This window comes from Streptomyces sp. I05A-00742, assembly GCF_013055795.1.
GTDB lineage: Bacteria > Actinomycetota > Actinomycetes > Streptomycetales > Streptomycetaceae > Streptomyces.
On the sequence record NZ_JABETO010000012.1, the window covers coordinates 110742 to 168412 of the forward strand.

The window sequence follows — 57671 nt, forward strand, 5'->3', positions numbered from 1 at the left end:
GACCGTCCGGACCGTCCGTCTCGACGACGTACTCGGCCCGCAGCACCGCCCGCGTCTGCCCGTCGCGCGCCTCGGCGAACACGACGGCGGAACCCACCACGCTGCCGGCCAGGGCCACCACGAGGAACGCGGGCGTCGCCGACGAGAAGACCACGGCCCGCCGGGCGGAGGGCCGGGCGATCACCACCACCGTGCCGATGACCAGAAGCTCCCACATCAGCAACCAGACCGACAGATTGCGCGGCTCGCCCAACAGCGTCTGCCGGAGCAGTGGTTCAGGCCTCACGGCAAGGAGGACCGGCACCGCGGCCGCCACCGCGAGAAGGACGACGCCCGCCAACAGACGCCCGAGACGCAGCCACTTGAGCCCCGCCACCCCTCGGACGGCAGCCACACAGGCCCCAGCCACGGCAACAGCGACCCCGACACCCGCCGCGATCACCAACGGCCCCGCCACGACCGGCACGGTGAACCCACCGGGGACCAGCCCCCGCCGAACCACCCAGCCACCCACACTCCGCACACCGACCGCCGCCGCCAGAACCCCACAGACCGCCCCGCCGAACGCGACCAGCAGCACCTCCCCCACCACCCGCACCGGCGCGGCTCCCCGACACCGTGCGGCGACCGCCCGCGCGAAGCCCGAACCGACGGCCCAGACCGAAACGAAGCCGGACACGCCCACCGCGGAAAGAAACAGCCTCTTCAACGAGGGCGCCGCAGGATCCGGACTCCCGACACCCGCCGCCGCCTCGACGAGCAGACCACCGACCCCGGCCAGCCCCGCCCCAACGACCAATGCCACAAACGGCCCGACGTACACGAGCCACGGCCGACGCCCCACTGGGCACTCCCTCTTCAGCGCCCCCTGCGCCATACCCCACGACACTATCTACAGCATCGGAAACCACAGAAGACCCAGGAGGCCCAAAGAAAGATCACTCAAGATCGCCCAAGATCCCCCGGACACACGTCAGCCCCCGGCGCTCTCCACACCGGACCGCTGATCTGGGCCGTCACCCATGATCCCGATCCCGGGCATGTGCTTTCCGGGGGCCTGGCCAGTCGACGAGATGGGGGTCACTCGGGCCGATGAACGTCTCCATCGACGGTGCGGCTCTCACCGTTGGCTGGTGTATGTCCAGTTTGCTCCTCATTCGCCCAGAGTCAAGACCCCGGACCAAACCACACCCGCACACGAAAAAGCCCAGGTCAGAAGGTGCAGGATGCGTTCCCGGTCAGCGGGAGCGTTCTGCCAGGGTCAGCAGCAGATGAGCCGATTCCGGGCGGAGGAAGTCGGAGTGGGCGCCCGAGGGGTGGAGGCGGGTGCGGCGGCTGCCGCGGTAGAGCCAGTCGGGCCCGAGGGGTCGGTCCGCTCCGAATCCAAGTAGCCCCCAGCAGATGCCCGATGACGTACGGGGCATGGCCCTGACCCTCGGCGCTCATCGCATGCGCCCGGTCTCTGATCCTCTCGTAGCCCTTCATGCCGGGCAGGCTGGACGACGGCCAGCGGACCACGACGCACCAGGGGCGGTACCCGGGCCTCAGGGCCGGGTAGCGGTCCGGGGCCGACTCGTACAGCTCGACGGCCTGCTCCAGCAGTCGCACGGCGGTCCGGGTCGCCTGCGCCGGCGGGGCCTGCCAACCGTGCACGTAGACATGGATATCGGTGGTCCCGGCGGGGACGACCAGGCGGCGCGCCAAGTGCGAACGGGTTGTGAAACTCCCCGCGCGAAGCGCCTCACCAGCCACTGGCCTATCGCGCCCGCCGTGTGCTCGCCGATACAGAGTATCCTGCGGCTCCCCGACGCTGATCATGGACCCTCGTGGCGGCCACCTGCAACGTGCCCGAGCAGTCAACCCTACTGACAGACCAGGGGGGTTGTCAGGAGGTCGCGGCCCGAAGCCGGCCTCACGGCGAGCCGGGCCGGCTGGGCGCCACCTCCGGCCTCCCGCCGATCCGGCTCCACGACCTGCGCCACTGCGCAGCTGCCCTCATATCGGCCGCCGACATCGACATCAAGATCGCGTCGGACACCCTCGGGCGCAGCGACACGCGCATCACACGGGCCGTCTCACGGCACCCCGGGCCGCGTGACCGCCATGCTCCGAGCAACGCAAAAGCCCAGGCCACGTAACTACATGACCTGGGCTTTTCTGAGCCGCCTGCGGGATTTGAACCCGCGACCTACGCATTACGAGTGCGTTGCTCTGGCCAACTGAGCTAAGGCGGCAAGCTGCCGGACCAAGGTTGGCATCAGCAGCGCGCCCAAGTCTACACAGTCCCAGAGGGTGCTCCGTACCAGGTGGGGATGGAGGCAGGAGGCAGGAGGCGGGGTCAGGCGGCAGGCGTCAGGAGCAGCGCTGGCCGGAGCGGGGTGGGGTGGTGGTGAGGAGGTAGGAGTTGATCGCAGAGTCCACGCAGGCGCTGCCTCGGGTGTAGGCGGTGTGGCCGTCGCCGTCGTAGGTGAGGAGGCGGCCCGAGGAGAGCTGGGAGGCGAGGGCGCGGGCCCAGGGGTACGGGGTGGCGGGGTCGCGGGTGGTGCCGACGACGAGGATGGGGGCCGCGCCGCGGGCGGTGATGCGGTGGGGGTGGCCGGTGGGGTGGGTGGGCCAGTAGGCGCAGCTCAGCGAGGCCCAGGCGAGGGCTTCGCCCAGGACGGGGGACGCCTTCCGGAAGGCGGGGAGGGCCTGGCGGACGCCGGACGGGCCGTGGAAGGCGGCGGGGGCGTCCAGGCAGTTCACGGCGGCGTTGGCGGCCATGAGGTTGGAGTAGGAGCCCTTCGCGTCGCGCTCGTAGTAGGCGTCGGAGAGGGCGAGCAGCACGGAGCCGTCGCCGTCGGCCGCCAGGGACAGGGCCTTGCGGAGGGCGGGCCAGGCGCCCTCGTCGTACATGGCCGCGATCACTCCCGTGGTCGCCAGCCCTTCGGTCAGCCGACGGGACTGGCCGGTGGGGAGCGGGCGGGTGTCGAGTGCCGTCAGGAAGGACCGGAGGCGGTTGCCCGCGTCCGTGGGGCCCGAGGTGCCCAGGGGGCAGTCGGTGTGCCGGGCGCAGTCGCGTGCGAACGAAGTGAACGCGGTCTGGAAGCCGGCCGTCTGTTCACGGTTGACGCGTTCGGCGCTCAGGGAGGGGTCGAGCGCGCCGTCCAGGACGAGCCGGCCGACGCGGGACGGGAAGAGCTCGGCGTAGGTGGCACCGAGGAAGGTGCCGTAGGAGGCCCCGACGTAGTGCAGCTTGCTGTCGCCGAGCAGGGCCCGCAGGACGTCCATGTCCCGGGCGGCCTCCACCGTCGAGACGTGGCGCAGGATCCGGCTGGAGCGGGAGGCGCAGCCGTTCGCGAACTTCTTGAGGCTCGCGACGTAGCGCCGGGTCTCGGCGGAGTTCTGCGGAGTGGGGTCGGTCTGTGCGTAGCCGTCCATCTCGGAGTGCGAGAGGCAGGTGATCGGGGTGCTGCGGCCGACGCCGCGCGGATCCACCGCCACCAGGTCGTAGCGGGCCCGGACGGCTGCCGGGTATTTGGCCGCCGCGTGGCTCTGCAGATAGCCGATCGCCGAGCCGCCCGGACCGCCGGGGTTGAGCAGCAGGGATCCCAGGCGCTTGCCGGGACCGGCGGCTTTTTTGCGGGAGACGGCGAGGGTGATGTCGCCACCGTGCGGTGCGGAGTAGTCCAGCGGGACCTTCATCCCCGCGCACTCGAAGGCGGCGCGCTTCCCGCCGCAGGAGCGCCAGTGCAGTTTCTGTCCGTAGTACGACCGCAGGGGTTCGGCGACGTCCGCGACGTCGGTGGCGTAGTCGTCGTCCGTGAGGACGGACGCGCCGGGTGCGTCCCGGTCCCGCGGTACGGCCGCCGCGGCCGGCCCTGGGCCGCCGGCGGCGAGTGCGGAGAGCAGGAGAGCCGCCGTGGCGGCCAGGGTGCCGGAGGTACGGAGCAGGCGGCTGGTGTCCATCGGCAGGTCCCTCTGTGTGGCAGACAGGTGGGGTGTGGCAGACAGGTGGGCGTACGTCGAACGGCGTGCGGGAATCACCGGCGATACGGCGGGATTCGGCCGCGTACGGGCGGGTTGACGGGCCGGGCTCTGGTGTACGGAGCGTATCCGGCCGTACACCGGTTTGGGGTGGGCCCTCGCCTCAGGTCGCCTCGTACGAGTGAGGATTCACCCGCGCTGTGGCGTCCTCGGGGCTCCTGTGCTCGGCCACTCGGCGGGGGCGGGAGTTGCGGGAGCCGGCCCCGGCCTCCGCCCGCCCCTCAGCCCATCCGCCCCTCAGCCCGCCCGCAGCGCCATCGTCATCGCCTCGACCGCCAGCAGCGGCGCCACGTTCCGGTCGAGCGCCTGCCGGCACGAGCCGATCGCCTCTATCCGGCGCAGGGTGCCCTCGGGCCGGGAGGCCGAGGCGACCCGCTGGAGGGTGTCCCGCTCGTCGGCGTTGGCGAGCTCGACGCGGGAGCCGAGCTGCAGGGCGAGCACGTCGCGGTAGAAGCCGGTGAGCTCGGTCAGGGCGAGGTCCAGGCTGTCGCGCTGGGTGCGGGTGGACCGGCGCTTCTGCCTGTCCTGGAGGTCCTTCATCGCACCGGCCGTGCCGCGCGGGAGCCGCCCCCCGGTGCCGGCCGCCGCGCCGAGGGCGGCGCGCAGTTCCTCGGTCTCCTTGGTGTCGACCTCCTCGGCAACCTGCTTGGCGTCCTCCGTCGCCGCGTCGATCAGCTCCTGGGCCGCCTTCAGGCAGCCGCCCACGTCGTCGATCCGGAGCGGCAGTTTGAGCACGGAGGCGCGCCGCGTCCGGGCCCGCTCGTCCGTGGCGAGGCGGCGGGCCCTGCCGATGTGGCCCTGGGTGGCACGGGCCACGCGGGCCGCGAGCTCGGGCTCGATGCCGTCCCGCCGGACGAGGACGTCCGCTACGGCGGCGGTGGACGGCGTGCGCAGCGTCAGGGACCGGCAGCGCGAGCGGATCGTCGGCAGGACGTCTTCGAGCGAGGGGGCGCACAGCAGCCAGACGGTGCGCGGGGCGGGCTCCTCCACGGCCTTGAGCAGCACGTTGCCCGCGCCCTCGGTGAGCCGGTCGGCGTCCTCCAGCACGATCACCTGCCACCGGCCGCCGGCGGGCGAGAGCTGGGCGCGGCGGACGAGGTCCCGGGTCTCCTTGACGCCGATCGACAGCAGGTCCGTCCGGACGATCTCGACGTCGGCGTGCGTGCCCACGAGCGTGGTGTGGCAGCCGTCGCAGAATCCACAGCCGGGGGCCCCGCTGCCGAGCGCCCGGTCGGGACTGACGCACTGCAGCGCGGCGGCGAAGGCGCGGGCGGCGGTGGCGCGCCCCGAGCCGGGCGGGCCGGTGAACAGCCACGCGTGCGTCATCCGGGAGCCGGACGGGTCCGCGGGCACCCCGCCGTGCCCCGCCGCGCGCTCCGTCTCCGCGGCCGTGACCAGCGCGTCCGCGTCCCGGGCGGCAGCGGCGAGCTGCTCCGTGACCCGGTCCTGGCCGACCACGTCGTCCCACACCGCCATGACTGTCCTCCGCGCCCGTTCGTCCTGCGGTCTCCCCCGGTCACCCATTGTGGGGCCGCCCACTGACAACGGGGCCCGGTCCGGGCCCCGTCGCCGTTCAGCGGCGGCCGCGCCGCCGGGGGCCGCCGCCGTCGTCGTCGCCGGTGTCGGCACCGCTTCCGCCGGCGTCCGCACCCTCGCCGCGCCGCCCGAAGATGTCGTCCGCGAGCGTCGGCGCCTCGGAGGCGTCGTCCCCCCGGCTCTCCGCGGCCCACTCCGGACGCCGCCGCGCCTTGCGCCCGCGGTCGTCGTCGGCCTCCGACGACCAGTCGGCGTCCGCGCCGGGCCTCGGCATCTCGCGCGTCCGCATGCTGTCCGCGTCGTCCGCGGGGGCACCGGCCGCGGGGGCACCGGCCGCGGGGGCACCGGCCGCGGGGGAATCGGCCACAGGAGCACCGGCCGAATCCTTGGCCCCGTCGCCGGGCTCCTCGGGCCGGAAGAGCCAGTCCGGGACGCGGTCCACCGGGTCCTCGGTCCGCTCGGAGCCGACGGGTCGCTCGGAGCCACCGGGCCGCTTCGCCGACGGCTTCCCGGCCGCCTTGCCCGGGCCACCGGCCTTCGCGCCCGCCTTGCCCGGGCCACCCGAGTCGCCCGCCTTGCCCTCGCCCTTCGAACGGCCCGCGTCGTCCGCCTGGGACCGCACGCCCCAGGTGACCCGCTGAGCCGACGGGACCGTCGGCACCGGGGGCAGCACCGTCGTCTCGTCCTCCGCGCCACCCGCGCCCGCGGACCCGGAATCGTCCGGACGCACCGGCGGCAGCAACGCGGTCTCGTCCTCCGCACCTGCGGCCCCGTCCCGAGCGGCGCCCGGGACGGCCCCCGACCCGCCGGAACGCACCGGCGGCAGGTACGCCGTCTCGTCCTCCGCACCCGCGGGGTGCCCGGCAGCCGTACCGGTGGTCGGCAGGACAGTCGTCTCGTCCTCCACACCACCGGCACCGCCAGCACCGCCCGCATCGGCCTCACGCGGATCGGGCCGGTGCACGAGCGGCGTCTGGACGGTCAGCGTCTCGTCCGCGTCCCGCATCAGCAGCGTCTCGCGCGGGTCGGGGCGGTGCACGGACGGGGCCTGAAGCTTCTCGGTCCGCTCCGGGTCGGTAGAAGCCTTCTTCTCCGCGCCGGAGACCTCCGAGGGCTCCGAAGACTCGGACGCCTTCTTCGTCAGATCGGCAGCCTTCGCCGCACCCGCGGCCGAACCGCCGGTACCCTCCCGCAGCACAGCCTGCTCCACCGTAGGCACCTCATCCGCCCCGGAACCGGAACCGGAACCAGAACCAGAAGCAGTCACCCCGGAGTCGGAACCAGCCGCCGTCCGCGCCGCCTCCGCGCGCAGCAGCGCCTCCTCGGCCTTGCGCTGCTTCTCCCTGCGCCGCTCCTCGGCCTCGGCGCGCAGCCGCGCCTCCTCCTCGGCCTGCTTGCGCAGCCGCTCCTGCTCCGCGAGGCGGGCGCGCTCCTCCGCCTCGCGGCGCCTGCGCTCCTCGTCCGCGAGCCGGCGCGCCTCCTCGGCGCGCTCGCGGGCCTCCTCCGCCTGCCGCTCGGCCTCCCGGCGGCGGGCCTCCTCGGCCTCGTGGCGCTTGCGCTCCTCTTCCTCCGCGCGCAGCTTGGCCAGCTGCTCCTGGCGCTCGCGCTCCAGCCGCTCCTCCTCGGCCTTGCGCGCCGCCTCCTCCTCCGCCTTGCGGCGGGCCTCGGCCTCGGCGGCCCGGCGGGCCTCCTCGCGGGCCTCGATCTCCCGCGCCGACAGCGGCAGGACCTCGTCGAGGCGGTGGCGGACGACGGTGGTGACGGCCTCCGGCTCCTGCCCGGCGTCGACGACGAGGTAGCGCGCCGGGTCGGCCGCGGCCAGGGCGAGGAAACCGTTCCGGACCCGCTGGTGGAACTCGGCCGGCTCGGACTCCAGCCGGTCGGGCGCCTCGGTGAAGCGTTCGCGCGCGGTCTCCGGGGAGACGTCCAGCAGCACCGTCAGGTGCGGAATGAGCCCTTCCGTCGCCCACCGGTTGATCCGGGCGATCTCCGTCGGGGACAGGTCCCGGCCGGCGCCCTGGTACGCCACGGAGGAGTCGATGTAGCGGTCGGAGATGACGACCGCGCCCCGCTCCAGCGCGGGACGGACCACGGCGTTGACGTGCTCGGCGCGGTCGGCGGCGTACAGCAGCGCCTCCGCCCGGTCGGAGAGCCCGGCGGACGCGACGTCCAGCAGGATGGCCCGGAGCCGCTTGCCGATGGCCGTCGCCCCCGGTTCGCGGGTGACGACGACCTCGTGGCCCTTGGAGCGGATCCAGTCGGCGATCGCCTGCACCTGCGTGGACTTGCCGGCGCCGTCGCCGCCGTCGAAGACCAGGAAGAAGCCGTTGGCCGCGGTCGCCCGGACCGGATCACCGTCGCGGACCGCGTCCAGCAGGTCGCGGTGGAACGGCACGCCGTGCCGGTCGTCGGTCCTGCCGAGCACGAGCGCGCCCACGGGCAGCAGCAGCGCCCCCACCAGCATCAGCGTGAACGCCGCGCCGCCGTGCGCGAAGACGAAGCTGCCACTCTCGGCCCGGTGCGGACCGATGAGCGCGGCGAGGACGGGCGCGACGACCGCGGACAGCACCACGGTGACGCGGACGACCGCGTGCAGGTGCTCGGTGGTACGGGGCCGCCGCTCCTCCTCGGTCTCCTGATCGAGGAGGGCATGCCCGGTGTTGGCGACGACGCCGGCGGAGACGCCCGCGAGGAGGACGAGCAGCAGCACGGTCGTGGGGTCGGGCACCAGCCCGGCGGCCAGCAGCGCGAGGCCCGTCACGGCGAGCGAGAGGGCCAGCAGCCTGCGGCGGGAGAAGCCGGGCAGGATCCTGCCCGCGGTCCGGATGCCGACGACGGGCCCGCCGGTGAGGGCGAGGGCCAGCAGCCCGAAGCTCACCGGGCCGCCGCCCAGGTCGTACGCCTGGAGGACGGCGACGCCGAAGGCCGCGGCGACCGCCCCGGCGACGGCCGCGCAGGCGAGGACGAAGACGGGGATGGCGCCGGTCCTGCCCTTGTCGGGCGTCTGACCGTTCTTCGGCCGGCGCAGGCCCTCCAGCGGGGAGCGCATGGTGAAGGCTCGCGCGCCGGGGAGGGACAGGAAGTAGACGATCACGCCGGAGGCGTTGAACAGGGCCGCCGCGAGGTACGAGCCGAGGGCCGGCTGGTGCGTGTGGAACCAGTCGATGCCGGAGCCCAGCAGGTTGCTGACGAGCGTGATGGCCACGAGGGCCGCCGCCGCGACCGGCAGGGCGACGAAGGACGTCCGCAGCGAGAGCCGCCGCAGGGCGTCGTGGTGGTCGGGGAGCGGCCGGACGGCGTCGCCCTCGGGGGGCGGCCCGGGCAGCAGGGACGGCGCCACACCGTCCTTGGCCACGGTCCACACGCGCTCGGCGACCCCCAGCAGGAAGGCCGTGACCAGCAGCGACGCGAGTGCCTTGCTCTCCGTGAAGTCGATCCACACCGGGGCGACGGCCAGCAGCAGCGCCCGGACGGCGTCGGCGCCGACCATCGTCCAGCGCCGGTCCAGCGGGCCCGAGGGGGCCAGCAGCGAGGAGAGCGGGCCGAGCAGTACCGCTCCGAGGAGCACCGTCGCGAGCAGCCGCGCGCCGATGACGGCGGCGACGGCGAGGGCGGCGCCCTGATACCCGCCGCCGAACGAGCCGGCGGTGGCCGCCGCCTGGAGCGCCAGCAGCAACAGGACCAGCAGACCGAGGGCGTCACCGACGCCTCCGGCGGCCTGGGCGCTCCACAGCCGCCGCAGCGACGGAATGCGCAGCAGGGCACGGACGGCACGCTCGCGGGAGTCCGCGGCCAGTGCCCCTGAGGGAGAGGTCACCACTGTTGGCTGCTCGGCTCGCGTCATCCTGCCAGCCTATCCGGAGCGTCTGAATACCAACCGCCACGACGAACAAGTGCTCGAAACGGGCGCTCGAAGAACGCGGGGAACAGCCCGCGAACGACCGGGCGGCGGAACCGGAATCCGGCCCGCCGCCCACTTCGTCACACCGCCGCCCGCCCCGTCACGGCCGCCCCCGGAGTCACTCCGCCTTGGCGGCAGCGGCCTTCTTCGCGGTGGTCTTCTTGGCCGCCGCCTTCTTCGTGGTGGTGGTCTTCGCCGCCGCCTTCTTGGCCGTCGTCGTCTTCTTCGCCGCGGTCTTCTTGGCGGGCGCCTTCTTGGCCGCCTTCTTCGCGGTCTTCTTGGCCGGCCCCTTCGCCCGCTTCTCCGCGAGGAGCTCGTAACCGCGCTCCGGCGTGATGGTCTCCACGTCGTCGTCGCGGCGCAGCGTCGCGTTGGTCTCGCCGTCCGTGACGTACGGGCCGAAGCGGCCGTCCTTGACGACCACCGGACGCTCGCTGACCGGGTCGGTGCCCAGCTCCTTCAGTGGCGGCTTGGCCGCGGCCCGCCCGCGCTGCTTGGGCTGCGCGTAGATCGCGAGGGCCTCCTCCAACGTGATGTTGAAGAGCTGGTCCTCGGTCTCCAGGGAGCGTGAGTCGGTGCCCTTCTTCAGGTACGGGCCGTAGCGGCCGTTCTGCGCGGTGATCTCCACGCCCTCGGGGTCGGCGCCGACCACGCGCGGCAGCGACATCAGCTTGAGCGCGTCGTCGAGGGTGACCGTGTCGAGGGACATGGACTTGAAGAGCGAGGCCGTCCGCGGCTTGACCGCGTTCTTGCCGGTCTTGGGCGTGCCCTCGGGCAGCACCTCGGTGACGTACGGGCCGTAGCGGCCGTCCTTGGCGACGATCGGGTGGCCCGACTCCGGGTCTGTACCGAGCTCGTACTCGCCGCTCGGCCGGGCGAACAGCTCCTCCGCGTACGTCACGGTGAGCTCGTCCGGCGCCAGGTCGTCGGGCACGTCCGCCCGCTGGTGGCCCTCGGTGTCCTTCTCGCCGCGCTCGACGTACGGGCCGTAGCGGCCGACGCGCAGCACGACGCCCTCGCCGACGGGGAACGAGGAGATCTCCCGGGCGTCGATCGCGCCGAGGTCGGTCACCAGCTCCTTGAGACCGCCGAGGTGGTCGCCGTCGCCGTTGCCCGCCTCCGCGGCCTTGCCGGTGGCCTCCGCCGAGCCCTCGCCGAAGTAGAAGCGGCGCAGCCACGGCACGGCCTGGGCCTCGCCGCGGGCGATGCGGTCGAGGTCCTCCTCCATGGCGGCGGTGAAGTCGTAGTCGACGAGCCGCCCGAAGTGCTTCTCCAGGAGGTTGACGACGGCGAAGCTCAGGAAGGACGGGACGAGCGCCGTGCCCTTCTTGAAGACGTAGCCGCGGTCGAGGATGGTGCCGAGGATGGACGCGTAGGTCGACGGGCGGCCGATCTCGCGCTCTTCGAGCTCCTTGACCAGCGAGGCCTCGGTGTAGCGGGCGGGGGGCTTGGTGGCGTGGCCGTCGGCCGTGATCTCCTCGGCCGTCAGCGCGTCGCCCTCGGTGACCTGCGGCAGTCGGCGCTCGCGGTCGTCGAGCTCGGCGTTGGGGTCGTCGGCGCCCTCGACGTACGCCTTCATGAAGCCGTGGAAGGTGATCGTCTTGCCGGAGGCGCTGAACTCGGCGTCCCGGCCGTCGGAGGCGCGGCCCGCGATCCGGACGGTGACCGAGTTGCCGACCGCGTCCTTCATCTGGGAGGCGACGGTCCGCTTCCAGATGAGCTCGTAGAGCCGGAACTGGTCGCCCGTCAGCCCGGTCTCGGCCGGGGTGCGGAAACGATCACCCGAAGGACGGATGGCCTCGTGGGCCTCCTGGGCGTTCTTGACCTTCCCCGCGTAGGTGCGCGGCTTCTCCGGCAGGTACTCCGCTCCGTAGAGCTGGGTGACCTGGGCCCGCGCGGCGCCGACCGCGGTGTCGGACAGCGTCGTGGAGTCCGTACGCATATAGGTGATGAAGCCGTTCTCGTACAGCTTCTGGGCCACCTGCATGGTCGCCTTCGCACCGAAGCCCAGCTTGCGCGACGCCTCCTGCTGGAGGGTGGTGGTGCGGAAGGGGGCGTACGGGGAGCGGCGGTACGGCTTGGACTCGACCGAACGGACGGCGAACGACGTGTCGGCCAGGGCCGCGGCCAGGGCGCGGGCGTTCGCCTCGTCCAGGTGCAGGACCTGGGAGGCGTCCTTGAGCCGCCCGTTCGCGCCGAAGTCACGGCCCTGGGCGACGCGCCGGCCGTCGACGGAGGACAGCCGGGCGGTGAAGGTGCCGGGCTCGGCGGCGTCGCCGCCGCGGCCGGTGGCAAAGGTGCCGGTGAGGTCCCAGTACTCCGCGGAACGGAAGGCGATGCGCTCGCGCTCGCGCTCCACGACGAGGCGGGTGGCCACGGACTGCACCCGTCCGGCGGACAGCCGGGGCATGACCTTCTTCCACAGGACCGGCGAGACCTCGTAGCCGTAGAGGCGGTCGAGGATGCGCCGGGTCTCCTGGGCGTCGACAAGCTTCTTGTTCAGCTCGCGCGGGTTGGCGACGGCGGCCTGGATGGCGTCCTTGGTGATCTCATGGAAGACCATCCGGCGGACCGGGACCTTGGGCTTGAGGACCTCCTGGAGGTGCCAGGCGATCGCCTCGCCCTCGCGGTCCTCATCGGTGGCCAGGAAGAGCTCGTCGGACTCGGCCAGCAGCTCCTTGAGCTTCTTGACCTGGTCCTTCTTGTCGGCGTTGACGACGTAGACGGGCTGGAAGTCCGCGTCGACGTTCACACCCAGGCGGGCCCACGGCTCGCCCTTGTACTTCGCCGGGACCTCGGCGGCCCCGTTCGGCAGGTCACGGATGTGCCCGACGCTCGCCTCGACGACGTATCCGGGGCCGAGGTAGCCCTTGATCGTCTTCGCCTTGGCAGGCGACTCGACGATGACGAGTCGGCGGCCGCCCTGTGCGGTCTCGCTGGTCGGGGACAACTTCGCTCTTCTTCCGGTCGCAATCGGCATGGGAGTTGCGGTGACGCTGCGGAGTGTGACGGTACATCCCGCCCCCGTGTCAAACGGGGAAAGCCCGCAACGCCACTCGAACGGTAACCCGACAAGCGTCCTGTCTGCCGCCCGGACCGTCACACCATCGGGAGGATCGCGTCGCCGACAGCACTGAGGCGACGGTATCCGGACGATACGGGACACGCCTCACGAGGCGACCAACATCACGATCCGGCGTTTCGACCCTCCGACAGCGCGTGAAGAGTTCCGTGCGCACTCCGTCACGACCCGGGCGTTCCCTCCCTTAATCTCCGCTTAATCTCCGTTCACTTTCGGTCACCTGCTCACTTTCAGTCATCCACTTCAGTCATTCACGGTCAATCGGAACCCGTCATTCACCCTGCCTCGGGCGTCAGAAAGCCCTGTTCGACCAGGAGCCTGATCGCCTCGGGCGTCCGGTCGCGCAGCAGCACCGGGTCCTCCCCGACGAGCTGGGCGATGGCGTCGAGGATCCGGCCCGCGCTGAGAGACCCGTCACACACCCCGGCGAACCCGGCGCCCACCGTGTCCACCTTGGTGGCCCGGCGCATGCCGCGGTTCTGGCGCAGCACCACGTGCTCCGGATCCTCGGCGCCCGGCAGGCCCACCTGCTCCTGGACGACCTCCGGGGCGAGCCGGAAATGGGCGCTCAGCAGCGCGGCGTCGTCGTGCGTGCGCAGGAACTCCTGGCGCTCGAAATGGGCGCGGATGCTCGCTCCGAGCGGCTGCTCCACCGGGTGCGGCCACTCCTCGGCGATCACGGACGGCCGCTCGGACCCCGACTTGTGCAGCGTGATCCAGCCAAATCCGACCCCCCTGGTCCGCCGCGCCTCGAACTCCTCCAGCCACGCGTCGTACCGCGCCGCGTACTCCCCGGGAGCCGTGCGGTGGTCCCCCGCGTCGCGCAGCCACAGCTCGGCGTACTGGGCCACGTCCTGGACCTCGCGCTGGACGATCCAGGCGTCGCAGCCCGCCGGGACCCAGGACGACAGCCGCTCCCGCCAGTCCTCGCCCTCCACGTGCTGCCAGTTGGCGAGCAGCTGGCAGTAGCCGCCGTCGTTGAGCCGGGCCGCCGCCCCGCCCACCAGCGTGCGGCAGAGGTCGTCCCCGCCCATGCCGCCGTCCCGGTAGGTGAGCCGGGCGCCGGGGGAGATGACGAAGGGCGGGTTCGAGACGATCAGGTCGTACGTCTCGTCCGCCACGGGCTCGAACAGCGAGCCCTGGCGCAGGTCCGCCTCCGGCGCGCCGGACAGCGCGAGCGTGAGCCGTGCGAAGCGCAGGGCGCGCGGGTTCAGATCGGTCGCGGTGACCCGGCCCGCGTGCTGGGCCGCGTGCAGCGCCTGGATGCCGGAGCCCGTGCCCAGGTCGAGGGCGCTCGCGACCGGCGTGCGGACGGTGATGCCGGCGAGCGTGGTGGAGGCGCCGCCCACCCCGAGGACGAGCTCCGAGCGGTCCGTCCCGGCCGGGCCCTCGCCGCCCCCGGCGATCCCGCCCGCGCCGCCGACCGCGCAGCCGAGGTCGGAGACGATCCACCAGTCCTGCCCGTCCGGGCCGCCGTACGGACGGACGTCCACGCTCGCCCGGACGGCGTCGCCGTCCCGGACCAGCCAGCCGTCGGCGAGGCAGTCCGCCACCGGTAGCGCGGCGGCCGCCCGAGCGTACGGGACGGGCCGCTGCAGCAGGAAGAGCCGGACCAGCGTCTCCAGCGGGCCGTCCCCCCGGGTGGCGCGCAGGGCGGGGACGGTCTCGCTGCGCGCGAGCGCGGCGTAGGCGGGGGCACCGAGCAGTTCGAGCAGACCGTCGGCCGTGAAGGCGGCGGCGAGCAGGGCGTCGCGCAGCCGGGCGGTGCGCGCGGGATCGTCGGTGGAAGGCAGCGTACTCACGGGACCATTGTCGGGGGCACCACTGACAATCGGTGAAAGGCCGGCGCCTCCCCCGACGGCCCGCCCGGTGCTACACCTTCGCGGGCGCGGGCGGGGTGGCCGCGGGGATCTGGCAGGAGGGCTGCTTCTTCATCGCCTGGCCGGCGTCGCCCGACTGGAACTTCTTGAGCGCGTCGCCGCTCTTGCCACTCAGCTTCCCGAGGTCCTCGGCCATGTTCTTGAGCCCGTCGGAGAACTTCTCCCGGTCGGACGTGTCGAGCGCGTCGACCTTCGTCTTGAGGCTCTTGTACGACGCGGCGAGGTCCTTGAGCGCCTTGACGGCGTTCTCCTGGTTGGCCTGGCCGTCGTCGACGGGGGGCGGGCCCGCGTTCTGCACGGACATGGCGAGGGAGTTGTAGGCGTCGACGTTGGCCTGGAAGGCCGCCGAGTCGGTCTGCTGGACCTTCTTCGAGTCCTGCTCCGTCCGCACGGAGGTGATCGAGGCGTTGGCCTGCTGGATCTTCTTGACCTGGGGCTGCATTGTGTCGCAGACCTTCTTGGCCCAGTCGTCGAGCTTCTTGGCCTTGTCCTCACCGCCGCCGCTGTCGCATCCCGTCAGCGCCAGGACGAGCGCCGCACCGCCGGACAGTGCGGCCAAAAGCTTCTTGTTCACCGGATCGGTCCCTTCGATGGCTCTCGGCCCCGGAACTTACACGTCCCGCCGGTACGGCCCGCGAGCCGAGCATCCCATATGACCTCCTACCTCGCCATTTACGGCAATCCGATGTGGCATTCGCCGCGCCGGACGGCCCCTGTCCACAAGGGACGGGCGCGACCGGACGGCTGATGACACACCGTCCGGCCACGCCCGTCCCGCCCGGGCGTGTCCCGCCGTCAGGACACCACCGCCGGGTCGGTCGGCTGGGCCGACAGGTCGGCGTTGCCGTCCACGGCGACACCGCGCCGCTTGGACACGTACACGGCACCGACGATGACCAGTCCGGCCAGGACCGCCACGCCGATCCGCAACGGCCTGCTCGCGTCCGCGCCGTACGAGAACTTCACCACCGCGGGCGCGATCAGCAGGGCCACCAGGTTCATCACCTTGAGCAGCGGGTTGATCGCCGGACCCGCGGTGTCCTTGAACGGGTCGCCGACCGTGTCGCCGATGACCGTGGCCGCGTGCGCCTCGCTGCCCTTGCCGCCGTGGTGCCCGTCCTCGACCAGCTTCTTGGCGTTGTCCCAGGCGCCGCCGGAATTGGCCAGGAACACGGCCATCAGGGTGCCGGCGCCGATCGCGCCCGCCAGGTACGAACCGAGCGCGCCGACGCCCAGCGCGAAGCCGACCGCGATGGGCGCCATGACGGCGAGGAGTCCGGGCGTGGCCAGCTCGCGCAGCGCGTCCTTGGTACAGATGTCGACCACGCGGCCGTACTCGGGCTTCTCGCTGTAGTCCATGATCCCGGGGTGCTCGCGGAACTGCCGCCGCACCTCGTAGACCACCGAACCCGCCGACCGGGAGACCGCGTTGATGGCGAGGCCGGAGAAGAGGAAGACGACGGCCGCGCCCAGGATCAGCCCCACCAGGTTGTTCGGCTGCGAGATGTCCATATTGAGGTTCATCGCGGTGGTCTTCGCGCCCACCTCGTCGGCCGCCGTCCCGATCGCGTCGCGGTACGAGCCGAAGAGCGCGGACGCCGCCAGCACCGCCGTGGCGATGGCGATGCCCTTGGTGATCGCCTTGGTGGTGTTGCCCACCGCGTCGAGGTCGGTCAGCACCTGCGCGCCGGCGCCCTCGACGTCCCCGGACATCTCGGCGATGCCCTGCGCGTTGTCCGAGACCGGGCCGAAGGTGTCCATCGCGACGATGACGCCCACCGTGGTCAGCAGGCCGGTCCCGGCGAGGGCGACGGCGAACAGCGCGAGCATGATGGACGTACCGCCCAGCAGGAACGCCCCGTAGACGCCGAGGGCGATCAGCACGGCGGAGTAGACCGCCGACTCCAGGCCGATGGAGATGCCGGCGAGGACGACGGTCGCGGGGCCGGTGAGCGAGGTCTTGCCGATGTCCCGCACCGGCCGCCTGCCGGTCTCCGTGAAGTAACCCGTGAGCTGCTGGATGAGCGCCGCCAGCACAATGCCGATGGCCACTGCGACGAGCGCCAGCACGCGCGGGTCGCCGCCGTGGCCACTGATGTCGGTGTCGTCGATACCGTCCAAGTCCGCGTAGCTGGACGGCAGGTAGGTGTAGACGGCGATCGCCACGAGGGCGAGGGAGATCGCGGCCGAGATGAAGAACCCCCGGTTGATGGCCGTCATCCCGCTGCGGTCCGTGCGGCGCGGCGCCACCGCGAAGATGCCGATCATCGCGGTGACCACACCGATCGCGGGCACCAGGAGGGGGAAGGCCAGCCCGGAGTCGCCGAAGGCCGCCTTGCCGAGGATCAGGGCGGCGACGAGCGTCACGGCGTACGACTCGAAGAGGTCGGCCGCCATGCCCGCGCAGTCGCCGACGTTGTCGCCCACGTTGTCGGCGATGGTGGCGGCGTTGCGCGGATCGTCCTCCGGAATGCCCTGTTCCACCTTGCCGACCAGGTCGGCGCCCACGTCGGCGGCCTTGGTGAAGATGCCGCCGCCGACCCGCATGAACATGGCCAGCAGCGCCGCGCCGAAGCCGAAGCCCTCCAGCACCTTGGGCGCGTCGGCCGCGTAGACGAGGACGACGCAGGAGGCGCCCAGCAGGCCGAGGCCGACGGTGCACATCCCGACCACGCCACCGGTACGAAACGCGATCTTCATGGCCTTGTGAGAAGCGCTCGTGGCGTCCTGCCCGCCGGCGGCCGCCGGAACCGCTCCGTCGGCCGCCGGAAGGCCCGCGCCCGGCCCGCCCGTCACGAGCGTCGCCTCACGCGCCGCCGCGGCCACACGCACATTGCTGCGCACCGCGAGCCACATTCCGATATAGCCGGTGGCCGCGGAAAAGAGCGCACCGACCAGAAAGAACGCCGAACGCCCGAGCCGCTGCGACCAGTTGTCCGCCGGAAGGAGCATGAGGAGGAAGAACACGATCACGGCGAATGCGCCGAGCGTCCGCAACTGACGTGCCAGGTAGGCATTCGCGCCTTCCTGTACAGCCGCGGCAATTCTTTTCATGCTCTCGGTGCCTTCGCCGGCCGCCAGCACCTGTCGCACCAGCACCACGGCCACCACGAGGGCCGCGAGTGCCACGGCCGCGATGACGATCACGAGGACGCGGTTGCCGGAGGTCAGCTCGACCGCGAGATTCTGAGTGAAGTCCACCTGTTCAGGGGTGAAGGGCCCCGCCATTCGTCCTCCTTGACGTTTGGCACATGGGCGCGCAGCCGGACCGCTCGCACGGGACGGCCACCACGCTCAGGCGTCCTGAGCTCAAGATGGACGGATTGTAGGGAGCATGACGAGATCAAAACAGTGCGCCACAAACGGAATGAGTCTTCGCCGGGACTTCGCCGGCGCCTCGTCGATGGAGAACGCGTGAATGATCCGTACGGCCGGACGGGCCGGCGGGTGAAGATCCGGTAATTCGGCCCCGCCATTACCGGACGCGGCGAAGCCGCCATTACCGGCCCGACAGAAAAGCGCGGACGGACAACGGAATTCCGCCGCAGCCGCGGCTACGACGGATCAGGCAGCCCGTCACTACGCCGACCGGCTGACGCGGGGCTACGGCAGAACGGTGGCCGGAGTCGTCGGCCAGCTCATCCGGATGACGCCGCCGTGCTCGTCCGCGGACACCTCGACATCGTCGACCAGCCCGCTGATGACGGCGAGGCCCATGTCGTCCTCGCCCTCCCCGGCGTCCTCGTGCTCGGCCACCGACGTCACGGCGGTGCCTCCCACGACGACCTCGGCGACGACCGCGTGCGGCGCGTCGTCCCCCACCTCGATGGAGAACTTCTTCTCGTCCTCGGTCAGCCGGACCCGGACCGGGGAGCTGATGCCGCCGCTCCGGTGCAGGCCGACGGCGCGCGAGCACGCCTCACCCACGGCGAGCCGCACCTCGTCCAGCACGGCCTCGTCGACGCCCGCCCGGCGCGCCACCGCCGCCGCCACGAGGCGAGCGGTGCGGACGTGCTCGGGAAGGGCACTGAAGAGCAGTTCGACGGTGGCCATCCCATCCCCCTCAGTCGTACGTGCCCTCCCCCTCGCCACCGGGGCAGGGCAACATCACGGAGGAACCGAGCGGCTCGGCCCGGCACCCCCGCGTACCGAAATCGTCAGACGACCGTCAGTCGGTCGCCTGCACCGCGTCGTCGACCGAGGTGTGGATCGGGAACACCTTGGTCAGACCGGTGATACGGAAAATCTTGAGAATGCGCTCCTGGTTGCAGACCAGGCGCAGCGAGCCCTCATGCGCCCGCACCCTCTTCAAGCCACCGACCAGCACGCCGAGACCGGTCGAGTCGAGGAAGTCGACCCGCTCCATGTCCACGACGAGGTGGTAGCTGCCGTCGTTGACAAGCTCGACCAGCTGCTCACGCAGCTTGGGCGCGGTGTACACATCAATCTCGCCACCCACCTCGACAACCGTACGGTCGCCAACGGTCCGGGTCGACAGGGACAGGTCCACGGATCCTCCAGCACCTTGCATCGAGCGGTCGCCCCCCATGGATCGGCAGCCGCGATGGCATTCAATCACTTACCGGCAGGCGCGCACGACGCCTTGACGCCATTGTCCGTCACGCCAGTGACACACTCGATGTCGATGGCCAACGATCAACTCCCGCCGGAGGCGGGCGTGCACCCCATTCCCCGGGCGGTCCTGGACAGGCTCGCCACCGGGGCAGGCCGGGCTGCACGCATCACTCATACGGAGCACTTGCCCCCTCGACCCGGACGTCATGCCGCCTGGCCCGAGAAGATCCGGCCGGAAGTGATCGATGCCATCCGGGCCGCCGGCATCACCCGGCCGTGGGCCCACCAAGCCCTGATGGCCGAGCACGCCCTGCGCGGCGAATCCGTGGTCGTGGCCACCGGAACCGCCTCCGGGAAGTCCCTCGCCTACCTCGCCCCCGTCCTCAGCACCCTCCTGGACGGCTCCGAGGCCCCCAACGGCCGCGGCACCACCGCCCTCTACCTGGCCCCCACCAAGGCCCTCGCCGCCGACCAGCGACGGGCCGTGCAGGAGCTCGCCGCGCCCCTCGGCAAGGCCGTCCGGCCCGCCGTCCACGACGGCGACACCCCGTTCGAGGAACGCGAGTGGGTGCGGCAGTACGCCAACTACGCGCTCACCAACCCCGACATGCTCCACCGCTCGATCCTGCCCTCCCACCCGCGATGGGCCTCCTTCCTGCGCGCCCTGCGCTACGTCGTCGTCGACGAGTGCCACACCTACCGCGGCGTCTTCGGCTCCCACGTCGCCCAGGTGCTGCGCCGACTGCGCCGGCTCTGCGCCCGCTACGGCTCCGAACCCGTCTTCCTGCTCGCCTCGGCCACCGCCTCCGAACCCGCCGCCGCGGCGACCCGCCTCACCGGCGTCCCGGTGGTGGAGATCACGGACGACGCCTCGCCCCGCGGCGAACTGGTCTTCGCCCTCTGGGAGCCACCGCTCACCGAGCTCCACGGCGAACGGGGCGCGCCCGTCCGCCGCACCGCCACCGCCGAGACCGCCGACCTGCTCACCGACCTCGCCGTACAGGGCGTCCGCACCGTCGCCTTCGTCCGCTCCCGGCGCAGCGCCGAGCTGGTCGCCCTCATAGCCCAGGAACGCCTGGCGGCCGTCGACCGCTCCCTCCCCTCCCGCGTCGCCGCCTACCGCGGCGGCTACCTCCCCGAGGAGCGCCGCGCCATCGAGCGCGCCCTCCACACCGGTGAACTGCTCGGCCTGTCCGCCACCACCGCCCTGGAACTCGGCGTGGACGTGGCCGGGCTCGACGCCGTCCTCCTCTCCGGCTACCCGGGCACCCGCGCCTCCCTGTGGCAGCAGGCCGGCCGCGCGGGCCGCCGCGGCCAGGGCGCCCTGGCCGTGCTCGTCGCCCGCGACGACCCGCTGGACACCTACCTGGTGCACCACCCGGAGGCGCTGTTCCGGCAGCCCGTGGAGGCCACCGTCCTCGACCCCGACAACCCGTACGTCCTCACCCCCCACCTGTGCGCGGCCGCCGAGGAACTCCCGCTCACCGAGGACGACCTGTCACTCTTCGGCCCGGAGACACGGAGCCTGCTCACCCGGCTCGAACTGCGCAAGCTGCTGCGCCGCCGCGGCTCCGCCTGGCACTGGACCCGCCGCGAACGCGCCGCCGACCTCACCGGCATCCGGGGCGAGGACGGACGCCCCGTCCAGATCGTCGAGGAGGGCACCGGACGGCTGCTGGGCACGGTGGACGCGTCCGCCGCCCACACCACCGTCCACGAGGGCGCCGTCCACCTCCACCAGGGCCGCAGCTACCTCGTCCGCCGGCTCGACCTGGACGACTCCGTGGCCCTGGTCGAGGAGGCCGACCCGCCTTACTCCACGACGGCCCGCGACACCACGACCGTCTCCGTCCTGGAAACCGGCCGGGAGATCCCCTGGGGGGACGCACGGCTGTGCTTCGGGTCGGTGGAGGTCACCAACCAGGTCGTCTCCTTCCTCCGGCGCCGGATCATCACCGGCGAGGTCCTCGGCGAGTCCAAACTCGACCTGCCGCCGCGCACACTGCGCACCCGGGCGGTGTGGTGGACCGTCACCGAGGACCAACTCGACGAGGCCCGCATCCCGCCGGAAGCCCTCGGCGGCGCCCTGCACGCCGCGGAACACGCCTCCATCGGCATGCTCCCGCTCTTCGCCACCTGCGACCGCTGGGACATCGGGGGCGTCTCCGTCCCCCTCCACCCCGACACCCTCCTGCCCACCGTCTTCGTCTACGACGGCCACCCGGGAGGCGCCGGCTTCGCCGAGCGCGCCTTCCACACGGCCGCCCGCTGGCTCGCCGCCACCCGCGAGGCCATCGCCGCCTGCGAGTGCGCCTCCGGCTGCCCTTCCTGCATCCAGTCGCCCAAGTGCGGCAACGGCAACGACCCCCTCGACAAACNCGGCTTCGCCGAGCGCGCCTTCCACACGGCCGCCCGCTGGCTCGCCGCCACCCGCGAGGCCATCGCCGCCTGCGAGTGCGCCTCCGGCTGCCCTTCCTGCATCCAGTCGCCCAAGTGCGGCAACGGCAACGACCCCCTCGACAAACGAGCCGCCATCCGCCTCCTCACCCGCCTCCTGGCCGACGCCCCGACGGAGACGGACATCCCTCCGTCGTCGGGCCCGACGGAGGCCGAGGAAGGGCAGGAGAGCTGAGAGGCGCGGGGAGGGCCGGGTGAACCGGGGCGCCCTGTCTCGCTCTGCCCCGCCTCACCCGCGCTCGTAGCGACGCGTGCCGTCCCCCGTCACACGGCCCCCGGTGGGGTGCGGCACGGCGTCCCCAGAGGCCGGAGGCGGCGAACGGCGCCGCGCAGAGCAGCGGCGCACCGCCTGCCGGCGCTCCCAATCCCACGGCGGCTCCGATTTGTAACCACCCTCCCCGCTGCCCACCGGTCCGGCAGGTCACCGACCCGCCATCCTCAGGGCGCCGCCCCGGCCGGCCTCACCGGTATCGCAGGCTCAGCCGGCCCCACCGCCCCCGTCCACGAGACGGGCCCCGCCCGCGACCGCACCCGTGCGGTGTACGGCCCGGCCTGTGCCTCGGCGGCGACGTCGGCGACCTCGCCCGTCACGGCGCACCTGACCACGGCCGCCCGCTGGGCGTCAGCGACTCTGCGGGCGAGGCCGCACGCCGCCTCCTGGCCCAGGAGGGCGTGGTCGGCGGCGGCCAGGGCCGCCAGGTCCGCCGCGCCGCCCGCGCGGTGCCGGGCGAGGACCGCCTGGCTCATGGCGAGCAGGGCCACGAAGACCGCGCAGAGGGCTGTCACGGCGACCGCCGTCCACACCGTGGCGGAGCCCCGGTCGCCACCGGCCCGGTGGTCACCCCACCGCCTCCCCCGTTTCCTCCGCAAGGGCCACCGCCTCCCCACCGAGCCGGACCGCGAGCGGTCCGGGACCGGTCGCCCGGGCCTCCACCCGCACTCTCACGAGATCTCCTTCCCTCGTCAGGGCCACCCGGGCCCCGGCGGGTGCCGCCGACCGGGCCGCGGCGACCACCGCGGGCCCGGGGTCCGACCGGGCGGCCGCCCGGGCTCCGGCCCGCGCCGCGTCCACGCACTGGAGTTGCGCCGAGGCGGCCGTCAGCCCCCAGATGAGGGTCATGCCGACCAGGACCAGCGCCGGCAGGGCCATGGCCGTCTCCGCCGTCACCTGGCCGCCGTCAGAACGCCGCATGGAGCGCCTTCTCGATGAGGGCCTGCAACGCGGCGCTCACGGCACCGCTGGTGACNGAGGGTCATGCCGACCAGGACCAGCGCCGGCAGGGCCATGGCCGTCTCCGCCGTCACCTGGCCGCCGTCAGAACGCCGCATGGAGCGCCTTCTCGATGAGGGCCTGCAACGCGGCGCTCACGGCACCGCTGGTGACCACCTTGTAGAGCACCGCCGCCAGCGCGCAGGCCGCGAGCGTGCCCACTGCGTACTCGGCCGTCGTCATGCCGGCGTCCCCCACCGGCCTCGTCCGGCACCTGAGCCGCGTCCACCACCGCATGACCATCACTGCCTCCTCGTTCTCCTCGTTCACCGATTGCGTTCACTGGTTGCGTCCACTGGTTCATTCGCCGATTGCGTTCGCCGCTTCCGCTCCGGGCGCATGGCCCGGGCCCTCCCGTGATCCAGTCCGCCGGGAAGCCGTCCTCCCACCGATCGCCTTGCGGTGTCGGCCCGTTCACCCGCCGGACAGCAGCCCGCTCGCCAGGCCGATCACCATGGGCACGACCCCGACCGTGAGGAAGGCCGGCAGGAAGCACAGCCCCAGCGGAGCCGTGGCCAGCACGCCCGCGCGTCTCGCCCTCCCCGCCGCCGCCCGGCCCTGCGTGGCGCGCAGGCGGCCGGCGAGCCGGGACATGGTGTCCACGGCGGGAACCCCTGTCGCCTGGGCCCGTTCGAGGCACACGGCCAGCCCACGGGCGCCCGGGAGTTCACCCAGCCGCCCCCAGGCGACCAGCGGGTCCCCGCCCAGGCGCACCTCGGCGGCGGAGCGGGCCAGCCGGTCCCCCACGGGCCCGCCGAGCGAGCAGCCGACCGCTTCGGCCGCCTCCCCGGGCCCGGCACCGGCCGCCAGGCAGGCGGCCAGCAGGTCGGCGGCGAGCGGCAGTTGACGCCACACCTCTCCCGCCGGGACGGCGTCCCGCGCCGCAGCGGTACGGGACGCTCTCCCGCGCCACCACCACATCCCTCCGGCGGCCGCGGAGCCGGCAACCCACCCGCCGGCTCCGCCGACCAACACGAGCCCTGCAACACCCGCCGCGGCAGCCGGCAACGCTCTCCTGACGACAACCGGTCCCGTCGTCCGTGACCGCAGCCACGCCCGGGCCCCGGCCGGCCCGCCGACGCCGAACACCCATGACGGGCGCCGCCGCGCGGACTTCGTCCGGTACGCCTTCCGCAACGCGGCCACCGCGCCGGAGGCGACGACCACCAGGACGGCCGCCAGCACGACGGCCGGCCCGAGGCCTTCGACGTCGCCTCCGCCCGCCCGGATCACGTGCCCTCCTTCCCACCGGACGCGGCGTGCACGATCCGCCGCGTCCAGGCCAGACCGGCGCCTTCGAGGAGCCCGCCCAGGGCGAGACAGCCGAGGCCGGCCGGCGTGTGCAGCAGGACCCGCAGCGGGTGGGCGCCGAGGGCGCCGCCCATGGCGAGGGCGACGGCGGGCAGCAGGGCGAGCATGACGCCGGTGGACCGGACGCCCGCCAACTGGGCGGTCAGATCCTCCCGCTGGTCCCGTTCGGCGGAGAGCGCGGACCCCACCCGTTCGAGCCCGGCCGCCAGCCCGGCACCGCCGTCGACGGCGACCTGCCAGCACGCGGCCACCCCGGCCAGCCCTTCGGCGCCCTCCTGCCGGCCCGCTTCCCGCAGCGCGGCGGGGACGTCCCCGCCGAACCGCGCGGCCGCCGGGACCGCGCTCCAAGCCGGGCCCAGGGCTTCACCACGGAACGCTCTCACCGCCTCGCCCGGCTGACGGCCCGCCCGCAACTCGCCCGCGACCGCCCCACACAGCTCGATCACCGCTTCGGAGCGCCGTTCCCGTGCGCGCCGACGCCGCCGGGCGGCCAGCCGGCGTCTCACCAACGGCACGGCCACCAGCGCCGCGAGCGGCGGCAGGAAGGAGTCGCCCAACAGGCCGACGGCACAGCCGACCGGCAGACACAGCAGCTCGCGCCGGGCCCGCGCGGACGCCACCACCCGGGCCGCCCCTTCGAGGAGCCACCCCGGCAGGACAGGCGCCCAGGCTCCCAGGGCGCCTCCTCCCGCGAACAGAAGCCGCGCCCGCCTGAGTTCCGCGCCACGGCGGACTGCCACCCGGGCCACCACGGCGGTACAGAACAGCAGCACACCGAAGAGCGGGGACGGTGACATCGAAGCCGGGCCAGTCATGACGCACCCCCGCCCACGGCCGCCCGGCCTCCGGGCCCGCACGGCACGCTCCCGCCCCGGCCGCACAGCGCCATCAGCCGTTCCCAGCCCGGCGCCCGGTCGAAGCCGACCGGGCCCCACCGCGCGGCGGGTACGGTGGTCACGAATCCGGCCGGGTCCCGGTCCAGCACGTGCACTTCGGCGACCCTGCGGCGGCCGCCGCGGTCCCGCACGAGGTGGATGACCACCGACAGGGCGGACGCCAACTGGCTGTGCAGGGCGGCCCGGTCGAGCCCCGCCGTGGACCCGAGGGCCTCCAGCCGGGCGGGCACGTCCGCCGCGGCGTTGGCGTGCACCGTGCCGCAACCGCCTTCGTGCCCCGTGTTCAACGCGGCCAGTAGATCCGTGACTTCCGGGCCGCGCACCTCGCCGACGACCAGCCGGTCCGGCCGCATGCGCAGCGCCTGCCGGACCAGGTCCCGCAAGGTCACCCGGCCGGTCCCCTCCTGGTTGGCGGGCCGGCTCTCCAGCCGCACCACGTGCGGGTGGTCCGGCCGCAGTTCGGCCGAGTCCTCGGCGAGGACGATCCGTTCGTCCGGGGCGACGAGGCCCAGCAGACTCGACAGCAGGGTGGTCTTGCCGGACCCCGTGCCACCGCTGATGACGAAGGAGAGCCGGGCGTCCAGCACGGCGCGGAGGAGCCACTGCCCGCTGGGCGGCAGCGTGCCGGCCGCGGTCAGCTCGTCCAGGGTGAAGGCCCGCGGCCGGACGACGCGCAGGGAGAGGCAGGTCGACCCTACGGCCACCGGGGGCAGCACCGCGTGCAGCCGGGTGCCGTCGGGCAACCGGGCGTCCACCCAGGGGCGGGCGTCGTCCAGCCGGCGGCCGGCGACGGCGGCGAGCCGCTGCGCGAGCCGGCGGACGGCCGCGGCGTCGGGGAACGACACGTCCACCCGTTGGAGGCCCGCCCCGCGGTCCACCCACACCCGGTCGGGCGCGGTGACGAGGACATCGGTGACGTCGGGTTCGGCGAGCAGCGGCTCCAGCGGTCCGGTGCCGACGAGTTCGGAGCGCAGCCGGGAGACGATGCCCAGCACTTCGGCGTCGCCGAGCAGCCGGCCCTCCTCGCGCAGGGCCTCGGCGACCCGCGCCGGAGTGGGATCGGCTCCCGTGCCCGCGAGCCGCAGCCGCACGGCGTCCAGGAGCCCGGTGTTCAGCACCGCGTTCATGACCGCGCCCCCGGCCCCTCGGGCAGGGCACGTGCCCAGAACTCCGCGCAGAAGGCGGCGAGCGGTCCCCGTTCGGCGCCGCCCGGGGGACGTCCGGAGATCAGCGCCTCGGCCAGGCCGGGCTCCACCGGAACCTCACCCGCGAGCGGGAGTCCCAGGAGCCGGGCGATCTCCTCGCCGTCGAGCCCGGGACCGCACGGGCCCCGGACGACCAGCCTCAGATCGCCCATCATCATGCCGATCGCCGACGCCACGCGGTGCGCGGCGGCGACGGCCCGCAGCTCGGAGGGGACCACCAACAGGCCCAGGTCCAGCTGGCCGAGGACCTCGACGGCGGACCCGTCCGTTCCGCGCGGCAGGTCCACGACCACCACCCCGCCGCGCCGCCGGGCGGCGGCCAGGACGGCGCGCACGGCCTCGGGCGGCACGTCGCAGTCGCTGCGGTCCCAGCTGAGCAGGCGCAGGGAATGCGGCTCGGGCAGCACCTCCTCCAGGGCCCGGCCGGCCATGCGGCCCCGTGATCCCGCGAACGCCGGCCACCTGAGCCCGTCGGCCCGTTCGGCCCCGAGCAGGACGTCGAGGCCGCCGCCCAGGGGGTCGGCGTCGACCAGCATCGTGCGGCGGCCGGTCCGTGCCGCACCGATCGCGAGGGCGCACGCGAGCGTGCTCGCCCCCGCCCCGCCGCGCCCGCCGATCACGCCCACGGTGAGCGCCGGGGCGTCCGCGTCCTCCACGGAGTCGGCGATCCGGTCGACCAGCCAGCCCTCCTCGTCGGGCAGCAGCGCCACGTTGCGGGCGCCGACGCGGACGGCCCGCTGCCAGATTCCGGGGTCGGCGGGCTCGCGTCCGACGAGCACGATGCCCTCGCGGTGCGGGAGGCCGGCCAGCCGGTCCGCGCACTCGTCACCGACCAGCACCAGGGACGCCCGCCCCCATGTGGTCCGCTGTGCCGGCGTCCCGTGGGCGACCTCGGGCAGCGCCCCCGCCGCCGCGCACAAGCGCAGCAGATCGTCGAGCAGGTTCTCGTCCTCGGTGACAATCAATGGCCCGCCCGGCGTCGCCGCGGGCCCGCCCGGCGTTGTCACGGCGGCCGTCGGCCAATCGGATGTCTCGGGTCCGGTCACGGTCCCTCCCCCTCTCCGGCGCGCCCCATGGCGCGCTCTCGCATCCGCGAACATCGCGGAACTCGTGGGGAATCACCGTGCAGTGCACCGGGAAATCGTGTGGATCTTGGTGAAAAACTGTGGACAACTCAACGGTTGTGAATATCCCGCTCACCTATACCGGTGACTTCCCCAGCGCAGCGCAACGATTACGCACAGTTACGTGTATGAAGGAGGGAGGACGGGCGCCGATCGGGGCCCGCGGAGGGCGGAGGAGGCCCGGGAGAATGCTCGAAACGCATCCGGACATGCGACGACCCCCGCCGGGGGGGAGAGCGGGGGTCGTCCCCACGGCCGACTCGGGGGGGGAGGAGTCGGACCGGGTTAGACACGGTCGCGAACGATCCGTGACTTCCATGGTGTACCCGAGAGCCTTCTCAGGCAAACCCACACGCCTCAGCTTACGCCGAATGGTGGGCGCCTATGCTCGGCGACGTGGAAAACCACTCCTCTCGCCGAACGGCCGCGTTCTTTGATCTGGACAAGACGGTCATTGCGAAGTCGAGCACGCTCACCTTCGGCAAGTCCTTCTACCAAGGCGGTTTGATCAACCGGCGCGCCGCGCTGCGCACGGCGTACATCCAGTTCGTCTTCCTGCTGGGCGGAGCCGACCACGAGCAGATGGAACGGATGAGGAAGTACCTCTCCGAGCTCTGCCGCGGCTGGAATGTCCATCAGGTCCGCGAGATCGTCGCCGAGACGCTTCATGAACTCATCGACCCGATCATCTACGACGAGGCCGCCTCCCTCATCGAGGATCACCACGCCGCCGGCCGCGACGTGGTGATCGTCAGCACCTCGGGGGCCGAGGTCGTCGAACCGATCGGCCGGCTGCTGGGCGCGGACCGCGTGGTCGCCACCCGGATGGTCGTCGAGGACGGCGTCTTCACCGGCGAGGTGGAGTACTACGCGTACGGCCCGACCAAGGCCGAAGCGGTCAGGGAGCTCGCGAAGACCGAGGGGTACGACCTGGACGGCTGCTACGCCTACAGCGACTCGGCGACCGATCTCCCGATGCTGGAGGCGGTCGGCCACCCGCACGCCGTCAATCCGGACCGGGCCCTGCGCCGCGAGGCGGCGGCGCGTGACTGGCCGGTCCTCACCTTCAGCCGGCCGGTCCGGCTCAAGCAGCGGGTCGCCTCACTGTCGATGCCGTCGCGCCCGGCCCTGCTGGCGGCGGCGACGGTCGGCGCGGCGGCCGCGGCAGCGGGGCTGTTCTGGCTGGCGAGCCGACGCCGCACCCCCGGCGCCCGAATTACCCGTCTTTGAAGCTAAAAGTAAAGAAGTGCGTCTCCGCCTTCCGCTTGAGCGGCGGGCGGAGTAGAAAGGAGTCAACGGCCCGCGAGACCAGGGACATCCGGGAGGATGCCCAGCTACGCAGTACGGCCCACGGACCGATGCATGAACGCCGGGCACCCACGCGACGCCGACCCGTCGATTACGGGCCAGTCGCATCAGGTGGGGCAAAGTACTCCCGCCTGATGGACGCCTTTCTGCACGCACTGGTAACCCGGCGAACATGCCAGCGGCGGTACCGGAGCAGGATGTGGTACCGCCGCAACCCTGTCCGCGGCCGGCCGCGACCGGCGCCGCAACCCCCGAAACGGCGTCAGGCCGCGCCGCGCTGGAGCGCCTCGCAGACGGCCGTCGTCTCGCGCACACCCAGCTCGGCGGCGCGCCCGCAGTGGGCGATCCAGGCCGCCAGCCCTTCGGGCGTCCCGGAGGCGTACCCCGCGAGAGCGGTCACATAGGCGTCCCGCCCCAGCTCCGCGTGGCCCACCTCCGCCGGGCAGATCGCCTTCGGGTCCAGCCCGCTGCCGATCAGCACAATGCGTTCGGCCGCCCGCGCCACCAGGCCGTTGCACGAACCGAACGGGCGCAGGGCCAGCAGTTCGCCGTGCACCACCGCAGCCGTCACCAGCGCGGGGGCCTCGGTTCCGGCGATCAGCAGAGCCGCCAGCCCGTCGAGCCGCCCCGCCACCTCGTCCGCGTCGGGCAGCGGCAGGTCGACGAGCGGCTCGGCGACGGGCTCGCCGAGCAGCCGCGGCCGTCCCACCGCGTCGTCCGGCTGCGCACCGCCCGCGGCCACCAGGTGGAGCCTGGCCAGGACCCGCAGCGGGGACTGCCGCCAGACGCTCAGCAACTGGCCCGCCTCGGCGGTGAGCCGCAGGGCGGCCCCGACCGTGCGCGGTTCGCCCTCGCCCCCGAAGTCGGAACGGCGGCGCACCTCTTCGAGCGCCCAGTCGGCGCCCGAGAGCGCGGCCGAACCCCGGGCTGCCCGGAGGGCCGCCTCGGACGTCACCTCGTTGCTGCGGCGGCGCATCACCCGATGGCCGTACGCCCGGTCCACGGCCTTGCGCACGGAGTCCACGGAATCGGCGACGCCCGGCAGGGAGCCCAGGGCGGCGAAGGGGTCTCCCCTGCTCGAACGAAGCCGAGAGCTTGGGGAAGGATCGGCAGTCGTACTCATGAGTACGACACTACGCACTTCCGCCTTACACCCCCCGAAGGAGTGGTCTTCTTCACTCACCGCTCTCACTCCACGCACGCCCGCACCTACTCTTGGTGAACATGAAGATCGCTTTCGTAGGCAAGGGCGGCAGCGGCAAGACCACGCTGTCCTCGTTGTTCATCCGCCGGCTCGCTGCCCGCCGGGTCCCCGTCATCGCCGTGGACGCCGACATCAACCAGCACCTGGGGGCGGCCCTCGGTCTGGACGAGGCGGAGGCCGCCGCCCTGCCCGCGATGGGTGCGCACCTCCCGTTGATCAAGGACTATCTGCGCGGCGCCAATCCGCGCATCGCCTCGGCCGAGACCATGATCAAGACGACTCCGCCCGGTGAGGGCTCCCGGCTGCTGCGGGTCGACGAGGACAACCCGGTGTACGAGGCGTGCGCGCGGACCGTGGGGCTCGACGGCGGGGCGTCCGTACGGCTGATGGCGACCGGTCCGTTCACCGAGTCCGACCTGGGCGTCGCCTGCTACCACTCCAAGGTGGGAGCGGTGGAGCTGTGCCTCAACCACCTGGTCGACGGGCCCGGCGAGTACGTCGTCGTCGATATGACGGCGGGCAGCGACTCCTTCGCCTCGGGGATGTTCACGCGCTTCGACATGACGTTCCTGGTGGCCGAGCCCACCCGCAAGGGGGTGTCGGTCTACCGTCAGTACAAGGAGTACGCCCGGGACTTCGGCATCGCCCTGAAGGTGGTGGGCAACAAGGTGCAGGGCCAGGACGACCTGGACTTCCTCCGGGACGAGGTCGGCGAGGACCTGCTGACCACCTTCGGCCACTCCGACTGGGTGCGCGCCATGGAGAAGGGCCGGCCGCCCCTCTTCGAGCTGCTCGAAGGCGCCAACCACCAGGCGCTGGACACCCTTCAGGAGGCCGCGGACGCCGCCCACGAGCGGCGGGACTGGCACCGGTACACGCGCCAGATGGTGCACTTCCACCTCAAGAACGCCGAGAGCTGGGGCAACGCGAAGACGGGTGCCGACCTGGCGGCCCAGGTCGACCCCGCCTTCGTCCTCGACGAGCGGCTGTCGGCTACTCCGCAGCCGGCCTGACCCGCACCGGCTTGATCCTCATCGGCTTGTCGTCGTCCTCGTCGTCGCTCCCGGAATCCTCGTACGGCTCGTGCGACGAGGGCTCCTGCGACGACGGGGCGTGCCACGACGGCCGGTGCGGCACCGGCTGGCGCGGGGCGTACGACCGGGCTTCGCCGAGGTGGGCCCATCCGGTCCGCGGCGCCTGGCCGACCTCCAGCCGGCGCAGCTTGGCGAGGACGTCGGGGTCCTGCGCGTCCAGCCAGTCGGCGAGTTGCTTGAAGGAGACGCAGCGGACGCCTTCCTTGGTGCAGACCCGGGCGATGACGCTCTCGACGGCCTTCATATAGATGCCGCCGTTCCAGGACTCGAAGTGGTCGCCGATGAACAGCGGGGCGCGGTTGCCGTGGTACGCCCGCTCGAAGCCGTCCAGCAGTCCGTCGCGCATCTGCCGCCCCCATCCCTCGCGTCGGGAGGGGTCGCCCTTGGTCGTTCCCGACTGGTTCGCCAGGAAGTTGTAGTCCATGGACAGGGTCTCGAAGCCGCGCCCGGGCACGGGCACGTCCTGGAGCGGGAAGTCCCAGAGTCCGCCGATCTTCGACGGCCAGACCTGCCGGCCGCCCGCCGAGCTGGCGTCGTAGCGGAAGCCCATCGACCGTGCGGCCGGGATGAGGTTGCGCTGGCCCTCCAGGCAGGGGGCGCGCCCGCCGACCAGTTCCTTGCTGTAGTCGAAGGGCAGCGGGGGCTCGTTCTTCAGCCCGGAGTTCGTCTTCCAGTTACGGACGAACGATTCGGCCTGCCGGATCTCGCTCTTCCACTCCGACGGTGACCAGGTGCCCACCCCGCGGTCCCGGCCGCAGAAGTGGCCGTTGAAGTGCGTGCCGATCTCGCTGCCGTCCAGCCAGGCGCCGCGGAGCTGTTCCACGGTGTCCCGTACGCCGCGGACGTCGTTGAAGCCGATGTCCGAGGCGCCCGCGGCGTGCTGGGGCGGTTCGTAGAGGGTGCGCTTGCTCTCGGGCAGCATGTAGACGCCGCTGAGGAAGTACGTCATCGTCGCGTTGTACTTCTTGCCGACCTTGCGGAAGTGCGAGAACAGCCGCTGGCTGTCCTCGCCGGCGCCGTCCCAGGAGAAGACGACGAACTGCGGCGGCTTCTCGCCGGGCGCCATGCGCCGGGGTTTCGGCTGCTTGGGCTGAGGGCCCGTGTCGGCGGTGGAGCCGTCGCCGAGGAGGCGTACCGGCCGCTCGACCGTGTTCGGACCGGGTGCCGCCTGGGGGTCCGTCGCCTCCGGGGAGTTCACGCCCGAGCAGGCCGCGGTCCCGGTCGCCAGCGACAGCGCGGCGAGCGCGCCCAGTGTGTATCTCCATGCAGCCGCCATCAGGCACCTCACCTTTCGACCCGCTCGGCCGGCCCCTTGGTGGGCGTGCGAACGCCCTAAGCCGCCGTCAACTTCGCATGGACGAAAGGGAGAGAAAAGTATGACAAGCCAATAAAAATGCATATTCACCCGATGGGAGGAAGCTCCGCCCCGACCACCGTCCCACTCTTCCCCCGCCCTTTACTCAGCATTACGATTCGTTTACCGAGAGTTGCCATTGCGCTTCTCTCCCCTCGCCTGTCGCTTTCCTGCCGACCCCGCCCTGGCAGCCGCCCACCCGCCGCTGCCCGCCGCGCCCCCGGCCGCGCGCTCGATGCCGGCCGCCGACGACGAAGACGGGACCGACCATGCACGCTCAGCCGATCCCCCCGACCCGGGCCGCCCGGCGCCCCGCCGCCCCCGACGGCCCGCACCGGCCGCGCCGCCCCGCGCACCAGCACGACCTGGTGCTCTCCGTGGCCATGGCGCTCGCGGCCGTCCCCCTGTGCCTGGGCGCCGCCCTGGCCGCGGGCGCGCCGCTCCGGGCCGGGTTGATCGCGGCGGCGGTCGCCGGCCTGGTCATGGGTGGCCTGGGCCGCGCACCCTTCCGGGCGGCCGGACCGGCCGTCGCGCTCACGGCCGTCACCGCGGAGCTGATCCAGCGCTACGGCTGGCGTGCCACCTGCGCGATCACCGTGCTGGCCGGACTGGTCCAGGTCGCGCTCGGTGCCGCGCGGGTGGCGAGGTCCGCGCCGGTCGTCGCCCCGGGGCTCGTGCACGGCGCGCTGGCCGGCCTCGGGCTGACGCTCGCGCTCGGACAGGTGCGGGCCGTCCTGGGCGGGGGAAGCACCGGCGCCTCCACACTGGAAAACCTGGCGGCGCTGCCCTCGGAGCTGGCCCACCCGCGGCTCGCGGGGGTGCTGATCGGCGCGTCCGTCGTCGCCGTCCTCGTCGCCTGGCCGAAACTGCCGGGCCGGTACGGCCGGTGGGCCAGGACCGTACCGGCGCCCCTCGCCGCGGTGGCCGTCGCCACCGCGGCGAGCACGGGGATGCGGCTGCCCCGTGTGAGCCTCCCCGCATGGCAGGTACAGGCGCTGCCCGGCCTGCCCTCCGGCCCCGGCCTCGCGATCGCCGCCGCCGTGCTGACCGTCGCCCTCGTGGCGAGCGTCGAGGCATGGGCGCCGGCCGACGACCGGCGGCCGGAGCACCCGGACCGGGAGCTGATCTGCCAGGGGGCGGCGAACGCGCTCTCCGGTCTGCTGGGCGGCCTGCCGATCGCCGGGGACGCGGCCCGGGCCGGGCGCCCCGCGGACGGCGGCCCGGCGGTGAACCGTACGTCCGTCGTGCTGTACGGGATCTGGGTGCCCCTGGGCGCGGTGCTGTTCGCCACGGCCCTGGAGCGGATCCCGCTCGTCGCGCTCTCGGCGCTGGTCATGGCCGCCGGGCTGCGGCTGGCCCACCGCGCGCACACCCACCCGGCGCGGGACCGCCGCGCCCGCCCGCTCTACCTGTGCACGTTCGGGGCCGTGGCGCTGTGCGGGGTGCTCCCGGGGCTGGCGGCCGGGGGCGCGGTGGCCGCCGTCGTCGGGCTGCGGCGGCTCGCCCGTACGGGTGTCGCCGTCACCGAGGAGCCGGACGGTCACTACCGGGTGGTGGTCGACGGCCAGTTGACCTTTCTCGCGGTACCGAGGTTGTGCGGTGCCCTCGACCGGATCCCGGAGGGCGTGGACGTGACGGTGGAGCTGGGCGGTTCCTTCATGGACCACACGGCCTACGACGCCCTGCGCTCCTGGGCGGACCGGCGCCGGGCCCGCGGCAGCCGGGTGGCCCTCACCGGCCGTCCCGGACGGCCGGTGGCCGAGCCCGTCGACGAGGCCCACGCCTGCCGTCCGTGGACGCCGTGGCGCAACCACCACTGCACCCGGCCGACCGCGGCCCCGGGCGCGATGCCCGGCGGGCGGCAACTGATCGGCGGAGTGAGTGCGTTCCAGCGCAACACCGCGCCACTGGTCCGCGACGAGCTGGCCCGGCTCGCCCGGGAGGGGCAGCGTCCCAGCCAGCTCTTCCTGACCTGTGCCGACTCCCGGCTGGTGACCAGCATGATCACGTCGAGCGGTCCCGGCGACCTGTTCACCGTGCGGAACGTCGGCAATCTGATGCCCCCGCCGGGCAACGACACCGCCTGCGACTCGGTGGCCGCCGCCGTGGAGTACGCCGTCGAGGTGCTGAAGGTCAGTAGCATCACCGTCTGCGGGCACTCGGGGTGCGGCGCCATGCAGGCGCTCCTCGACACCGGCCACCGGCCCCCGACCGACCGCCCGGAGCCCGGCCGGGAGACCCCGCTGGCCCGCTGGCTGCGGCACGGCCGGCCGAGTCTGGCCCGTATGCAGCGGATCGGCAGGCTCGGGCGCGGGGAGGTGGCCCTGGCCGACCGCCCGGTGGCGGACGACGTGGAGCGGCTGGCCCTCGTCAATGTGATGCAGCAGCTCGACCACCTGCGGGCGCATTCCTGTGTGGCCCGGCGGGTGGCGGAGGGGACGCTGCACCTCCAGGGGATGTACTTCCATGTGGCCGAGGCCCAGGCCTATGTCCTGGACCAGCGGTCCCGCACCTTCGCCGCAGTCCGGCCGGAGGTACTGGATGCCGTCTGACCTCGGGCGACCGCCCTTCGCCCGCCCCGGTACAGGTCTAAACCAATCAATCGCCAACACCCCTTGTCAGGGTGTGCCCCGGGCTGGTGAGCTATGCCCGGGACGCAACGAGCCCCCTGGGAAAGGGAGATGTCGTGAGCAACGAAAGCCTGGCCAACCTTCTGAAGGAGGAGCGCCGCTTCGCACCGCCTGCCGCCCTGGCCGAGCAGGCCAATGTCACCGCGGAGGCGTACGAGCAGGCGCGGGCCGACCGGCTGGGCTTCTGGGCCGCGCAGGCACGCCGCCTGACCTGGCACACCGAGCCGACCCAGACCCTGGACTGGTCGAACCCGCCCTTCGCCAAGTGGTTCGCCGACGGCAAGCTCAACGTGGCGTACAACTGCGTGGACCGCCACGTCGAGAACGGCCTCGGCGACCGGGTGGCCCTGCACTTCGAGGGCGAGCCGGGCGACACCCGCTCCCTCACCTACGCCGAGCTCCAGCGCGAGGTCTCCAAGGCCGCCAACGCCCTGACCGAGCTGGGCGTCCGGGCCGGCGACCGGGTCGCCATCTACCTGCCGATGATCCCCGAAGCGGTCATCTCGATGCTCGCCTGCGCCCGCATCGGCGCCCCGCACTCGCTCGTCTTCGGCGGCTTCTCCGCCGACGCCCTCGCGACCCGCATCAACGACGCGGACGCCCGCGTCGTCATCACCGCCGACGGCGGCTACCGCCGCGGCAAGCCGTCCGCGCTCAAGCCCGCCGTCGACGAGGCCCTGACCCGCCCCGGCACCGAGAACGTCCGCAGCGTCCTCGTCGTCCGCCGCACCGGCCAGGAGGACATCGACTGGACCGAGGGCCGTGACGTCTGGTGGCACGACCTGGTCGAGCGTCAGCAGGACCGGCACACGCCCGAGGCGTTCGACGCCGAGCATCCGCTGTTCATCCTGTACACCTCCGGCACCACCGGTAAGCCCAAGGGCATCCTGCACACCACCGGTGGCTACCTCACCCAGGTCTCGTACACCCACCACGCGGTCTTCGACCTCAAGCCCGAGTCGGACGTCTTCTGGTGCACGGCGGACGTCGGCTGGGTGACCGGCCACTCGTACATCGTCTACGGCCCGCTCAGCAACGGCGCCACCGAAGTGCTCTACGAAGGCACGCCCGACACCCCGCACCGGGGCCGCTGGTGGGAGATCGTCCAGAAGTACGGCGTCACCATCCTCTACACCGCCCCGACCGCGATCCGCGCCGCCATGAAGTGGGGCGACGACATCCCGGCCGGATTCGACCTCAGCAGCCTGCGCGTCCTCGGCTCGGTGGGCGAACCCATCAACCCCGAGGCGTGGATCTGGTACCGCGAGCACATCGGCGCCGGCACCACGCCCGTCGTCGACACCTGGTGGCAGACCGAGACGGGCGGCATGATGATCAGCCCGCTGCCCGGGGTCACCGAGACCAAGCCCGGCTCGGCGCAGGTGCCGCTCCCCGGCATCGCCGCGACCGTGGTGGACGACGACGCCAACGAGGTCCCGGACGGCGCCGGCGGCTACCTCGTCCTCACCGAGCCGTGGCCCGCCATGCTCCGCACCATCTGGGGCGACGACCAGCGCTTCCTCGACACGTACTGGTCGCGCTTCGAGGGCCGCTACTTCGCGGGCGACGGCGCCAAGAAGGACGACGACGGCGACATCTGGCTGCTCGGCCGGGTGGACGACGTGATGCTGGTCTCCGGCCACAACATCTCGACCACCGAGGTCGAGTCCGCGCTCGTCTCCCACCCCCGGGTCGCCGAGGCCGCTGTCGTCGGCGCGACCGACCCGCAGACGACCCAGGCCATCTGCGCCTTCGTCATCCTGCGCGGCGACACGAACGGCGCGGACGCCGAGGAGGCCGGCCTTGTCGAGGAGTTGCGGGCGCACGTCGGCAAGCAGCTCGGGCCGATCGCCAAGCCCAAGCGCGTCCTGCCGGTGGCCGAACTGCCCAAGACGCGCTCCGGCAAGATCATGCGGCGGCTGCTCCGCGACGTCGCGGAGAACCGCACCCTCGGCGACGTGACCACGCTGACGGATTCGTCCGTCATGGACCTCATCCAGGCCAAGCTCCCGGCGGCGCCCGGCGAGGACTGATCCGCCACGACCGCTGAAGGGCGTCCGGCTCCGCCGGGCGCCCTTCGCCTGTTCGGGCTCCGTCACCTGTTCGGGCTAAAGTAAAGACACATCGCGTAGAAATCTCGACAAGAATCACAGGCGCGCCGGGAAGTCTGGTCGGCACTCAGCACACGTGACCCCACGTGTGTCCGTCGATCGACCCCAGGAGGTCTTCACCGTGGCCGCGCCGAAGAACAACCGTTCCGTCTTCCTCGGCCGACTGCCGCTGCCCGAACGGAACTACCTCGCGGACGCGCTGCGTACCGAGACCGTCGGCGGCGTCCTGCTGCTCGCCGCCGCCGTCGCGGCGGTGATCTGGGCGAACACCCCGGTCAAGGACGGCTACGAGTCCATACGCACCTTCCACCTGGGCCCCGGCGCGCTCGGGCTGAACCTCTCCGTCCAGCACTGGGCCGCGGACGGGCTGCTGGCCGTGTTCTTCTTCGTCGCCGGCATCGAACTCAAACGCGAGCTGGTCGCGGGGGAGCTCCGTGACCCCAAGGCGGCCGTCCTGCCGGTGGTCGCCGCGGTGTGCGGGATGGCCGTCCCCGCCCTCGTCTACACCATCGTCGCCACCACCGGCGGCGGCTCCCTCCAGGGCTGGGCCGTCCCGACCGCCACCGACATCGCCTTCGCCCTCGCCGTGCTCGCCGTCATCGGTACGTCGCTGCCGTCGGCGCTGCGCGCGTTCCTGCTCACCCTGGCGGTCGTCGACGACCTCTTCGCGATCCTGATCATCGCGATCTTCTTCACGTCGAAGCTGAACTTCGTCGCCCTCGGCTTCGCGGTACTGGGTCTGGCCGTCTTCCGGCTGCTGCTGAGCAAGGGCGTCCGCGGCTGGTACGTCTACGTCCCGCTGGCCGTCGTCAACTGGGCGCTGATGTACAACAGCGGGGTCCACGCGACGATCGCCGGTGTCGCGATGGGGCTGATGCTCCGCTGCCACCGCCACGACGACGAGCGGGTCTCCCCGGGTGAGCACATTGAGCACCTCGTCCGCCCGTTGTCTGCCGGTCTCGCCGTACCGCTGTTCGCGCTCTTCTCCGCGGGCGTCTCCCTCTCCGGAGGTGCGCTCTCGGACGTTTTCCGGAGGCCCGAGACGCTGGGTGTCGTACTCGGCCTGGTCCTCGGCAAGGCGGTCGGGGTATTCGGCGGCACCTGGCTGGCCGCCCGCTTCACCCGGGCCGAGCTGAATCCGGACCTCAAGTGGCCGGACGTCCTCGCGGTCGCCTCGCTGGCAGGCATCGGGTTCACCGTCTCCCTGCTGATCGGCGAACTGGCCTTCGCGGACGACCCGCTCCTCGTCGGCGAGGTCAAGGCCGCGGTCCTGGTCGGCTCGCTGATCGCCGCCGTCCTCGCGAGCACCCTGCTCAAGCTGCGCGACAACAAGTACCGGAAACTCTGCGCCGACGAGGACCGGGACGACGACCAGGACGGCATCCCCGACATCTACGAACAGGACGACCCCGCGTACCACCTGCGCATGGCCGCGATCCTCGAAGCGAAGGCCGCGGAGCACCGTCGCCTGGCGGAAGTCGCCTCCGGGCGCACCACCGGCGACGATGGTCCGGCATGATCTGAGTGTCTTCACATCCGCTGAAGACGGGCGGAACACCCCGGGCGGGCCCGCAGGGGGGCCGCCGGGACCCGCAGACGACGGAGCGACGACGATGAGGGAGCAGCGATGAGCGCAGCCGACGACGGTGCCGACCGCAGCCTCGGCCAGCTGGTGGCGACGGCCACCGCGGAGCTGTCCGCGCTGGTGCACGACGAGATCGCACTGGCCAAGGCCGAGCTGCGGGAGGACGCCAAGCGGGTCGGCGTGGGCGGCGGCGCGATCGCCGCGGCGGGGACCCTGGCGCTCTTCTCGCTGCCGGTGCTGAGTTTCGCGGCGGCCTACGGGATCCACAACCTGGGCCTCGGTCTCGCCTGGTCGTTCCTGATCACGGGCGGTGCCTTCCTGGTGGTGGCGGCCCTGCTGGGGCTGCTGGCCGTCAAGAAGCTCAAGAAGATCAGCAAGCCGGAGCGGACCCTGGCCTCGGCCAAGGAGACGGCGGCGGTTCTGGGTACGGTCAAGCCGCACCCCCGTCCCCTCACGGACACGAGCCATGCGGACGCATCTGTGACACGCTCGTCCGTATGACGGTGCCCGATACCTCCGCAGCGCCCGCGTCCCCCGAACCGGCCAAGGCCTCGGCCCCGGCCGCGCCGGCCGTCTCCGCCGCGTCGCCGACGGCGGTGGTGCGGCCCGACGGCCCGTGGACGCACCGGGACGTCGCGGCGAACGGGGCGCGGTTCCACATCGCCGAGATGGGCGAGGGCCCGCTGGTGCTGCTGCTGCACGGCTTCCCGCAGTTCTGGTGGACGTGGCGGCACCAGATGCCCGCGCTCGCGGAGGCCGGCTTCCGTGCGGTCGCGATGGACCTGCGCGGAGTGGGCGGCAGCGACCGTACGCCCCGGGGGTACGACCCGGCCAACCTCGCCCTGGACATCACCGGGGTGATCCGCTCCCTCGGCGAGCCGGACGCGGCCCTGGTGGGCCACGACCTCGGCGGCTACCTGGCCTGGACGGCGGCCGTGATGCGGCCGAAGCTGGTGCGCCGGCTGGCGGTGTCGTCGATGCCGCACCCCCGGCGGTGGCGGTCGGCGATGCTCAAGGATCCGCAGCAGACCGCCGCCGGGTCCTACGTCTGGGGTTTCCAGCGGCCGTGGATCCCCGAGCGCAAGCTCGTCGCGGACGACGCCACGCTGGTGGGACGGCTCATCCGGGACTGGTCGGGCCCGAGCCTGCCGGAGGACGAGGCCGTCGACGTGTACCGGCGGGCGATGACGATCCCCTCGACGGCGCACTGCTCGGTCGAGCCGTACCGGTGGATGGTGCGGTCCATGGCGCGGCCCGACGGCATCCAGTTCAACCGCCGGATGAAGCGGCCGGTCCGGGTCCCGACGCTGCACGTCCACGGGTCGCTCGATCCGGTGATGCGGACGCGGAGCGCGGCCGGTTCGGGCGAGTACGTGGAGGCACCGTACCGCTGGCGGCTCTTCGAGGGCCTGGGGCACTTCCCGCATGAGGAGGACCCCGCGGCGTTCTCGGCCGAGCTGATCGGCTGGCTGAAGGACCCGGAACCGGACCGGCGCTGACGAACGGAGGGGGCGGCGGCTGGGGGTCCGGGGGACACCTCCCGGGAAGACGCAGTCCGCATGAGGAGGACCCCGCGGCGTTCTCGGCCGAGCTGATCGGCCGGCGAAGGACCCGGGCCGGCGCTGACGATCCACGAGGGGACGGCTGGAGGTCCGGGGGTGGCCGGAAGCCCGTCCCTGCCCCGGAGCACCCCGGTATCGAACGGGAATGCGACGAACGGCCAATTGCCGCGTGCATAGGCCAATTGCCCGGCGCTCGGGCGATTACCGACCTTCCGCCCCGGGCACAGACCCGGGTATGGGCTGGACGCACGACTATCGCGACCTGACTCAGCAGCGCGGCGCCGATGACGCTGCCGCGGTGACTGTGGTGACCGACGCATCCGAGAGGACGGAGGGAGCCCACGGCGGCGTCCTCCGGCCGGGGGACGGTACGGATCCCCGGCTCGGCATCCCGCGCATCATCCGGCGCCGCGCGCGCTGGGTCTCGGCGCGGCTGCGCCATCCTCGCGGCCGCTGACCCTGCGCGGCGCGTTCCTCCCTTCCGCACCCCGGCCCGGCCTCACCTCCGCCCGGCGCTCCGGCGCGAGCGCGGCACACAGGCCCGGGGCCGAGGACAGGGGCCGGGATCAGAGCGCGCACCCCTGCGTATCGGCCGGGTCCACGGCCGTACGCCCCTCCACGACGTCCTCGTGGACCTCGTCCGCCGTGAGGGCGTACCCCGTGTCGGCGTCGTCGAGGGACTTGGCGAAGACGACGCCGTAGACCCGGCCGTCCGGTGTGAGCAGCGGGCCCCCGGAGTTGCCCTGCCGCACGGTCGCGTACAGGGAGTAGACGTCGCGACGGACGTACCCGCGGTGGTAGATGTCGGGACCGTTCGCGTCGACCCGGCTGCGGACGCGGGCGGACCGGACGTCGTAGGCGCCGTTCTCCGGGAAGCCCGCCACGATGGCGCTCATCCCGCTCTCCGCCTCCGCGCGGGCGAAGCGCAGCTCGGGGGCGCGGAGGGCGGGCACCTGGAGGACGGCGATGTCCCGCTTCCAGTCGTAGAGCACCACCTTGGCGTCGAGGAGCCGGCCACGGCCGCCGACCTGCACGGTCGGCTCGGTCACCCCGCCCACGACGTGGGCGTTGGTCATCACCCGCTGCGGGGCGAAGACGAAGCCGCTGCCCTCCAGCACCTTGCCGCAGCCCGGCGCGTTGCCGACCACCTTGACGATGCTCCGCTGCGCCTCGGCGGCGACGGCGCTGCCCGAGAGCTCGGGGTCGGGGGCCGGCACCGAGGTGATCGGCTCGGTGGAGAAGGGCGCGAAGACCTGCGGGAAGCCGTTCTGGGCGAGGGCCGTGCTGAAGTCCGCGAACCACGTGTTGGCCTGGGCGGGAACCACCCGGGCCACGCCGAGGAGCACCTTCGAGTTGCGGACCTGCTTGCCCAGCGTCGGCAGTGACGTCCCGGCCAGGGCCGATCCGATCACCCAGGCGACCAGCAGCATGGCCACCACGTTGACCAGCGCCCCGCCCGTAGCGTCCAGAGCGCGGGCCGGGGACCAGGTGATGTGCCGGCGCAGCCGGTTCCCCAGGTGCGTGGTCGCGGCCTGGCCCACCGAGGCGCAGACGATCACGATGACCACCGCCGCGACGGCCGCCGGCGTGCCGGGGGTCTTCTCGCCGGTGGCGCTGTCCCAGATCACGGGCAGCGCGTAGAGGGCGGCCAGCCCGCCGCCGAGGAATCCGATCACCGAGAGCACGCCGACGACGAACCCCTGGCGGTAGCCGATGACCGCGAACCAGGCGGCGGCCAGCAGCAGCACGATGTCCAGTACGTTCACCGAAGAGTGCCTCGCATTGCGGTTGTCGTCGGCGTCGGGCCGTTGTCGTCCGTGTCGGGCCGCGGAACGGGCGGCGGGGAGAGGGCGAGTGAGTCCCGGTCAGGCGCTCCAGTCGAGCGCGACCTCCCGTCCGGCGTCCCAGGGCCGTTCCCAGCCCGCGAAGTGCAGGATCCGGTCGATCACCCCGGCGGTGAATCCCCAGACCGTCGCCGAACCCACGTGGAAGACGGGGCCGCGGTGACCGCTGGGGTGGACGGCGGTCGCCCGGTTCGCGGGCTCGGTGAGCTCGGCGACGGGGACGGTGAAGACCCTCGCGGTCTCCCCGGAGTCGACCGGTCCGACGGGGCTGGGCTTGCGCCACCAGCCGAGCACCGGCGTCACGACGAACCCGCTCACGGGGATGTAGAGGTCGGGCAGCACGCCGAAGACCTGGACGCCCGCCGGGTCGAGCCCCGTCTCCTCCTCGGCCTCCCGCAGCGCCGCCCGCACCAGACCGCCGTCGGCCGGGTCGCCGTCCTCGGGGTCGAGGGCGCCGCCGGGGAAGGACGCCTGGCCGGCGTGCGAGCGCAGGGTGCCCGCCCGCTCCAGGAGCAGCAGCTCGGGCCCCTCCTCGCCCTCTCCGAAGAGCACGAGCACCGCGGACAGGCGCCCGCCGGTCTCCGGCGGCAGGAATCGGCTCATCTGCTGCGGCTCGACGGTGGCCAGGAGGCGCGGCACCGGTTCCAGCCACTCGGGCAGGCCCTCGGCGCTCACGGTGATCTCCTGGTCGTCGCGGCCGTACGTACTCCTCATGCGCTTCCCCACTGTTCCCGACGGCTTCCGGTCGTTCCCTGGTCTTCCCGCTCGCCGGCCCTCCCGAGGGCCCCGCGCGGCGGCACGCTCATCCGTCTCCCAGCGGGGCGGCCGGCGGGCCCGGGTAGTCCGCCGGGGGCTTCAGCCGCTGACCCGGCAGGCCGCCCTTCTCGTACTTGAGCAACTTCCGCGCCTTCTCCGGATCGGTCTCGCCCTCGCCGTACGAAGGGCAGAGCGGGGCGATCGGGCAGGCTCCGCAGGCGGGCCTGCGGGAGTGGCAGATGCGACGGCCGTGAAAGATGATCCGGTGCGAGAGCATCGTCCACTCGCTCTTCGGGAAGAGCGCGGAGACCTCGGCCTCGATCTTCTCCGGGTCGGTCTCGGCCGTCCACTTCCAGCGGCGGACGAGCCGCTGGAAGTGTGTGTCGACCGTTATGCCGGGAACGCCGAAGGCGTTGCCCAGCACCACGTTGGCCGTCTTGCGCCCGACGCCCGGAAGCGAGACGAGGTCCTGGAGCCGGCCGGGCACCTCGCCGTCGAAGCGGTCCCGCAGCGCGGCGGAGAGACCGATGAGGGACTTGGACTTGGCCCGGAAGAAACCCGTCGGCCGGATCAGCTGCTCCAGCGCCTCGGGGTCGGCGGCCGCCATGTCCTCGGGCGTGGGGTACGCCGCGAAGAGCGCCGGAGTCGTCTGGTTGACCCGCAGGTCGGTGGTCTGGGCGGACAGGACCGTCGCGACGAGGAGCTGGAACGGATTCTCGAAGTCCAGTTCCGGATGGGCGTACGGGTACACCTCGGCGAGCTCGCGGTTGATCCGCCGGGCGCGCCGGACGAGCGCGGTCCGCGACTCCGGCCGGCCGGCTCCCGCGGTGCTCCTCGCGGCGGCCTTGCCGGTGCTCCGTCCCTGCTCGGCCGGGGTCTTCCCCGTCGAGGGCTTCCCGGCGGGCGCCTTCCGCGCAGCGGTCTTCGGCTGAGCGGCCTTCCGGCCGGCGGTCTTCTTCGCGGCGGAGCCGCCTCCGGTCGCCGCCGCCTTCCGCTTCCGCGGTGCCGACTCCTCGGTGGGGTTGCCGGCAGACTCCTCCGCCTCCGCGCGCGCCGCCCGTTCGGCCGACCGACCGCCGGTCGCCTTCGCCGACGACGCGCCCTTCGCCCCACCCCGGACCGGCGATTTGGTCGTATCTGCGTCTTTTGCGGATTTCGCCGTGGACTGTTCGCCCACAGCGGAATCACGGGCCGAGGTCACCCTCCCGGCCCCCTTGCCCTGTGCTCTCACCGGCGTATTGGACACTCGGCCAGACTAAAGCCCGGCACTGACATCCGCCCCGAGCGCGGGAAAAGCACAGCCCAATCGGACCCCTGCCGTAGGGCTTCCGCCGACGATGCGCCACACTTGTGTTTGATCACACAGTTTTACCGACGGGCATCATGGGGACCACGGTCCTCTGTGCATGTCGACAAGGAGAGAACTCGTGGACGACGTTCTGCGGCGCGCCCCGCTCTTCGCGGCGCTCGATGACGAGCAGGCCGCTGAGCTGCGCGCCTCCATGGGCGAGGTCACGCTCGCAAGGGGTGACGCCCTGTTCCACGAGGGCGACCCCGGCGACCGCCTCTACGTGGTGACCGAGGGCAAGGTGAAGCTCCACCGCACCTCCCCCGACGGCCGCGAGAACATGCTCGCCGTCCTCGGCCCGGGCGAGCTGATCGGCGAACTGTCGCTCTTCGACCCCGGACCGCGCACCGCCACCGCGACCGCCCTCACCGAGGTCAAGCTCCTCGGTCTCGGCCACGGCGACCTCCAGCCATGGCTGAACGCCCGCCCGGAGGTGGCCACGGCCCTGCTGCGCGCCGTCGCCCGCCGACTGCGCCGCACCAACGACTCCATGTCGGACCTCGTCTTCTCGGACGTCCCCGGCCGCGTCGCCAAGGCGCTGCTGGACCTGTCGCGCCGCTTCGGCGTGCAGTCCGAGGAGGGTATCCACGTGGTGCACGACCTCACCCAGGAGGAACTGGCCCAGCTCGTGGGCGCCTCCCGGGAGACGGTCAACAAGGCCCTCGCCGACTTCGCGGGCCGCGGCTGGCTGCGCCTGGAGGCGCGTGCCGTGATCCTGCTGGACGTGGAGCGGCTGGCCAAGCGGTCCCGCTGATCCGACGAACGTCCGAACGCCCGTGGGAGGGCCCCGCCTCGGCGGGGCCCTCCCACGGGCGCGTCAGCGCGTGGTGACGTCCGCGCTCTCCAGCATGCGCCGGGTGACCTGCACCGACCCCACGGGCGTCAGCTTCCTCAGCTCCGCCTCGGCGGCCCGGACGACCGACGGGATGTCCGGAGTGACGCTTCCGCCGTTCGCGGAGACGGTGACGACGCAGTACGTCTCCGGATGGCCGGGGACCGAGCTGCGGTAGAAGACCCTCAGCTCGTAGCGCGGGAAACCGGGGACGCGGTCGCACATGGTGTGTCACCTCTCGATGGCCGCCGGCGTCACCGCCGTCCCCTGACGGGCCGTCGGACAGCGCACCGGGCGCGTCGAGCCGGGCGACCATGCCGACGACGGGCCTGGTCACCCGCGCATCCAGCATGGCGGCGTCCTGGAAGCGCGGCACCGTGCGCCTGTCCGAGGCGAGGGCGAGCCACGGGAGGTGCGCCGCGACATCGGCCGCGTCGACGGGCCGGGGTCAGGAAGGCGAGCTGCTCGGCGACAGGATCGTCGGCTCCACTCCTCCGGGTGCGCGGGCGGGCCGACGGCCGGTCAGCGCCCTACGGCCTTCCCGTTGGCGCGAATGCGCCCCACAGCGCCGAGCCCCCTAGATCAGCCCGTGCTCCCGCAGATAGTCCAGTTGCGCCCGCACCGACAGCTCCGCCGCCGGCCACACCGCCCGGTCCACGTCCGCGTAGACGTGCGCGACCACCTCGGCCGGGGTGCGGTACCCCGCCTCGACCGCCGTCTCCACCTGGGCCAGCCGCGTGGCGCGGTGCGCGAGGTAGTACTCCAGGACGCCCCGGGCGTCGTCCAGCACGGGCCCGTGGGCGGGCAGCACCGTCCGCACGTCCTCGTCGACGGCGAGCGACCGCAGCCTGCGCAGCGAGTCGAGGTAGTCGCCGAGCCGCCCGTCGGGGTGGGCGACGACGGTGGTGCCGCGGCCGAGGACGGAGTCGCCCGTGAGCACGGCCCGGTCCGCGGGCAGGTGGAAGGAGACGGAGTCCGCCGTGTGACCGGGGGTGGGGACCACCCGTACCTCCAGCCCCCCGACGGTGATGACGTCACCGGCGGCCAGGCCTTCGCCGCCGACGCGGAGGGCCGGATCCACCGCCCGCACCGGCGCGCCCGTCAACTCGGCGAAGCGCTCGGCACCACCGGAGTGATCGAGGTGCCCGTGGGTGAGCAGCGCCAGGACGATCCGCCGGCCCGCCTCCTCGACCGCGGCGACGACGGCCCGCAGATGGGACTCGTCCAGCGGGCCCGGGTCGACGACCACCGCCACGTCCGAACCGGGCTCGGCCAGCAGCCAGGTGTTGGTGCCGTCGAGCGTCATCGCGGACGGATTGGGTGCGAGGACGCAGGTCGCGCGTGGAGTGGCGGGCCCGGCCGGGGAGCCTCCGCGGGGACGGCCCGGCGGGTCGGCGGGTACGGCTGCGTACGTCATGCGTCGGCTCCCGGAGTCGCTGGGGTGTGGCCCGGAGGGCGCGAGGAGAGCTGCTTGGTGAACTCCTGGTGCCCGGGCCAGCTCAGCACGATCTCTTCCCCGACGAGCCGGGCACGCGCGAGCACCGGGGTGAGATCCTGCTCACCGGCCGCCGCCAGCACCTCGGGGACGCCCCCGAACGGCAGGAGGGAACGCAGCGTCGAGACGGTGGGCGGCATCATCAGCAGCTCGCCCCGGTCGTACCCGGCGACGGCACCCGCGGGGGAGATCCACACCGCCCGGTCCGCCTCGGTCGAGACACCCGCGGTGCGCTGGCCCTCGGGCAGGGCCGCCACGAAGAACCAGGTGTCGTAGCGCCGCGGCTCGAACTCCGGCGTGATCCAACGGGCCCAGCCGCCCAGCAGATCGCTCCGGAGCAGCAGCCCGCGCCGCTCCAGGAAGTCGCCGAACGACAGCTCGTGACCGGCGAGCGCGGCCCGGTCGGCCTCCCAGTCCTCCCCCGTCGTGTCCGCCACGACCGTGGCCGGATCCGGGCCGGCGAGCAGCACGCCCGCCTCCTCGAAGGTCTCCCTGACGGCCCCGCAGACGATGGCCTGCGCCGCCGCGGCGTCCACGCCGAGGCGGTCCGCCCACTCCTGCGGCGAAGGACCCGCCCAGGGCACGTCCCGCTCGTCACGCGGATCGACGGCGCCGCCCGGATACGCGTACGCGCCCCCGGCGAAGGCCATGGAGGCGCGTCTGCGCAGCATGTGCACGTCGAGCCCGCCCTCGGACCCGGCCCGCAGCAACAGCACGGTGGCGGCGCGACGCGGCCGCACGGGATCGAGCCCGCCGTGCGCGAGCCGCCTGATCCGGTCGGGCCACTCCGGTGGGTACCACTGGCCGTTCGTCGTCGCCATGGCCGGATGCTATGCGGTCACGGGCGGATGTTCGAGGGGGCTCAGGAGTGCGGGACGATGCCTCGGACCTCAGTCCGCGGGACCCGTGAGCACGCCCCGGGTCCCAAACGACGGGGATCCGGGAGGACGCCCAGGGACCCTAGCGACGAGGATCCGGCCGAACGTCCCAGGGTCCCGAACGTCCCCGCGATCCCGGGCGGAAGGCCCCGGACCTCAGCCCGCGACCTCCACCTGCAGCTCGACCTCGACCGGGGCGTCCAGCGGCAGCACCGCCACACCCACCGCGGACCGCGCGTGCACGCCCTTGTCGCCGAGGACCTCGCCCAGCAGCTCGCTGGCGCCGTTGAGCACACCCGGCTGCCCGGTGAAGTCCGGCGCGGAGGCGACGAAGCCCACCACCTTCACCACCCGGACGATCCGGTCCAGGTCGCCGACGACCGACTTCACGGCCGCCAGGGCGTTGAGCGCGCAGACGCCCGCCAGCTCCTTGGCCTGCTCGGGGCTGACCTCGGCACCGACCTTGCCCGTCGCGGGAACGGCCCCCTTGACCATGGGCAGCTGGCCCGCGGTGAAGACGTACGCGCCACTGCGCACGGCCGGCTGGTAGGCGGCCAGCGGAGGCACCACGTCCGGCAGGGTCAGGCCGAGCTCGGCGAGCCTGTCCTCGACGGCACTCACGCCTTTTCCCGCTTCAGGTAGGCCACCAGCTGCTCGGGGTTGTTGGGGCCCGGAACGACCTGGACGAGCTCCCACCCGTCCTCGCCCCAGGTGTCCAGAATCTGCTTCGTCGCGTGCACCAAAAGCGGCACAGTCGCGTATTCCCACTTGGTCATGGCCCGACTGTAATGCCTCACACTGACAGCCTCGTGCGTAGCCCGCTCGGCGACTGGTTAGGCTCCGCATCATGAGCAGGCTCCATGTCGTCAGTGGCAAGGGCGGTACGGGCAAGACCACCGTCGCCGCCGCTCTCGCCCTCGCCCTCGCGGCCGAGGGAAAACGCGCACTGCTGGTCGAGGTCGAGGGCCGGCAGGGCATCGCCCAGCTCTTCGAGACGGAGGCGCTCCCCTACGAGGAACGCAAGATCGCGGTCGCCCCGGGCGGCGGCGAGGTGCACGCGCTGGCCATCGACGCCGAGCGCGCCCTCCTCGACTACCTCCACATGTTCTACAAACTCGGCAGCGCCGGACGGGCCTTGAAGAAGCTCGGCGCGATCGACTTCGCGACGACCATCGCCCCGGGCCTGCGGGACGTCCTGCTGACCGGCAAGGCGTGCGAGGCCGTCCGCCGCAAGGACCGCACCGGCCGGTTCGTCTACGACCACGTCGTGATGGACGCCCCGCCCACCGGCCGCATCACCCGCTTCCTCAACGTCAACGACGAGGTGGCGGGCCTGGCCAGGATCGGTCCGATCCACAACCAGGCACAGGCCGTGATGCGCGTCCTCAAGTCGCCCGAGACGGCCGTGCACCTGGTGACGCTGCTGGAGGAGATGCCCGTCCAGGAGACCGTGGACGGCATGGCCGAGCTGCGCGCCGCGGGCCTGCCGGTCGGCGGTGTGGTCATCAACATGGTGCGGCCCGCGGTCCTCGACGAGGCCGCCGTCGAGGAGGCCGCGAACGGGCGGCGCGACGCCGTGGCCGAGGCCCTCGGCCGCGCCCTCGCCCGGACGTCGTCCGGGAGCGAGGGCCGCGCGGGGACCGCCGGGACCCTGGTCGGACCGCTGCTGGACGAGGCCCGCGAGCACACCGGACGGCTGGCGCTCGAACGCCTCGGCCGGGCCCGCCTCGCCGAACTGGGCGTCCCCGCCGACGAACTGGAGCTGCTCGGCGACGGTGTGGACCTGGCCGGTCTGTACCGCATGGCGCGCGCCCTGCGGAACCAGGACATCGTCCGGCGGAGCGCCGGCGAGCGGAACGCCGTGCGGCAGGACGGCACGAGCCGAACGACCGAGGGGGCCCAGTGAGCCTGGACAGGACGACCGCGCTCGACATCGACCCCATCCTGGACGACCGCCGCACCCGGATCGTGGTGTGCTGCGGATCGGGCGGGGTCGGCAAGACGACGACCGCCGCCGCGCTCGGTCTGCGGGCCGCGGAGCGCGGCCGGCGGGTGGTCGTGCTCACCATCGACCCGGCCCGCCGGCTCGCCCAGTCGATGGGCATCGACGAGCTGGACAACGTGCCGCGCCGGGTGCCCGGCGTCGACGGGGCCGCGGGCGGCGAACTGCACGCGATGATGCTCGACATGAAGCGGACCTTCGACGAGATCGTCGAGGCCCACGCCGACAAGGAGCGCGCCCGGGCGATCCTGGACAACCCCTTCTACCAGTCCCTGTCGGCCGGCTTCGCGGGCACGCAGGAGTACATGGCCATGGAGAAACTCGGCCAGCTCCGCTCCCGGGACGAGTGGGACCTGATCGTCGTCGACACCCCGCCGAGCCGTTCGGCGCTGGACTTCCTGGACGCGCCGGGCCGGCTGGGGTCGTTCCTGGACGGCAAGCTCATCAAGCTGCTGATGGCGCCGGCGAAGATCGGCGGGCGGGCCGGGATGAAGTTCCTGGGCGTCGGCATGTCCGTGATGAGCGGGCCCCTGAACAAACTGATGGGGGCCCAACTACTGCGTGACGTACAGACCTTCGTGGCCGCGATGGACACCATGTTCGGCGGATTCCGTACCCGTGCCGATGCCACGTACCGCCTGCTCCAGGCTCCCGGGACGGCGTTCCTCGTCGTCGCCGCGCCCGAACGGGACGCGCTGCGGGAGGCCGCCTACTTCGTCCAGCGCCTGGCCGCCGAGCGAATGCCGCTGGCAGGACTGGTGCTGAACCGGGTGCACGGCAGCGGGGCCGCGCGGCTCTCCGCCGAGCGGGCCCTGGCGGCGGCCGAGGCACTGGCGGACGAGAACGGCGGGGCCGGGGAGCCTGTGAAGTCCCCGGCGCACGCGGGGGGTACGGCGACGGCGGATTACACAGAAAATCTTGCCGGTACCGGCATTGTGGATCGTGACAGCGGGCAAGCTGGGACACGTACCGCTGACGACCCTGGCACCGCCACTCCCCTCGACACATCCTCTCCCGAGAGCGGCTTCCCCCAGCCCGTGTCCCCCGGAGTGCCCACGGTGTCCACAGACTCCGCGGCACCGTCAGGAACAGCAGCTTCGGCAGCGTCGACAGCACCTTCGGCACCGTCGGCACCTCTGGGATCCGCACCCGCGTCATCCGGCACGGATGCGGATTCCACCGGTGCCGCACGTGCCGTCGACGTCGAGGCCGCGGAGGTCGCGGAGGCCGATTCCGCCGGCACGGGCTCGGCTCTCTCCACAGAGCCGCTCTCCACCGGGCAGCTCTCGACCGAGCAGCTCGCCGCAGGGCTCCTGCGCCTGCACGCCGAGCGCATGCGGGTGCTCACGCGCGAACGGCGCACCCGTGACCGCTTCACCGCTCTGCACCCGGACGTCCCGGTGGCCGAGGTGGCCGCGCTCCCCGGTGACGTGCACGACCTGACCGGGCTGCGGACCATCGGCGAACGGCTGGCCGGACGCACGCCTGCGGCGGAGGGCGCGGTTCCGCACCAGACGCCGCACCAGGCGGGGCAGGCAGAGCAGGCGGGGGCGGATCGCACGGGGTCGTAGCCGTAGCGGTCGGGCCTGTTGACGGACAGCTCCGTAGAGACGGACAGCTCCGCAGAGGCATCCGCCGCACGAGCACCCCCGGCGCCGGGCCGGCCCGGCTACCCGGCCGCCGCGTACGCGTCGTACTCCTCCTCGCCCAGCGGCAGCAGGCCGGCGCCACGCTCATACTCCGTGCGGGCCGTCTCCAGCAGCCTGCGCCAGGACGTGACCGTCGGCCTGCGGCGGAGCAGTGCCCGCCGCTCCCGCTCGGTCATCCCGCCCCACACGCCGAACTCGACGCGGTTGTCGAGCGCGTCGGCAAGGCACTCGGTGCGGACCGGACAACCGGTGCAGACCGCCTTGGCCCTGTTCTGCGCTGCGCCCTGAACGAACAGTTCATCCGGATCGGTAGTGCGGCAGGCAGCCTGCGCACTCCAGTCGGTTACCCAGCCCATGCTGGCGCCGTCCTCTCCCGAATTGAGGCTCCCCCACGGCGGCAGCGGCATATTCACCGTTGCCAGTTGAGGACGTTACGGAAGCAGGACAGGGGGCAACACCCCCTTCGGGCCCAATCTTGAATGGCCCGAACGGACTATGCGTACGCGGCAGATCACCCAACGGAGTGAGCTGGCGACATCAGCGACTTTCCAGGACAGATCCGGGCAGTCCACTCTTCTCGCACAGGACAGCCAGGAACACACGCGGCAATACGGACACACCTCATCACCTACAGGAGTGAAGGCACAGGTGATGCTGAAAGAGACCGCAGTGGCTGGCGTAAAACAGCGTAGGCGAACACACGGGCGTCTGTCCGCCGAATGAGAACGTAGGCTTTCCTTCATGGCTATGAAGCGCTCGGGCGGGGGGTCCTCAGGGGCCCAGCAGGCCGCAAAGTTCCTCGGCGTCAGCGTTCTCTCCGGAGTCCTGCTGGCCGGCCTCGCTCTGCCGGCCATCGGTGCGTTCGGGCTGGCGGCCAAGGGGACGGTCGAAGGGTTCGACGAACTCCCCGCCAACCTCAAGACGCCGCCGCTCAGCCAGCGCACGATCATCCTCGACTCCGAGGGCGGGGAGATAGCCAAGGTCTACTCCCGCGACCGCACGGTCGTACCGCTGACCCGCATCTCCCCTTATATGCAGAAGGCCATCGTCGCCATCGAGGACGCGCGCTTCTACGAGCACGGGGCGGTCGACCTCAAGGGCGTGCTCCGCGCCCTCAACCGCAACGCCCAGTCCGGCGGCGTCTCCGAGGGCGCGTCCACCCTCACCCAGCAGTACGTCAAGAACGTCTTCGTCGAGGAGGCCGGCGACGACCCCGAGAAGGTCGCCGTCGCCCAGCAACAGACCATCGGCCGCAAGGTCAAGGAGCTGAAGTACGCCATCCAGGTCGAGAAGGAGCTCGGCAAGCAGCGCATCCTCGCCAACTACCTGAACATCACCTTCTTCGGGCAGCAGGCGTACGGCGTAGAGGCCGCCGCCCAGCGCTACTTCAGCAAGCACGCGAAGGACCTCACCCTCGGCGAGTCCGCGCTGCTGGCCGGCATCGTCCAGTCGCCCAGCCGCTTCGACCCGGTCAACGCGCCGAAGGAGGCCGTCAAGCGGCGGAACCTGGTCCTCCAGCGCATGGCCGACCTCAAGAACATCACCCCCGCGCAGCTGGCCGCCGAGAAGGCCAAGCCGATCAAGCTCAACGTCAGCCGCCCCAAGAGCGGCTGCATCACCGCCGTCAACGGCGCGGGCTTCTTCTGCGACTACGTCCGCCAGGTCTTCCTCCAGGACCCCGCCTTCGGCAAGACGAAGGAGGCCCGCGCCAAGCGGTGGAACGAGGGCGGCATGACGATCCGCACCACCCTCGACCCGCAGACGCAGAAGTCCGTCCAGAAGTCGATCAGCGACCACGTCTACCAGGGCGACTCGGTGGCCACCGCGATCTCGATCGTGGAGCCGGGGTCGGGCAAGGTACTGGGCATGGGGCAGTCGAAGCCGTACGGCTTCGGCAAGAACCAGACGCAGATCAACCTGTCGGCCAACCACGACATGGGCGGATCGACGTTCGGCTTCCAGCCGGGCTCCACCTTCAAGCCCATCATCGCGGCGGCGGCGCTGGAGGAGGGCAAGTCGGCGAACCAGAGCTACTCCTCTCCCTACAGCATGCCGTACCCCGACATCTCGACCTGCAAGAGCACCTGGAAGAACGACGGCTTCGAGGTCAGCAACGAGAACCGGAGCGAGGTCGGCCCGTACGGGATGGCGGAGGCGACCGCCAAGTCCGTCAACACCTACTTCATCCAGCTGCTGGAGGACATCGGCCTCTGCCCGGCGGTCAAGATGGCGGACAAGCTGGGCCTCGGCCTCGCCCCGAAGAACCAGGTCCCCGCGATGGCCATCGGCGGCTCCCAGGGCATGGCCCCGCTGAGCATGGCCGCCGCCTACGCGGCCTTCGCCAACCGGGGCACGTACTGCACCCCCGTCCTCATCACCTCCGCGACGGGCCCCAACGGCAAGCCGCTGAACGTTCCGAAGTCGCAGTGCTCGCGTGCCATGTCCGAGGAGACCGCCGAGACGATCAACACCCTGCTCAAGGGCGTGGTCGAGGACGGCACGGGCAAGGAGGCGGGCCTCGGCGGCCGGGACAGCGCGGGCAAGACCGGTACGACGGACGGCCGCAAGGCCGCCTGGTTCGTCGGCTACACCCCGAACATGGCCGGTGCCGTGTGGGTCGGCGGGGCCGGCGACGAGGTGCCGATGGAGGACATCACCATCGGTGGCGTCTACCACGCCCAGGTCTACGGCGGTGACACCCCCGGTCCCATCTGGCGCGATGCCATGAGCGGAGCGCTGGAGGGCAAGTCCGCGCCGACCTTCGACATGGTGCCGGGCATCGACACCGGCTCCAGCAAGGCGGACAAGGACGGGAAGGGCAAGAAGGGCGGCGGCAAGAAGGGCGACGGCAAGAAGGGCGACGGCAAGGGCAGGCACGGCAACAAGCCCGGGAAGCCGAACAAGCCGGGCCGCGACCACTGAGGCAGTCGGCACCGGTGAGCGAAAAGGGGCCCGCCCGGACCTGAACGGTCCGGGCGGGGCCCTTTCGTCTTCCTTAAGAGAGCTTCTTCAAGAGAGCTACTGCTTCCTCAAGAGCTGCCGCTTCCTTAAGAGAGCTGCCGCTTGACCTCGGCGGACACACGGCCGCCCTCGGCGCGGTTCCCCACCTTCGGCTTGACGATCTTCATCACGGCACCCATGGCCTTCGGCCCCTCGGCCCCGCTGCCCTTCGCCTCGGCCACGGCCTCGGCGACCAGCGCGGTCAGCTCGTCGTCCGACAGCTGCTGCGGAAGGTACGTGGCGAGCACCTCGCCCTCCGCCCGCTCCCGCTCGGCGGAGTCGGCACGGCCGCCCTTCGCGAACGCGTCCGCGGCCTCGCGGCGCTTCTTCGCCTCGCGCGTGATCACCTTCAGGACCTCGTCGTCGGAGAGCTCACGGGCCTGCTTGCCCGCGGTCTCCTCGTAACCGATCGCGGAGAGGGTGAGACGGAGCGTGGCGGAGCGCAGCTCGTCGCGCGCCTTGATGGCGGCGGTGAGGTCGTTCTGGAGCTTTGCCTTGAGGGTGGTCATGGCGCAATCTTCGCATCCCGCCCCGGCTCGCGCCGCGCATTAACGGGCGCACGCGGCCGGGCGCCGCTCGCACCCGCGCGGCGCGCACAACTCCCGCTTCCCGCCGGGCCCGTGGCACGGTCGCCCACCGCGGTCTGCGACCATGGCCGTATGCGCGCGCGATACGCAGTACCCCTGGGAATCACAGCAGCCGGCGCGGCGGGCATCGCCTACGCCGCCGGCTTCGAGGTCCGCTCCTTCCGGCTCCGGCGGGTGACCGTACCCGTCCTGCCGCCCGGAATGCGGCCGCTGCGGGTGCTGCAGGTCTCGGACATCCACATGGTGAGCGGACAGCGCAAGAAGCAGCGCTGGCTGCAGTCCCTCGCCGGCCTGCGCCCCGACTTCGTCATCAACACCGGCGACAACCTCTCCGACCCGGAGGGCGTCCCCGAGACGCTGGACGCGCTGGGCCCGCTGATGCAGTTCCCCGGCGCCTACGTCTTCGGCTCGAACGACTACTACGGGCCCAAGCTGCGGAACCCGGCCCGCTACCTGTTCGAGAAGGCCAACGGACGGCACGGCCTCAACGGCAACGCCCCGGCGGTCGGCGTGATCCACAACCCGTGGGAGGGGCTGCGGGACGCCTTCGACAAGGCCGGCTGGGTCAACCTCACCAACACCCGCGGCCGGATGAAGATCGACTCCCGCGAGATCGCGCTCACCGGGCTCGACGACCCGCACATCAAGCGCGACCGCTACGACGCCGTCCAGGGCGGCCCCGAGCAGGACGCGGATTTCTCGCTCGCCGTCGTCCACGCCCCCTACCTGCGGGTCCTCGACGCCTTCACGGCCGACGGCTACCCCTTGATCCTCGCCGGCCACACCCACGGCGGCCAGCTCTGCATCCCCTTCTACGGGGCACTGGTCACCAACTGCGACATCGACACCCGCCGGGTCAAGGGCCTCTCCACCCACCGCGCCGGCGGCCACCGCTCCTACCTCCATGTCTCGGCCGGCTGCGGAACCAACCGCTACACCCCCGTCCGCTTCGCCTGCCCCCCCGAGGCCACCCTCCTCACCCTCACCCCCCACGACTGACCCACCCGCGCCCGCCCCCGCCCGCCCCCCGGACGTGCAGGCACCCCCCGCCCCACCCCCGCGGCCCCTCACCTGCACGTCCCCCAGAAACCGGATTTCGCCTCCCGGCCCCGGTCCGCTAAAGTAGAGCTCGTTGCAGCGGGGTGTAGCGCAGCTTGGCAGCGCGCTTCGTTCGGGACGAAGAGGTCGTGGGTTCAAATCCCGCCACCCCGACTTGGTTGCACCAGGTCAAGGCCCTGATCTTCATCGAAGATCAGGGCCTTGACTCGTTTTGGAGATCATCCGGGAGACATCCGGGGAGATCAAAGGGGCGGACTCGCCGTCCGCTGCGAGTCGGGTGATGCCCATCACACCGCCGTGAGGCCCCTGCCCCTCCGCAGGAAGGGCTCGCCGCGCACCACGTCAACCCGTGGGTTGAGGCACAGATCAACCCCTGCTCAACCCGCGGGCCGACGATCGGCGGGCGCGGTGCGAGGAGCCTTGGTGCTGTGAACACCACCGATTACATCGTCAATGGCATCCTCATCCTGCTCGTCGTACGCCAGGTCCGTGGCAGCCGCCTGGACCTGATCAACCTGATGCTCCCGGTGGTGCTGGTCAGCGCCACCACGGTGTACTACCTGCGGTCGGTGCCGACGGAGGGCAACGACCTCGTTCTCGAGCTGGTGCTGGCCGGGGCGGGGGCTGTTGTCGGAGTGCTCTGCGGGGTCACGACGCACCTTCGGCGGGAGGCTGATGGCGTGCATGCCAAGGCGGGCTTCGCTGCCGCGGCTCTGTGGGTCGTCGGCATGGCGTTCCGGATGGGGTTCGTCTTCGCTCACGATCACGGCGCCGCGGACGCCATCGCCGACTTCAGCCGCACTCATCGGATCACGTCGGCCCAGGCCTGGGTGGCGGCGTTCGTCCTGATGGCGCTGGCGGAGGTGGTGGCACGGCTGGTGGTGATCCGGTATCGCGGCTACCGGTTGGCGTCCGCTGCTGACGGCCGGCCGGTGGCCGTGTGAGGGCCGTGCTCCGGGGGCCGGGTCCGTTCTGCGCCGGTCCGGCCGCTCTTATGCTGTTCGACATGAGTTCGACGCCGTCCGGTGGCCGCCAGGGGGACAGTCCGAGAGTCGCGGAGGCCCGGTCGCGTGCGGCCGAGCGGGCCGCGCGTCAGGGTGCGCGGATGCACCTGGCGGTGTGGGCGGTCATGGCCTTCACCACGGTGTCGGTCGTGCAGGGCCGGCCCCGCCCGGGGGTGACCGGCGAGCGGCTCGTCATCAGCCTGGCGCTGGCCGGGTGCCTGCTGTCGCTGACCCTCGCGGCCCTGGCCCGGACCAGGAAGCCGGAGGCGGCCACCGCCGGGGTGTCGCTGGTCCTGGGCACCGGCGCCAACGTGCTGGCGTTCTTCCAGCCGGGGTCGATGATGGTGGTCCCTGTGTCCACCGCAGTGGCGATACTCTTCGCGCGCTTGCGGCCGCGAATCGCCGTTCTGCCGGCGGTGGCCCTGACCGTGGCGCTCACGGCCATCACCGTCCGCGTCAGCCCGTCCCAGGACGCGCTCAAGGACGGGGTGGCCGGCGCGTTGCTGTGTGGGGTACTCGGCGCGGTCTACATGTTCGCCCGCCAGGCCAGACTGCGGCACGACCAGGCCGAACTGCTGCTCGCCGAGCTGGAGGACTCGCGTGAGGCGCAGGCGCGTGCCGCTGCCGTCGCCGAACGCACCCGGATCGCCCGGGAACTGCACGACGTCCTGGCGCAATCCCTGTCCGCGCTCTCCGTGCAGCTGGAGGGCGCCCGCAAGCTCGCCGAACGCGACCGGGTCGACCCGTTGCTGCGCCAACTGATCGTACGCAGCGGCGAACTGACCCGGGAGGGCCTCTCCGACGCGCGGCAGGCCGTCGCCGCGCTGCGCGGGGACGACGCCCCCATGGCCGACCAGCTCACCGCCCTGGTCGGCCGGTGCCGCCGCGACCTCGCGCTGCCGATCACGCTGTCGGTGACCGGGCAGCCGCGGACGCTGCCGCCCGAGGCGAACCTCGCGCTCTACCGGGGAGCACAGGAGGCACTCACCAACGCGGCCCGGTACGCGCCCGGTTCGCCCACCACCGTAGAGCTGCACTACACGCCGCGGGCCACCACGCTGACCGTCTCGGACCAGGGCCGGGCCGCGGACGCGGGCTCAGACGAC

Annotated in this window: 46 protein-coding genes and 2 tRNA genes (2 of these 48 cut by a window edge); 17 read left to right on the forward strand and 31 right to left on the reverse strand. The window is 72.5% G+C overall.

Annotation, left to right across the window (positions count from 1 at the left end; all coding sequences use genetic code 11):
• The 12 genes from HN013_RS14595 to bldG form a co-directional block, all read right to left on the reverse strand.
• Positions 1-679: the beginning of a hypothetical protein gene (locus tag HN013_RS14595; RefSeq protein WP_171166556.1), read on the reverse strand. 899 nt of this gene lie to the left of the window's left edge; the window shows 679 of its 1578 coding nt (coding positions 1-679); it begins with the start codon at positions 677-679; the stop codon falls past the left edge of the window.
• Positions 680-1238: 559 nt separating this feature from the next.
• Entirely contained in the window at positions 1239-1424 is a 186-nt protein-coding gene (locus HN013_RS32995; RefSeq protein ID WP_249375011.1) for a hypothetical protein, read from the reverse strand.
• A gap of 736 nt (positions 1425-2160) precedes the next feature.
• Positions 2161-2234, reverse strand: a tRNA-Thr gene (locus HN013_RS14605).
• Positions 2235-2352: 118 nt separating this feature from the next.
• On the reverse strand, positions 2353-3948 hold the full coding sequence (locus HN013_RS14610; RefSeq protein WP_171166557.1) for an alpha/beta hydrolase: 1596 nt from the start codon (positions 3946-3948) through the stop codon (positions 2353-2355).
• 315 nt (positions 3949-4263) lie between these two features.
• Complete coding sequence (locus HN013_RS14615; RefSeq protein ID WP_171166558.1) at positions 4264-5502, reverse strand: DNA polymerase III subunit delta'; 1239 nt, start codon at positions 5500-5502, stop codon at positions 4264-4266.
• Positions 5503-5599: 97 nt separating this feature from the next.
• Positions 5600-9406 carry a dTMP kinase gene (gene tmk, locus HN013_RS14620; RefSeq protein WP_171166559.1) on the reverse strand — a complete coding sequence of 1269 codons (3807 nt, stop codon included), beginning with the start codon at positions 9404-9406 and terminating at the stop codon, positions 5600-5602.
• A gap of 175 nt (positions 9407-9581) precedes the next feature.
• Positions 9582-12413: a type I DNA topoisomerase gene (gene topA / locus HN013_RS14625; protein WP_171166560.1), complete on the reverse strand. Its 2832-nt coding sequence runs from the start codon at positions 12411-12413 to the stop codon at positions 9582-9584.
• Positions 12414-12820: 407 nt separating this feature from the next.
• Positions 12821-14347: a methyltransferase gene (locus tag HN013_RS14630; protein ID WP_171166561.1), complete on the reverse strand. Its 1527-nt coding sequence runs from the start codon at positions 14345-14347 to the stop codon at positions 12821-12823.
• A gap of 70 nt (positions 14348-14417) precedes the next feature.
• Positions 14418-14999: a small secreted protein gene (locus HN013_RS14635; protein WP_312018602.1), complete on the reverse strand. Its 582-nt coding sequence runs from the start codon at positions 14997-14999 to the stop codon at positions 14418-14420.
• Between the two features lie 221 nt (positions 15000-15220).
• A complete protein-coding gene (locus HN013_RS14640) occupies positions 15221-17653 on the reverse strand; it encodes a sodium-translocating pyrophosphatase (RefSeq protein ID WP_171166562.1) in 2433 nt (810 codons plus the stop codon).
• Between the two features lie 375 nt (positions 17654-18028).
• Positions 18029-18478, reverse strand: a complete 450-nt coding sequence (locus HN013_RS14645; protein ID WP_171166563.1) for an ATP-binding protein — start codon at positions 18476-18478, stop codon at positions 18029-18031.
• Positions 18479-18593: 115 nt separating this feature from the next.
• Entirely contained in the window at positions 18594-18935 is a 342-nt protein-coding gene (gene bldG, locus HN013_RS14650; protein ID WP_004939779.1) for an anti-sigma factor antagonist BldG, read from the reverse strand.
• A gap of 54 nt (positions 18936-18989) precedes the next feature.
• Here bldG and HN013_RS14655 point away from each other — a divergent pair, with 54 nt between their 5' ends.
• Entirely contained in the window at positions 18990-21632 is a 2643-nt protein-coding gene (locus HN013_RS14655) for a DEAD/DEAH box helicase (protein ID WP_171166564.1), read from the forward strand.
• 263 nt (positions 21633-21895) lie between these two features.
• On the opposite strand, the gene HN013_RS14660 is transcribed toward HN013_RS14655, so the two are convergent.
• The 7 genes from HN013_RS14660 to ssd form a co-directional block, all read right to left on the reverse strand.
• On the reverse strand, positions 21896-22327 hold the full coding sequence (locus tag HN013_RS14660) for an Rv3654c family TadE-like protein (RefSeq protein ID WP_171166565.1): 432 nt from the start codon (positions 22325-22327) through the stop codon (positions 21896-21898).
• On the reverse strand, positions 22296-22649 hold the full coding sequence (locus tag HN013_RS14665; protein ID WP_171166566.1) for a TadE family type IV pilus minor pilin: 354 nt from the start codon (positions 22647-22649) through the stop codon (positions 22296-22298). Before HN013_RS14665 ends, HN013_RS14660 begins: the two co-directional genes overlap by 32 nt.
• 123 nt (positions 22650-22772) lie before the next feature.
• Entirely contained in the window at positions 22773-22970 is a 198-nt protein-coding gene (locus HN013_RS14670; RefSeq protein WP_171166611.1) for a DUF4244 domain-containing protein, read from the reverse strand.
• A gap of 171 nt (positions 22971-23141) precedes the next feature.
• Positions 23142-23957 (reverse strand): type II secretion system F family protein, encoded by an 816-nt coding sequence (locus HN013_RS32365; RefSeq protein ID WP_398979706.1) that lies wholly within the window; start codon positions 23955-23957, stop codon positions 23142-23144.
• A complete protein-coding gene (locus HN013_RS14680) occupies positions 23957-24853 on the reverse strand; it encodes a type II secretion system F family protein (RefSeq protein WP_171166567.1) in 897 nt (298 codons plus the stop codon). The genes HN013_RS32365 and HN013_RS14680 overlap by 1 nt, the downstream gene beginning before the upstream one ends.
• Positions 24850-26061, reverse strand: a complete 1212-nt coding sequence (locus HN013_RS14685; protein ID WP_249375012.1) for a TadA family conjugal transfer-associated ATPase — start codon at positions 26059-26061, stop codon at positions 24850-24852. Before HN013_RS14685 ends, HN013_RS14680 begins: the two co-directional genes overlap by 4 nt.
• Positions 26058-27104, reverse strand: coding sequence for a septum site-determining protein Ssd (gene ssd, locus HN013_RS14690; protein WP_398979666.1), 1047 nt, complete (start codon positions 27102-27104; stop codon positions 26058-26060). Before ssd ends, HN013_RS14685 begins: the two co-directional genes overlap by 4 nt.
• A gap of 543 nt (positions 27105-27647) precedes the next feature.
• Between ssd and HN013_RS14695 the strand changes: the two genes are divergently transcribed.
• Positions 27648-28493, forward strand: coding sequence for an HAD family hydrolase (locus tag HN013_RS14695; RefSeq protein WP_171166569.1), 846 nt, complete (start codon positions 27648-27650; stop codon positions 28491-28493).
• Positions 28494-28833: 340 nt separating this feature from the next.
• Here the strand turns inward: HN013_RS14695 and HN013_RS14700 are convergent, their stop codons facing one another.
• A complete protein-coding gene (locus HN013_RS14700; RefSeq protein WP_171166570.1) occupies positions 28834-29694 on the reverse strand; it encodes an oxidoreductase in 861 nt (286 codons plus the stop codon).
• A 101-nt stretch (positions 29695-29795) separates the two neighbouring features.
• Here HN013_RS14700 and HN013_RS14705 point away from each other — a divergent pair, with 101 nt between their 5' ends.
• Positions 29796-30788 carry an ATP-binding protein gene (locus HN013_RS14705; RefSeq protein ID WP_171166571.1) on the forward strand — a complete coding sequence of 331 codons (993 nt, stop codon included), beginning with the start codon at positions 29796-29798 and terminating at the stop codon, positions 30786-30788.
• Here HN013_RS14705 and HN013_RS14710 read toward each other — a convergent pair.
• Positions 30769-32145, reverse strand: coding sequence for a hypothetical protein (locus HN013_RS14710; RefSeq protein ID WP_171166572.1), 1377 nt, complete (start codon positions 32143-32145; stop codon positions 30769-30771). The genes HN013_RS14705 and HN013_RS14710 overlap by 20 nt on opposite strands.
• Before the next feature lie 347 nt (positions 32146-32492).
• Between HN013_RS14710 and HN013_RS14715 the strand changes: the two genes are divergently transcribed.
• The 6 genes from HN013_RS14715 to HN013_RS14740 all read left to right on the forward strand — a co-directional run bounded on the left by HN013_RS14715 (position 32493) and on the right by HN013_RS14740 (position 40568).
• A complete protein-coding gene (locus HN013_RS14715) occupies positions 32493-34775 on the forward strand; it encodes a SulP family inorganic anion transporter (protein ID WP_171166573.1) in 2283 nt (760 codons plus the stop codon).
• Positions 34776-34909: 134 nt separating this feature from the next.
• Positions 34910-36886 (forward strand): acetate--CoA ligase, encoded by a 1977-nt coding sequence (gene acs / locus HN013_RS14720; RefSeq protein ID WP_171166574.1) that lies wholly within the window; start codon positions 34910-34912, stop codon positions 36884-36886.
• A 199-nt stretch (positions 36887-37085) separates the two neighbouring features.
• Entirely contained in the window at positions 37086-38483 is a 1398-nt protein-coding gene (gene nhaA / locus HN013_RS14725) for a Na+/H+ antiporter NhaA (RefSeq protein WP_171166614.1), read from the forward strand.
• A gap of 108 nt (positions 38484-38591) precedes the next feature.
• Positions 38592-39050, forward strand: a complete 459-nt coding sequence (locus HN013_RS14730) for a phage holin family protein (protein WP_171166575.1) — start codon at positions 38592-38594, stop codon at positions 39048-39050.
• Complete coding sequence (locus HN013_RS14735) at positions 39047-40048, forward strand: alpha/beta fold hydrolase (protein ID WP_212764348.1); 1002 nt, start codon at positions 39047-39049, stop codon at positions 40046-40048. The genes HN013_RS14730 and HN013_RS14735 overlap by 4 nt, the downstream gene beginning before the upstream one ends.
• A gap of 298 nt (positions 40049-40346) precedes the next feature.
• Positions 40347-40568 (forward strand): hypothetical protein, encoded by a 222-nt coding sequence (locus HN013_RS14740; protein ID WP_171166576.1) that lies wholly within the window; start codon positions 40347-40349, stop codon positions 40566-40568.
• Positions 40569-40677: 109 nt separating this feature from the next.
• Here HN013_RS14740 and HN013_RS14745 read toward each other — a convergent pair whose 3' ends face one another.
• The 3 genes from HN013_RS14745 to nth form a co-directional block, all read right to left on the reverse strand.
• Positions 40678-41877: a MarP family serine protease gene (locus HN013_RS14745; protein WP_171166577.1), complete on the reverse strand. Its 1200-nt coding sequence runs from the start codon at positions 41875-41877 to the stop codon at positions 40678-40680.
• Positions 41878-41976: 99 nt separating this feature from the next.
• Positions 41977-42669 carry a CoA pyrophosphatase gene (locus tag HN013_RS14750; RefSeq protein ID WP_171166578.1) on the reverse strand — a complete coding sequence of 231 codons (693 nt, stop codon included), beginning with the start codon at positions 42667-42669 and terminating at the stop codon, positions 41977-41979.
• 88 nt (positions 42670-42757) lie between these two features.
• The gene (nth, locus tag HN013_RS14755) at positions 42758-43888 is read right to left on the reverse strand and encodes an endonuclease III (protein ID WP_171166579.1); all 1131 of its coding nucleotides are present in this window, start codon (positions 43886-43888) and stop codon (positions 42758-42760) included.
• Between the two features lie 250 nt (positions 43889-44138).
• On the opposite strand from nth, the gene HN013_RS14760 reads away from it, so the two are divergent.
• Positions 44139-44813 (forward strand): Crp/Fnr family transcriptional regulator, encoded by a 675-nt coding sequence (locus HN013_RS14760; RefSeq protein ID WP_004939715.1) that lies wholly within the window; start codon positions 44139-44141, stop codon positions 44811-44813.
• Between the two features lie 63 nt (positions 44814-44876).
• Here the strand turns inward: HN013_RS14760 and HN013_RS14765 are convergent, their stop codons facing one another.
• From HN013_RS14765 to HN013_RS14785, 5 genes are all read right to left on the reverse strand, one after another.
• Complete coding sequence (locus HN013_RS14765; RefSeq protein ID WP_171166580.1) at positions 44877-45116, reverse strand: hypothetical protein; 240 nt, start codon at positions 45114-45116, stop codon at positions 44877-44879.
• Positions 45117-45468: 352 nt separating this feature from the next.
• Positions 45469-46308, reverse strand: a complete 840-nt coding sequence (locus HN013_RS14770; protein ID WP_171166581.1) for an MBL fold metallo-hydrolase — start codon at positions 46306-46308, stop codon at positions 45469-45471.
• Complete coding sequence (locus tag HN013_RS14775) at positions 46305-47207, reverse strand: NUDIX hydrolase (protein ID WP_171166582.1); 903 nt, start codon at positions 47205-47207, stop codon at positions 46305-46307. The genes HN013_RS14770 and HN013_RS14775 overlap by 4 nt, the downstream gene beginning before the upstream one ends.
• A gap of 213 nt (positions 47208-47420) precedes the next feature.
• The gene (locus HN013_RS14780) at positions 47421-47885 is read right to left on the reverse strand and encodes a RidA family protein (protein ID WP_171166583.1); all 465 of its coding nucleotides are present in this window, start codon (positions 47883-47885) and stop codon (positions 47421-47423) included.
• The gene (locus HN013_RS14785) at positions 47882-48040 is read right to left on the reverse strand and encodes a DUF4177 domain-containing protein (protein WP_003967454.1); all 159 of its coding nucleotides are present in this window, start codon (positions 48038-48040) and stop codon (positions 47882-47884) included. Before HN013_RS14785 ends, HN013_RS14780 begins: the two co-directional genes overlap by 4 nt.
• Before the next feature lie 71 nt (positions 48041-48111).
• Here HN013_RS14785 and HN013_RS14790 point away from each other — a divergent pair, with 71 nt between their 5' ends.
• Positions 48112-49170: an ArsA-related P-loop ATPase gene (locus tag HN013_RS14790; RefSeq protein ID WP_249375013.1), complete on the forward strand. Its 1059-nt coding sequence runs from the start codon at positions 48112-48114 to the stop codon at positions 49168-49170.
• Positions 49167-50837 carry an ArsA family ATPase gene (locus HN013_RS14795; RefSeq protein ID WP_312018604.1) on the forward strand — a complete coding sequence of 557 codons (1671 nt, stop codon included), beginning with the start codon at positions 49167-49169 and terminating at the stop codon, positions 50835-50837. The genes HN013_RS14790 and HN013_RS14795 overlap by 4 nt, the downstream gene beginning before the upstream one ends.
• Positions 50838-50935: 98 nt before the next feature.
• Here HN013_RS14795 and HN013_RS14800 read toward each other — a convergent pair whose 3' ends face one another.
• The gene (locus tag HN013_RS14800) at positions 50936-51271 is read right to left on the reverse strand and encodes a WhiB family transcriptional regulator (protein WP_004939680.1); all 336 of its coding nucleotides are present in this window, start codon (positions 51269-51271) and stop codon (positions 50936-50938) included.
• 385 nt (positions 51272-51656) lie between these two features.
• Here HN013_RS14800 and HN013_RS14805 point away from each other — a divergent pair, with 385 nt between their 5' ends.
• Positions 51657-53837, forward strand: coding sequence for a transglycosylase domain-containing protein (locus HN013_RS14805; protein WP_249375014.1), 2181 nt, complete (start codon positions 51657-51659; stop codon positions 53835-53837).
• A gap of 125 nt (positions 53838-53962) precedes the next feature.
• Here the strand turns inward: HN013_RS14805 and HN013_RS14810 are convergent, their stop codons facing one another.
• Positions 53963-54424, reverse strand: coding sequence for a GatB/YqeY domain-containing protein (locus HN013_RS14810; protein ID WP_171166584.1), 462 nt, complete (start codon positions 54422-54424; stop codon positions 53963-53965).
• A gap of 150 nt (positions 54425-54574) precedes the next feature.
• Here HN013_RS14810 and HN013_RS14815 point away from each other — a divergent pair, with 150 nt between their 5' ends.
• The 4 genes from HN013_RS14815 to HN013_RS33000 all read left to right on the forward strand — a co-directional run.
• Positions 54575-55501, forward strand: coding sequence for a metallophosphoesterase (locus tag HN013_RS14815; RefSeq protein WP_171166585.1), 927 nt, complete (start codon positions 54575-54577; stop codon positions 55499-55501).
• 139 nt (positions 55502-55640) lie between these two features.
• Positions 55641-55714 (forward strand) — tRNA-Pro (locus HN013_RS14820).
• 275 nt (positions 55715-55989) lie between these two features.
• On the forward strand, positions 55990-56505 hold the full coding sequence (locus tag HN013_RS14825) for a hypothetical protein (protein WP_171166586.1): 516 nt from the start codon (positions 55990-55992) through the stop codon (positions 56503-56505).
• Positions 56506-56567: 62 nt separating this feature from the next.
• Positions 56568-57671, forward strand: partial view of a sensor histidine kinase gene (locus tag HN013_RS33000; RefSeq protein WP_249375015.1) — the 5' portion only. 135 nt of this gene lie beyond the right edge of the window; 1104 of the gene's 1239 nt are visible here — the first part of the coding sequence; its start codon is at positions 56568-56570; the stop codon falls past the right edge of the window.

Excerpts from the sequence above, each read along its gene's own strand:
- HN013_RS32995 (WP_249375011.1), bottom strand. The coding sequence starts at position 1,424 with ATGCCCCGTACGTCATCGGGCATCTGCTGGGGGCTACTTGGATTCGGA.
- HN013_RS14615 (WP_171166558.1), bottom strand. The coding sequence starts at position 5,502 with ATGGCGGTGTGGGACGACGTGGTCGGCCAGGACCGGGTCACGGAGCAG.
- HN013_RS14695 (WP_171166569.1), top strand. The coding sequence starts at position 27,648 with ATGCTCGGCGACGTGGAAAACCACTCCTCTCGCCGAACGGCCGCGTTC.
- HN013_RS14640 (WP_171166562.1), bottom strand. The coding sequence starts at position 17,653 with ATGGCGGGGCCCTTCACCCCTGAACAGGTGGACTTCACTCAGAATCTC.
- HN013_RS14815 (WP_171166585.1), top strand. The coding sequence starts at position 54,575 with ATGCGCGCGCGATACGCAGTACCCCTGGGAATCACAGCAGCCGGCGCG.
- HN013_RS14700 (WP_171166570.1), bottom strand. The coding sequence starts at position 29,694 with ATGAGTACGACTGCCGATCCTTCCCCAAGCTCTCGGCTTCGTTCGAGC.
- tmk (WP_171166559.1), bottom strand. The coding sequence starts at position 9,406 with ATGACGCGAGCCGAGCAGCCAACAGTGGTGACCTCTCCCTCAGGGGCA.
- HN013_RS14765 (WP_171166580.1), bottom strand. The coding sequence starts at position 45,116 with ATGTGCGACCGCGTCCCCGGTTTCCCGCGCTACGAGCTGAGGGTCTTC.
- HN013_RS14750 (WP_171166578.1), bottom strand. The coding sequence starts at position 42,669 with ATGAGGAGTACGTACGGCCGCGACGACCAGGAGATCACCGTGAGCGCC.
- HN013_RS14740 (WP_171166576.1), top strand. The coding sequence starts at position 40,347 with ATGGGCTGGACGCACGACTATCGCGACCTGACTCAGCAGCGCGGCGCC.
- HN013_RS14770 (WP_171166581.1), bottom strand. The coding sequence starts at position 46,308 with ATGACGTACGCAGCCGTACCCGCCGACCCGCCGGGCCGTCCCCGCGGA.
- HN013_RS14670 (WP_171166611.1), bottom strand. The coding sequence starts at position 22,970 with ATGGTCATGCGGTGGTGGACGCGGCTCAGGTGCCGGACGAGGCCGGTG.
- HN013_RS14810 (WP_171166584.1), bottom strand. The coding sequence starts at position 54,424 with ATGACCACCCTCAAGGCAAAGCTCCAGAACGACCTCACCGCCGCCATC.
- HN013_RS14790 (WP_249375013.1), top strand. The coding sequence starts at position 48,112 with ATGAGCAGGCTCCATGTCGTCAGTGGCAAGGGCGGTACGGGCAAGACC.
- HN013_RS14775 (WP_171166582.1), bottom strand. The coding sequence starts at position 47,207 with ATGGCGACGACGAACGGCCAGTGGTACCCACCGGAGTGGCCCGACCGG.
- HN013_RS14730 (WP_171166575.1), top strand. The coding sequence starts at position 38,592 with ATGAGCGCAGCCGACGACGGTGCCGACCGCAGCCTCGGCCAGCTGGTG.
- HN013_RS14735 (WP_212764348.1), top strand. The coding sequence starts at position 39,047 with ATGACGGTGCCCGATACCTCCGCAGCGCCCGCGTCCCCCGAACCGGCC.
- HN013_RS14705 (WP_171166571.1), top strand. The coding sequence starts at position 29,796 with ATGAAGATCGCTTTCGTAGGCAAGGGCGGCAGCGGCAAGACCACGCTG.
- HN013_RS14610 (WP_171166557.1), bottom strand. The coding sequence starts at position 3,948 with ATGGACACCAGCCGCCTGCTCCGTACCTCCGGCACCCTGGCCGCCACG.
- HN013_RS14800 (WP_004939680.1), bottom strand. The coding sequence starts at position 51,271 with ATGGGCTGGGTAACCGACTGGAGTGCGCAGGCTGCCTGCCGCACTACC.
- HN013_RS14665 (WP_171166566.1), bottom strand. The coding sequence starts at position 22,649 with ATGCGGCGTTCTGACGGCGGCCAGGTGACGGCGGAGACGGCCATGGCC.
- HN013_RS14645 (WP_171166563.1), bottom strand. The coding sequence starts at position 18,478 with ATGGCCACCGTCGAACTGCTCTTCAGTGCCCTTCCCGAGCACGTCCGC.
- HN013_RS14710 (WP_171166572.1), bottom strand. The coding sequence starts at position 32,145 with ATGGCGGCTGCATGGAGATACACACTGGGCGCGCTCGCCGCGCTGTCG.
- HN013_RS14685 (WP_249375012.1), bottom strand. The coding sequence starts at position 26,061 with ATGAACGCGGTGCTGAACACCGGGCTCCTGGACGCCGTGCGGCTGCGG.
- HN013_RS14785 (WP_003967454.1), bottom strand. The coding sequence starts at position 48,040 with ATGACCAAGTGGGAATACGCGACTGTGCCGCTTTTGGTGCACGCGACG.
- HN013_RS14715 (WP_171166573.1), top strand. The coding sequence starts at position 32,493 with ATGCACGCTCAGCCGATCCCCCCGACCCGGGCCGCCCGGCGCCCCGCC.
- HN013_RS14680 (WP_171166567.1), bottom strand. The coding sequence starts at position 24,853 with ATGACTGGCCCGGCTTCGATGTCACCGTCCCCGCTCTTCGGTGTGCTG.
- HN013_RS14805 (WP_249375014.1), top strand. The coding sequence starts at position 51,657 with ATGGCTATGAAGCGCTCGGGCGGGGGGTCCTCAGGGGCCCAGCAGGCC.